The 53,555-nt window shown below is 70.7% G+C and carries 56 protein-coding genes (1 of these 56 only partly in view); 30 read left to right on the top strand and 26 right to left on the bottom strand.

Features of this window, described 5'->3' with window-relative positions; translation table 11 throughout:
• Nucleotides 1-269, top strand: partial view of a DUF371 domain-containing protein gene (locus ACQUQF_RS15265; protein WP_435179958.1) — the 3' portion only. The gene continues 151 nt to the left of window position 1, outside the view; the window shows 269 of its 420 coding nt (coding positions 152-420); its start codon lies beyond the left edge, outside the window; the stop codon is at nt 267-269.
• Nucleotides 270-288: 19 nt separating this feature from the next.
• Here ACQUQF_RS15265 and ACQUQF_RS15260 read toward each other — a convergent pair whose 3' ends face one another.
• Nucleotides 289-1,335, bottom strand: coding sequence for a methyltransferase (locus ACQUQF_RS15260; RefSeq protein ID WP_435179957.1), 1,047 nt, complete (start codon nt 1,333-1,335; stop codon nt 289-291).
• 145 nt (nt 1,336-1,480) lie between these two features.
• Between ACQUQF_RS15260 and ACQUQF_RS15255 the strand changes: the two genes are divergently transcribed.
• Complete coding sequence (locus ACQUQF_RS15255) at nt 1,481-2,302, top strand: endonuclease III domain-containing protein (RefSeq protein WP_435179956.1); 822 nt, start codon at nt 1,481-1,483, stop codon at nt 2,300-2,302.
• A gap of 61 nt (nt 2,303-2,363) precedes the next feature.
• Here the strand turns inward: ACQUQF_RS15255 and ACQUQF_RS15250 are convergent, their stop codons facing one another.
• The 4 genes from ACQUQF_RS15250 to ACQUQF_RS15235 form a co-directional block, all read right to left on the bottom strand.
• The gene (locus ACQUQF_RS15250) at nt 2,364-2,624 is read right to left on the bottom strand and encodes a HalOD1 output domain-containing protein (protein ID WP_435179955.1); all 261 of its coding nucleotides are present in this window, start codon (nt 2,622-2,624) and stop codon (nt 2,364-2,366) included.
• Between the two features lie 81 nt (nt 2,625-2,705).
• Nucleotides 2,706-3,194 carry an Lrp/AsnC family transcriptional regulator gene (locus tag ACQUQF_RS15245; RefSeq protein WP_435179954.1) on the bottom strand — a complete coding sequence of 163 codons (489 nt, stop codon included), beginning with the start codon at nt 3,192-3,194 and terminating at the stop codon, nt 2,706-2,708.
• Between the two features lie 208 nt (nt 3,195-3,402).
• Nucleotides 3,403-3,759, bottom strand: coding sequence for a DUF7344 domain-containing protein (locus ACQUQF_RS15240; RefSeq protein WP_435179953.1), 357 nt, complete (start codon nt 3,757-3,759; stop codon nt 3,403-3,405).
• Between the two features lie 99 nt (nt 3,760-3,858).
• Complete coding sequence (locus ACQUQF_RS15235) at nt 3,859-4,365, bottom strand: hypothetical protein (RefSeq protein ID WP_435179952.1); 507 nt, start codon at nt 4,363-4,365, stop codon at nt 3,859-3,861.
• Between the two features lie 64 nt (nt 4,366-4,429).
• Between ACQUQF_RS15235 and ACQUQF_RS15230 the strand changes: the two genes are divergently transcribed.
• From ACQUQF_RS15230 to ACQUQF_RS15210, 5 genes are all read left to right on the top strand, one after another.
• Nucleotides 4,430-5,152: a CehA/McbA family metallohydrolase gene (locus ACQUQF_RS15230; protein WP_435179951.1), complete on the top strand. Its 723-nt coding sequence runs from the start codon at nt 4,430-4,432 to the stop codon at nt 5,150-5,152.
• A 119-nt stretch (nt 5,153-5,271) separates the two neighbouring features.
• The gene (locus ACQUQF_RS15225; protein WP_435179950.1) at nt 5,272-6,429 is read left to right on the top strand and encodes a DUF373 family protein; all 1,158 of its coding nucleotides are present in this window, start codon (nt 5,272-5,274) and stop codon (nt 6,427-6,429) included.
• A 103-nt stretch (nt 6,430-6,532) separates the two neighbouring features.
• The gene (locus tag ACQUQF_RS15220) at nt 6,533-7,291 is read left to right on the top strand and encodes a diphthine--ammonia ligase (protein ID WP_435179949.1); all 759 of its coding nucleotides are present in this window, start codon (nt 6,533-6,535) and stop codon (nt 7,289-7,291) included.
• Nucleotides 7,292-7,348: 57 nt separating this feature from the next.
• Entirely contained in the window at nt 7,349-8,152 is an 804-nt protein-coding gene (locus ACQUQF_RS15215) for a DUF6498-containing protein (RefSeq protein ID WP_435179948.1), read from the top strand.
• A gap of 70 nt (nt 8,153-8,222) precedes the next feature.
• The gene (locus ACQUQF_RS15210; protein ID WP_435179947.1) at nt 8,223-8,792 is read left to right on the top strand and encodes a hypothetical protein; all 570 of its coding nucleotides are present in this window, start codon (nt 8,223-8,225) and stop codon (nt 8,790-8,792) included.
• Nucleotides 8,793-9,118: 326 nt separating this feature from the next.
• Here the strand turns inward: ACQUQF_RS15210 and ACQUQF_RS15205 are convergent, their stop codons facing one another.
• From ACQUQF_RS15205 to ACQUQF_RS15195, 3 genes are all read right to left on the bottom strand, one after another.
• On the bottom strand, nt 9,119-10,087 hold the full coding sequence (locus ACQUQF_RS15205; protein ID WP_435179946.1) for a sugar phosphate nucleotidyltransferase: 969 nt from the start codon (nt 10,085-10,087) through the stop codon (nt 9,119-9,121).
• A gap of 225 nt (nt 10,088-10,312) precedes the next feature.
• Nucleotides 10,313-10,711: a DUF7344 domain-containing protein gene (locus ACQUQF_RS15200; protein WP_435179945.1), complete on the bottom strand. Its 399-nt coding sequence runs from the start codon at nt 10,709-10,711 to the stop codon at nt 10,313-10,315.
• Between the two features lie 59 nt (nt 10,712-10,770).
• Nucleotides 10,771-12,429 (bottom strand): bacterio-opsin activator domain-containing protein, encoded by a 1,659-nt coding sequence (locus ACQUQF_RS15195; RefSeq protein ID WP_435179944.1) that lies wholly within the window; start codon nt 12,427-12,429, stop codon nt 10,771-10,773.
• Between the two features lie 52 nt (nt 12,430-12,481).
• Here ACQUQF_RS15195 and ACQUQF_RS15190 point away from each other — a divergent pair, with 52 nt between their 5' ends.
• Complete coding sequence (locus ACQUQF_RS15190) at nt 12,482-12,772, top strand: transcriptional regulator (protein WP_435179943.1); 291 nt, start codon at nt 12,482-12,484, stop codon at nt 12,770-12,772.
• Between the two features lie 206 nt (nt 12,773-12,978).
• Here ACQUQF_RS15190 and ACQUQF_RS15185 read toward each other — a convergent pair whose 3' ends face one another.
• From ACQUQF_RS15185 to ACQUQF_RS15170, 4 genes are all read right to left on the bottom strand, one after another.
• Nucleotides 12,979-13,392 (bottom strand): Rieske (2Fe-2S) protein, encoded by a 414-nt coding sequence (locus tag ACQUQF_RS15185; RefSeq protein ID WP_435179942.1) that lies wholly within the window; start codon nt 13,390-13,392, stop codon nt 12,979-12,981.
• Between the two features lie 102 nt (nt 13,393-13,494).
• Nucleotides 13,495-14,409: an aminotransferase class IV gene (locus ACQUQF_RS15180; RefSeq protein WP_435179941.1), complete on the bottom strand. Its 915-nt coding sequence runs from the start codon at nt 14,407-14,409 to the stop codon at nt 13,495-13,497.
• A gap of 212 nt (nt 14,410-14,621) precedes the next feature.
• Nucleotides 14,622-15,467, bottom strand: a complete 846-nt coding sequence (locus tag ACQUQF_RS15175; RefSeq protein ID WP_435179940.1) for a helix-hairpin-helix domain-containing protein — start codon at nt 15,465-15,467, stop codon at nt 14,622-14,624.
• Between the two features lie 27 nt (nt 15,468-15,494).
• Nucleotides 15,495-16,331, bottom strand: a complete 837-nt coding sequence (locus ACQUQF_RS15170; RefSeq protein WP_435179939.1) for a shikimate dehydrogenase — start codon at nt 16,329-16,331, stop codon at nt 15,495-15,497.
• A 172-nt stretch (nt 16,332-16,503) separates the two neighbouring features.
• Between ACQUQF_RS15170 and ACQUQF_RS15165 the strand changes: the two genes are divergently transcribed.
• The 6 genes from ACQUQF_RS15165 (at nt 16,504) to ACQUQF_RS15140 (ending at nt 22,500) form a co-directional block, all read left to right on the top strand.
• Nucleotides 16,504-17,481, top strand: a complete 978-nt coding sequence (locus ACQUQF_RS15165) for a calcium/sodium antiporter (protein WP_435179938.1) — start codon at nt 16,504-16,506, stop codon at nt 17,479-17,481.
• 159 nt (nt 17,482-17,640) lie between these two features.
• Entirely contained in the window at nt 17,641-18,984 is a 1,344-nt protein-coding gene (locus ACQUQF_RS15160; protein WP_435179937.1) for a sodium:calcium antiporter, read from the top strand.
• A 102-nt stretch (nt 18,985-19,086) separates the two neighbouring features.
• Nucleotides 19,087-20,472 carry a D-aminoacyl-tRNA deacylase gene (locus tag ACQUQF_RS15155; protein ID WP_435179936.1) on the top strand — a complete coding sequence of 462 codons (1,386 nt, stop codon included), beginning with the start codon at nt 19,087-19,089 and terminating at the stop codon, nt 20,470-20,472.
• Nucleotides 20,473-20,566: 94 nt separating this feature from the next.
• Entirely contained in the window at nt 20,567-21,712 is a 1,146-nt protein-coding gene (gene ftsZ / locus ACQUQF_RS15150; protein WP_115795055.1) for a cell division protein FtsZ, read from the top strand.
• A 172-nt stretch (nt 21,713-21,884) separates the two neighbouring features.
• Nucleotides 21,885-22,052, top strand: a complete 168-nt coding sequence (locus tag ACQUQF_RS15145; RefSeq protein WP_135851823.1) for a protein translocase SEC61 complex subunit gamma — start codon at nt 21,885-21,887, stop codon at nt 22,050-22,052.
• 10 nt (nt 22,053-22,062) lie between these two features.
• Nucleotides 22,063-22,500, top strand: a complete 438-nt coding sequence (locus tag ACQUQF_RS15140; protein WP_435179935.1) for a transcription elongation factor Spt5 — start codon at nt 22,063-22,065, stop codon at nt 22,498-22,500.
• 236 nt (nt 22,501-22,736) lie between these two features.
• Here ACQUQF_RS15140 and ACQUQF_RS15135 read toward each other — a convergent pair whose 3' ends face one another.
• Entirely contained in the window at nt 22,737-23,309 is a 573-nt protein-coding gene (locus tag ACQUQF_RS15135; protein ID WP_435179934.1) for an MGMT family protein, read from the bottom strand.
• A 96-nt stretch (nt 23,310-23,405) separates the two neighbouring features.
• Here ACQUQF_RS15135 and trpC point away from each other — a divergent pair, with 96 nt between their 5' ends.
• From trpC to ACQUQF_RS15105, 6 genes are all read left to right on the top strand, one after another.
• Nucleotides 23,406-24,314, top strand: coding sequence for an indole-3-glycerol phosphate synthase (trpC, locus tag ACQUQF_RS15130; protein ID WP_435179933.1), 909 nt, complete (start codon nt 23,406-23,408; stop codon nt 24,312-24,314).
• Between the two features lie 60 nt (nt 24,315-24,374).
• Entirely contained in the window at nt 24,375-25,628 is a 1,254-nt protein-coding gene (trpB, locus tag ACQUQF_RS15125) for a tryptophan synthase subunit beta (protein WP_435179932.1), read from the top strand.
• A complete protein-coding gene (gene trpA / locus ACQUQF_RS15120; RefSeq protein WP_435179931.1) occupies nt 25,618-26,505 on the top strand; it encodes a tryptophan synthase subunit alpha in 888 nt (295 codons plus the stop codon). Before trpB ends, trpA begins: the two co-directional genes overlap by 11 nt.
• Nucleotides 26,506-26,531: 26 nt before the next feature.
• On the top strand, nt 26,532-27,326 hold the full coding sequence (locus ACQUQF_RS15115; RefSeq protein ID WP_435179930.1) for a 2-amino-3,7-dideoxy-D-threo-hept-6-ulosonate synthase: 795 nt from the start codon (nt 26,532-26,534) through the stop codon (nt 27,324-27,326).
• A gap of 149 nt (nt 27,327-27,475) precedes the next feature.
• The gene (mfnA, locus tag ACQUQF_RS15110; RefSeq protein ID WP_435179929.1) at nt 27,476-28,525 is read left to right on the top strand and encodes a tyrosine decarboxylase MfnA; all 1,050 of its coding nucleotides are present in this window, start codon (nt 27,476-27,478) and stop codon (nt 28,523-28,525) included.
• 41 nt (nt 28,526-28,566) lie between these two features.
• Nucleotides 28,567-29,190 carry a DUF3267 domain-containing protein gene (locus ACQUQF_RS15105; RefSeq protein WP_435179928.1) on the top strand — a complete coding sequence of 208 codons (624 nt, stop codon included), beginning with the start codon at nt 28,567-28,569 and terminating at the stop codon, nt 29,188-29,190.
• A gap of 7 nt (nt 29,191-29,197) precedes the next feature.
• On the opposite strand, the gene ACQUQF_RS15100 is transcribed toward ACQUQF_RS15105, so the two are convergent.
• Nucleotides 29,198-29,641, bottom strand: a complete 444-nt coding sequence (locus ACQUQF_RS15100) for a rhodanese-like domain-containing protein (protein ID WP_435179927.1) — start codon at nt 29,639-29,641, stop codon at nt 29,198-29,200.
• 100 nt (nt 29,642-29,741) lie between these two features.
• Entirely contained in the window at nt 29,742-30,413 is a 672-nt protein-coding gene (locus tag ACQUQF_RS15095) for an HVO_2922 family protein (protein WP_435179926.1), read from the bottom strand.
• A 193-nt stretch (nt 30,414-30,606) separates the two neighbouring features.
• Between ACQUQF_RS15095 and ACQUQF_RS15090 the strand changes: the two genes are divergently transcribed.
• The 3 genes from ACQUQF_RS15090 to ACQUQF_RS15080 all read left to right on the top strand — a co-directional run bounded on the left by ACQUQF_RS15090 (nt 30,607) and on the right by ACQUQF_RS15080 (nt 33,625).
• Nucleotides 30,607-31,164, top strand: coding sequence for a YqaA family protein (locus tag ACQUQF_RS15090; RefSeq protein WP_435179925.1), 558 nt, complete (start codon nt 30,607-30,609; stop codon nt 31,162-31,164).
• 128 nt (nt 31,165-31,292) lie between these two features.
• Nucleotides 31,293-32,312, top strand: coding sequence for a signal peptide peptidase SppA (sppA, locus tag ACQUQF_RS15085; protein WP_435179924.1), 1,020 nt, complete (start codon nt 31,293-31,295; stop codon nt 32,310-32,312).
• A gap of 113 nt (nt 32,313-32,425) precedes the next feature.
• Entirely contained in the window at nt 32,426-33,625 is a 1,200-nt protein-coding gene (locus ACQUQF_RS15080; RefSeq protein ID WP_435179923.1) for a glycoside hydrolase, read from the top strand.
• Nucleotides 33,626-33,836: 211 nt separating this feature from the next.
• Here ACQUQF_RS15080 and ACQUQF_RS15075 read toward each other — a convergent pair whose 3' ends face one another.
• Nucleotides 33,837-35,762, bottom strand: coding sequence for a beta-CASP ribonuclease aCPSF1 (locus ACQUQF_RS15075; RefSeq protein WP_435179922.1), 1,926 nt, complete (start codon nt 35,760-35,762; stop codon nt 33,837-33,839).
• Between the two features lie 339 nt (nt 35,763-36,101).
• Between ACQUQF_RS15075 and ACQUQF_RS15070 the strand changes: the two genes are divergently transcribed.
• On the top strand, nt 36,102-36,617 hold the full coding sequence (locus tag ACQUQF_RS15070; RefSeq protein ID WP_435179921.1) for a hypothetical protein: 516 nt from the start codon (nt 36,102-36,104) through the stop codon (nt 36,615-36,617).
• A gap of 236 nt (nt 36,618-36,853) precedes the next feature.
• Here the strand turns inward: ACQUQF_RS15070 and ACQUQF_RS15065 are convergent, their stop codons facing one another.
• Together ACQUQF_RS15065 and ACQUQF_RS15060 are read right to left on the bottom strand one after the other, a co-directional pair.
• Entirely contained in the window at nt 36,854-37,612 is a 759-nt protein-coding gene (locus ACQUQF_RS15065; RefSeq protein ID WP_435179920.1) for a ferredoxin--NADP reductase, read from the bottom strand.
• Between the two features lie 102 nt (nt 37,613-37,714).
• Nucleotides 37,715-38,191, bottom strand: a complete 477-nt coding sequence (locus tag ACQUQF_RS15060; protein WP_435179919.1) for a VOC family protein — start codon at nt 38,189-38,191, stop codon at nt 37,715-37,717.
• Between the two features lie 102 nt (nt 38,192-38,293).
• On the opposite strand from ACQUQF_RS15060, the gene ACQUQF_RS15055 reads away from it, so the two are divergent.
• The 3 genes from ACQUQF_RS15055 to proS all read left to right on the top strand — a co-directional run bounded on the left by ACQUQF_RS15055 (nt 38,294) and on the right by proS (nt 41,070).
• A complete protein-coding gene (locus tag ACQUQF_RS15055) occupies nt 38,294-38,974 on the top strand; it encodes a sugar phosphate isomerase/epimerase family protein (protein ID WP_435179918.1) in 681 nt (226 codons plus the stop codon).
• Nucleotides 38,975-39,053: 79 nt separating this feature from the next.
• Entirely contained in the window at nt 39,054-39,542 is a 489-nt protein-coding gene (locus tag ACQUQF_RS15050; protein WP_435179917.1) for an 8-oxo-dGTP diphosphatase, read from the top strand.
• A gap of 70 nt (nt 39,543-39,612) precedes the next feature.
• The gene (gene proS / locus ACQUQF_RS15045; RefSeq protein WP_435179916.1) at nt 39,613-41,070 is read left to right on the top strand and encodes a proline--tRNA ligase; all 1,458 of its coding nucleotides are present in this window, start codon (nt 39,613-39,615) and stop codon (nt 41,068-41,070) included.
• 38 nt (nt 41,071-41,108) lie between these two features.
• Here proS and ACQUQF_RS15040 read toward each other — a convergent pair whose 3' ends face one another.
• Together ACQUQF_RS15040 and ACQUQF_RS15035 are read right to left on the bottom strand one after the other, a co-directional pair.
• Nucleotides 41,109-42,866 carry a BGTF surface domain-containing protein gene (locus ACQUQF_RS15040; RefSeq protein ID WP_435179915.1) on the bottom strand — a complete coding sequence of 586 codons (1,758 nt, stop codon included), beginning with the start codon at nt 42,864-42,866 and terminating at the stop codon, nt 41,109-41,111.
• 91 nt (nt 42,867-42,957) lie between these two features.
• Nucleotides 42,958-43,398 carry a MaoC family dehydratase gene (locus tag ACQUQF_RS15035; RefSeq protein WP_435179914.1) on the bottom strand — a complete coding sequence of 147 codons (441 nt, stop codon included), beginning with the start codon at nt 43,396-43,398 and terminating at the stop codon, nt 42,958-42,960.
• Between the two features lie 88 nt (nt 43,399-43,486).
• Here ACQUQF_RS15035 and ACQUQF_RS15030 point away from each other — a divergent pair, with 88 nt between their 5' ends.
• Together ACQUQF_RS15030 and ACQUQF_RS15025 are read left to right on the top strand one after the other, a co-directional pair.
• The gene (locus ACQUQF_RS15030; RefSeq protein WP_435179913.1) at nt 43,487-44,389 is read left to right on the top strand and encodes an alpha/beta fold hydrolase; all 903 of its coding nucleotides are present in this window, start codon (nt 43,487-43,489) and stop codon (nt 44,387-44,389) included.
• On the top strand, nt 44,382-46,016 hold the full coding sequence (locus tag ACQUQF_RS15025) for an AMP-binding protein (RefSeq protein WP_435179912.1): 1,635 nt from the start codon (nt 44,382-44,384) through the stop codon (nt 46,014-46,016). Before ACQUQF_RS15030 ends, ACQUQF_RS15025 begins: the two co-directional genes overlap by 8 nt.
• 149 nt (nt 46,017-46,165) lie before the next feature.
• On the opposite strand, the gene ACQUQF_RS15020 is transcribed toward ACQUQF_RS15025, so the two are convergent.
• The 5 genes from ACQUQF_RS15020 to ACQUQF_RS15000 form a co-directional block, all read right to left on the bottom strand.
• Nucleotides 46,166-46,318, bottom strand: a complete 153-nt coding sequence (locus ACQUQF_RS15020) for a hypothetical protein (protein ID WP_435179911.1) — start codon at nt 46,316-46,318, stop codon at nt 46,166-46,168.
• A 204-nt stretch (nt 46,319-46,522) separates the two neighbouring features.
• The gene (locus ACQUQF_RS15015; RefSeq protein ID WP_435179910.1) at nt 46,523-47,755 is read right to left on the bottom strand and encodes a digeranylgeranylglycerophospholipid reductase; all 1,233 of its coding nucleotides are present in this window, start codon (nt 47,753-47,755) and stop codon (nt 46,523-46,525) included.
• Between the two features lie 378 nt (nt 47,756-48,133).
• Nucleotides 48,134-49,165, bottom strand: a complete 1,032-nt coding sequence (locus ACQUQF_RS15010) for a hypothetical protein (RefSeq protein WP_435179909.1) — start codon at nt 49,163-49,165, stop codon at nt 48,134-48,136.
• A gap of 341 nt (nt 49,166-49,506) precedes the next feature.
• Complete coding sequence (locus ACQUQF_RS15005) at nt 49,507-50,370, bottom strand: 2-oxoacid:ferredoxin oxidoreductase subunit beta (RefSeq protein ID WP_435179908.1); 864 nt, start codon at nt 50,368-50,370, stop codon at nt 49,507-49,509.
• Complete coding sequence (locus ACQUQF_RS15000; protein WP_435179907.1) at nt 50,367-52,127, bottom strand: 2-oxoacid:acceptor oxidoreductase subunit alpha; 1,761 nt, start codon at nt 52,125-52,127, stop codon at nt 50,367-50,369. The genes ACQUQF_RS15005 and ACQUQF_RS15000 overlap by 4 nt, the downstream gene beginning before the upstream one ends.
• A gap of 202 nt (nt 52,128-52,329) precedes the next feature.
• On the opposite strand from ACQUQF_RS15000, the gene ACQUQF_RS14995 reads away from it, so the two are divergent.
• A complete protein-coding gene (locus tag ACQUQF_RS14995; protein WP_435179906.1) occupies nt 52,330-52,980 on the top strand; it encodes an FAD-binding oxidoreductase in 651 nt (216 codons plus the stop codon).
• Nucleotides 52,981-53,071: 91 nt separating this feature from the next.
• On the opposite strand, the gene ACQUQF_RS14990 is transcribed toward ACQUQF_RS14995, so the two are convergent.
• Entirely contained in the window at nt 53,072-53,527 is a 456-nt protein-coding gene (locus tag ACQUQF_RS14990; protein ID WP_435179905.1) for a hypothetical protein, read from the bottom strand.
• Nucleotides 53,528-53,555 lie beyond the last annotated feature (28 nt).

Raw genomic sequence — 53,555 nt, 5'->3', positions numbered from 1 at the left:
CGTTCGTCGACGCCTGTCAGGACGCCGAGGCGACGATCACGGCGACGTTCGAGGCCGACGGCCACCGCGAGACCGCGGTCGGCCGCGGCGACCCCGACCTGACGTTCGAGAGCGACCGGAGCGCGGTCGGCCGGACCAGCGACTACGTCGACGACCGGACCGTGATGGTCGGCGCCGAGTTCGCCGCCGAGGGGTTCGACCGGGACCTGGTCGCGGCGCTGGCCGACGGGGCGGACCTGACGGTGACGCTCCGGGTGGAGCGCCCCTGACCGAACCCGGGGCGAGACCTCACTCGCGGGTCGCCTGCAGGAGTTCGCTCCCGGGGTCGCGCCTGAGCCCGGTTCGCGAGACGCCGGCGAAGCCCGCGTCCCGGAGCCAGTCGGCGACAGCGTCGGCGTCGTGGACGGTCCGGCCGAGCGTCACCCGGTACGTGAGCGCGATGAACGCGACCGCGGCTCGCCCGACGTTCATCCGACCCCCGCCCTCGAACTGGTCGAGGACGACGACCCGACCGCCGGGTTCGAGCGCGTCGTGGACCGTCTCGAACAGCGCCCGGACGCCGGCCTCGTCGTGGCCGTGCGTGACGTTGAACAGCAGAACGACGTCGTACCCGTCGCCGACGTCGTCGGTGCGGTAGTCGCCCCCGCGGGTCTCGAATCGGTCCGTCAGTCCGCGGTCGCCGGCCTCCGACTCGGCGACGGCGAGGGCGTCGGGGTGGTCGAACACGACCGCCGACAGGGTCGGGTGGCGCTCGCAGAGCTCGGCGGCGTACAACCCGTGTCCCCCGCCCAGGTCCAGGAGCGACGTCGCGCCCGCGGGCAGGTCGATCTCGTCGACGACCGGGTCGGCCAGCAGCGTCGCTGCCGCCCGGAATCCGCGCTGGGCGGTCGGCCACAGGTCCGGGTGGTCGTTCAGCCAGTCGTAGACCGTCCGGGGCGGGCCGCCCTCGCGGACCGCGGTCTCGAGGTGCTGCTCCCAGAACGGGAAGACGACGTCCCGCCAGAAGGTGAACCACGGCGCGAGGTTCGCCCGCCCGTCGTCGGTGAGCCAGCGGCGCGTCGTCGCGGTCCGCTCGTAGGCGCCGCCGGCGCGTTCGACGTATCCCGCGGCGTCGAGGAAGTCGAGCAGCGAACGCAGTCCGTCCTCGTCGGCGTCGAGGCTCGCGGCGAGTTCCCGCGGCGTCAGCGGCCCGTCGAGCGCCTCGAACAGCCCGAGGTCGCGGGCCAGCGCCACCGCCCGGAAGCCGCCCGCGCCGAACAGGTCGAGCATCGACGACGGGCCCCGGTTGAGGCGGAAGAGCGCGACCCGTTCGACGAAGTTCGGTTCCACCGGCATGGTTCGACCTGATGCGGCCGGCGCAAAACGCTTCCGGACCCGCCGCACTGAGGGCGACCGACCGGCGTCGCGTCGACGCCCGCGCTTGACGCCGTCGGGCGACCGGAGCGACCGTTTTAATCGGCTCGCGCACCGAGTCCAGACCATGCCCGACGACCCCGAACCCGCGGAGAACATCAGCGGCGGCGCCGCCGGCGGGGGCACCGCCGCCGAGTTCGCGCCCGGCGAGGCCGCCACCCGCGCCGAGGCGGTCGTCGACCGCCTCGGGGAGCTCTACTGGCGGAAGACCTACGGCGGCCAGGACGCCTTCGAGTGTCTGGTCCGGACCATCCTGAGCCAGAACACCAGCGACGTGGCGAGCCAGCCCGCCCACGACGCGCTGGTGGACCGCTACGGCGGCGAGCGAACCGACCTGGCCGAGTCGCTCGCCGGGGCCGACCGGTCGGCGCTCGCCGAGACCATCTCCCCGGCGGGACTCCACAACCAGAAGTCGGCCCGGATAATCGACATCGCCGAGCTCGTCCTCGAGGAGTGGGGCTCGGCGGCCGCCTTCGACGAGTACGTCCGCGAGGGCGACCCCGACGACGTGCGCGAGCGGCTCCTCGCCATGAACGGCGTCGGCCCGAAGACCGCCGACTGCGTGCTGCTGTTCGCCGGCGGGCGCCCGGGCGTCTTCCCGGTCGACACCCACGTCCACCGCATCTACCGGCGGCTGGGCGTCGCGCCGGCCGACGCCGACCACGAGGCGGTCCGGGCCGTCCTGGAGCGGGAGGTACCGGCCGAGAAGTGCGGGTTCGGCCACACCGCGACGATACAGTTCGGTCGGGAGTACTGCGAGGCGCGGACGCCGGCCTGTCTCGACGGGCTCGACGAGTGCCCGCTGTCGGACGTCTGCGACAGGGTCGGCGTCGACCCCGACACCGGGCGCGTCGTCGACCCCGCCGAAGCAGCGCCCGACGAGGAGTAGGTCGTAACGTCGACAGCGGACCGCCGTGCGTCCCCGGAGAAGTTGACCGTCGCCGACGGAGTCACTCGTCCCGCGCCTCGACCGAGACGTAGCCGTCGCCGCAGACGGTGACCTCGTGGCCGGCGTAGGTGAACACCACCCTCCCCTCCATCCGACCGGTGGTCGCGGTGGGGGCGAACAGCTCCTCCAGCGCGTCCGGGTCGATCACCTCGTACAGCGGGTCGAGCTCCTCGGGTTCGACCCCCTCGGCCTCGGCGACTGCCTCGACGACCGACTGGCAAACGCTACGGTCCCCGGCTGTAGCGGTCTGGACGTTACTCATTGGGGCATTAATAGTTCGCTCCGACCCTTGAACTTGTTGGGTAATGTATGAATCCCAGAGCGACTTAAGACGGACTGGAGATCATCCAGAACCGTCCTCGCTGGTGAACTGTTCGCCGAAGTGGTTGTAGGGCCGGGTCCGCTCGGACCGCACCATCTCCATCCGCTCGATCTCGATGCCGATGTCGTTCAGTCGCCTGAGGCTCTGTTCGATCCCCTGCTTGTCGTACCCGACCAGCTCTATCGAGACGTTCTCGGTGCTCGTCAGCAGCTCCCGGACGCCCACGACGCCCGAGACGTCCATGACCTCGTCGACGACGGCCTCCTGCTCGGCGAAGGGGACCGTCGCGACGACGACGAGGTGGTGGCCCAGCCCGGCGCGGTCGTAGTCGACCGTCGGGTAGTAGCCGGTGATGACGCCCCGCTCCTCGAGCCTGTTGATCCGGTTGCCGACCGTGCTGGACGAGACGCCGACCTTCTCGCCGATCTCGGCGGTCGTGTGGCTCCGGGCGTTCCGCTGGAGCAGGTAGAGGATGCCCTTGTCGACGCTGTCGAGTTCGTCGAACGTCATACACACACTACCGCGTACGCCCAGTAGAAACTTTCCGCGGGGTCCGCCGGTCCCGCCGGGCTCCCGGGCGTTCGCCGGAGCGGTCGGTCTCCGGCCGGCGGGCGCGGAGGTCACCGGCGGCGTCTGGGCGGGCGGCGGAGTCGGGGCCTCGGACAGTTGTGCGTCGAAGGACGCGGAGTCGCCGGCTCCGCGCGAGGACCCCGCGCGGTCACCGGGCCTCGTCGGCCGCCGCGAGCGCCAGGTACGGCTCGAACGGGTCGCGTCCGGGCGGGCGCTCGACGGTCCCGCGCTCGGGGTCGTACCGGACGACGCCGGCGTCCCGGAGCTTCGGGAGGTGGGTGTGGAACAGGCTCGCGCGGATCCGGTCGCGGCGCCGGTCGGACGCGTCGCCCTCCCGCAGGGCGAGTTCGGCCGCGAGGTCGTCGAGGTCGGTCCCACCCGCGGTCCGGGAGAGGTAGCGGAGGGCGCGCCGGCGGCGGTCGTCGGCGAGCAGCCCGAAGATGGCGGTCGGCGAAAGGTCGGTCTCGTCTGTACCCTGGATGGATTCTCGCGTTCCGGTGTTCATACTGAGCTCCATACTCGGCTTACGCGGCACTGCACGACTCGTCTCACTGCGCGACTTCGGCAGAGTACAGTTCGACCACCACACGCTCAACTCATAAATTTATTCTTTTCTTTGAACTCCCGTCCCGCTCCGGTCGCCGCGCCCGGCCGCGGCGAGCAGGTGGTCCCGGAGGTGGCGCACGTCCCGGCGCTCGCGGTCCCGCCACGGCCGGAGGAGCAGCCGCCGCGCCCGCTTCCGGAGGAACGAGTCGAGGTACGCCACCTGCCGGTCCGAGAGCGTCACGGTCAGGGGCCTCCCCCCGGTCTCTGATTCGAGGGCCGCTCCGGACCCGTCCGTCTCCCCGGGTCCGGCCGGCGCCCCGCCGGACCCGTCCCGTCTGCCAGGCTCCCGCCCGTCCTCCGGTTCCGGTCGGCGCGCGCCGTCCCCGTCCCGGCGGCTGGCGGTCTCTCCGCGCTGCCGGCGCTCGATTTCGCGCCGGAGCTCGCGGACGAACGCCCACTCCCGCGACTTCGACCGGAGCGCGTACTGGAGTCGGTTCTCCCGTTCCCGGAGCCAGTTGACGAGGACGTACCACTCCTCGGCCTCGAGGGTGACGTTGCGCTCCATCGGCCCGTCTCGTCCGGTCCTTCGATGGCGGGACTTTTGCCGTTTCGGGCAGTACGGTGAAGAGATGGCCCCAGAGGTAACGATCGCTATCGACCCGCACGTCCACTCCGAAGGGTCCTACGACGGCCACGAGCCGGTCGAGCTGCTGCTGGCCCAGGCCGCCGACATCGGGCTCGACGGCATCGTGGTGACCGACCACGACGCAATCGGCGAGTCGCTGCGGGCGGCCGAGCTCGCCCCGGAGTACGGGCTGGTCGGGATCCCGGGCGTCGAGGTGTCGACCGCGGCGGGCCACCTGCTCGCCATCGGGGTCGAGGAGCGGCCCGAGCCCCACCGACCGCTCGACGAGACGGTCGCCGAGATCCGCGACGCCGGCGGGGCCGCGGTCGTGCCCCACCCGTTCCAGCGGACCCGCCACGGCGTCCGGAAGGGCCGCATCACCGACTGCGACGCCATCGAGGTGTACAACGCCTGGATATTCACGGGCTACCGCAACCGCCGGGCCCGCCAGTTCGCGGCCCGCAACGACTACCCCGGGGTGGCCGCCAGCGACGCCCACTCCGCGAAGTACCTCGGCCGGGCCTACACCGAACTCACCGTCGAGGGCGTCTCCTCGAAGGCCGAGGTCGACCGCGACCGCATCGTCGAGGCGCTCGCGGAGGGCAACGCCGAGATCCACGGGCGCCGCCAGCCGCTGCCCCGGAGCGCCCGCCACTACGCGCTCGGGGCCGGCCGGAAGGTCGGCCACGGCGTCGCCGCCAGCGTGTCGAGCCTGGCCTGGTTCTGAGGCCGCCGCCTGACCGCCGGTCGCGGACGACCCGTCTCCCCTCGTCGGCCGGTTCCGGCCGGCGTGCCCGCAAGCGATGGGGTTTTTAACGTCGGACCGTCTGGATTCAGCCACGCGACATGAGCACGCTGGTAGTCTGCGTCGACCGGAACGACGACATCGGGACCAAGACGGGTCTCGAGACCCCGGTCGCGGGGTGGGAGGCCGTCCGGTCGCTCGTGACCGACGTCGGCCTCGCCGACCCCGAGGACTCCAGCGTCAACTGCCTGCTCGAGTCGCTGCGCGTGGCCCGCGACCTGCGCGACGGCGACGAGGAGGTGACCGTGGCGGTCATCTCCGGGGCGGCCGAGACGATGGTCGGCCGGGACCGCGCGGTCGCCCGCCAGATGGACGAACTCATCGGCGAGTTCGACCCCGACTCGGCGGTGGTCGTCATCGACAGCGCCCAGGACGAGCGGCTCGTCCCAATCATCGAGAGCCGGGTCCGGGTCGACGCGGTCGACCGCGTGGTCGTCCGGCAGGCCCGCGACATCGAGTCGACCTACTACCTGCTCAAGCAGTTCCTCGCCGACGAGGAGCTGCGCCAGACCATCCTCGTCCCCATCGGGGTCGCGCTGCTCGCGTTCCCGGTGCTGTTGATGGCGGCGGGACCGGCGACCGCGGTCGCCGCCATCACCGCCGTCATCGGGCTGTTCGTCCTCTACAAGGGGCTTGGCGTCGACGAGTACGTGGCCGACCTGCCCGCCGACGTCCGGGACGCCCTCTACTCCGGCCGGGTCTCCATCGTCACCTACGTCGTCGCGGCCGGGCTCTCGCTCATCGGTATCTTCGCCGGCGCGCTCCGCGTCTCGGACCCCTCGGCGCCCACGCAGGGGGTCATCATGCCGGCGATGGCGTTCGCGTTCGCCAGCGTGCCGTGGCTGGCCGCGGCGGCGCTGGCGGCCTCGACCGGCCGGCTGCTCGACGAGGTCATCCGCAACGACCGGGTGCGCAACTCGTACCTCAACCTCCCGTTCGGCGTGCTCGCGGTCGGGCTGGTGGTCCGGGGGTTCTCGGCGTACTTCCTCCAGCGCGAGGGGTACGTCGCCCCGATGGTGATCCCGCAGATGGACCTCGGCAGCCTCTCGGTCGAGCGCATCGTGCTCTACCCGGGGACCCGGATGGCGCTGTTCGTCGTCGCGGGCGTGGTGGTGAGCCTGCTGGGCGTCCGGCTCTCGTCGTACTTCACCGGCACCGCGCTCGGCGAGGAGTTCGACGAGGAGGAGCTGCCGGAGTAGCGCCCCGGCCGGCGACGACCCGCCGCGCGGCTTCGCGGACGCCCGCGGCCCGACCTGCGACCGATTCGCCGCACCTAAATCCGCGCGCCGCCGACCCACCGCCATGACCGACACACCGCCGTCGACCGGCGACTCGACCGCGAGCGCCGGGTCGTGGGTCAGTCTCTTCTCGGGCGGCAAGGACTCCTCGTGGGCGCTCTACCGCGCGCTGGAGGAGGGCCTGGACGTCTCGCGGCTCGTCACGGTCCACCCCGAGGGCGACTCCTACATGTACCACGTGCCGGCGACCCGGCTCGCCTCGCTCGCGGCCGAGAGCGTCGGCATCCCGCTCGTGGAGGTCGAACCCGACGACTTCGGGGCCGAGTCGGCCACCGAGTCGGGCGCGCAGGGCGACGCCGAACTCAGGCCGCTCGAGGCCGCGCTCCGCGAACTCGCCGCCGACCTCCCCGGCGGCCTCGCCGGCGTGACAGCGGGCGCGGTCGAGAGCGAGTACCAGACCTCCCGCATCGAGGCGATGGCCGACCGGCTCGGCGCCGAGGTGTTCGCGCCGCTCTGGCAGCGCGACCCCCGGGAGCTCGCCGACGCGATGCTCGACGCCGGCTTCGAGATCACCGTCATCAGGGTCGCGGCGTACGGACTTGACGAGTCGTGGCTCGGGCGGACGCTGGACCGGGAGGCGCTCGCCGACCTCGAGGACCTGAACGAGAGCCACGGCCTCCACATCCTGGGCGAGGGCGGCGAGTTCGAGACGCTGGTGACCGACGGGCCGCACATGGAGCGGGCCATCGATCTGGAGTACGAGACCGAGTGGGACGGGACCCGGGGAACGTTGCGGATCACGGATGCGTGGCTCGAAGAGTGATCGCCGCGGACCGGCAGAACAGTACCCTTATTGACCGGTAGCGAACAGGCTGACCCGATGGACGCCGGTCGACGAACGGAGACCGAGGCCGACCTCCGCGAGTTCGTTCCCGTCGTCCTCTCGAACCTGCTACCGCTCGGCGGCGTCGTCTTCCTCGACTGGGCGGTACTGCAGGTGCTGGCGACCTACTGGATCGAGCTGGCGGTCATGCTCATCGTTTACAGCGCGGCGGCGCTGTTCGCCGAGCGTCGAATCGTCCTCGACGGGCGGAATCTCTACCTCCCCGGCGTCGGCAGGACCACCGAACTCGGTCCGAAGTGGGACGAGGCCCCTCGGCCCACACACCTGCCAGGGCCGCTCCCGCCGATGTACCGCCGGAACGCCGTCATGGTGTTCAAATCGCTCGTCTTCGGCGCCTTCTGGGTCGGCATCCCGATATACGGCGAGTTCCCGTACGTCGACGTCGCGTCGGCGGTCTCCCCCGCGGTCCTCGCGGCCGCCTTCGGCATCGCCGTCTCGCAACTCGTCGAGTTACGTCGGGAGTACTTCGGGAAGCGCCGGTACGAGGAGATGTCGGTCCACATGGTGCTCGAGATTCCGCTGCGCGTCATCGCGTTCATGGGCGGAGTGTTGCTGGTCCTGCACGTCGTCGGAGTCCTCCTGCTGCTGGCGGTGCGCGAGCTGTTCGGCGCGTCGGTGTTCGAGACGGTGCTGACCGGGCGCGTCATCGCGATATGCTACGCGCTCGTCGCGATGCTCGCCATGCTCGCAGTGGAGTGGTCCCGGTTCTGGGCGAGCCGCGAGCCGGACCCCGGCGGGCTCGCCGACTGGTTCACCCCGGAGGACCCGCGGGAGCAGTAGTCCGAGGCGGCCAGGCGCCGACGACCGCCCGCCGAAACTCTTCTACTCGTCGGTCGCCGAACGACACACGATGGTCCTCGAAGACCGCATCCGGGCGGGCGAGGGACTCGACTCCGTCTCCGACACCGAGGTGATGCGCTACTGGCTGGGCGAGGAGGTCGACGAGACCGACGGCGACCTCGACCCCGACGCCATCGGGACCGAGCCCGCGCTCCGGCAGGAACTGCTCGACCGCAACGACATCGCCGAGCGCGTGTTCGGCGCGGAGGTCGCCGACTGGTACCGCGTCGACCTCTCGGCCGAGGAGCTGCGGAACCTCCGCGTCGTCGTGGGGCCGCCCGACGAGGACTGGCGGGCGCTGGCCGACGACAACCGCGTCGAGAGCATCGCCCGGCGGATCTACGAGGCCGACGACGTCGGGCGACTCGACGAGGCGACGCCGAAGGACGTCACCGAAGTGGTCGAGTTCGCCGACGACCTGGCCGACGAGCGGTCGGTCGGCCGGCTGGTCGTCGTCAAGGAGGGCGACGACCCGGCCTACGTCGCCGACGGGAACCACCGCGCGGTCGCCCTCGTCCTCCACCTGCTCCGGGGCGGCGAGTTCGAGAACCAGGAGGCGTACCTGGGCGTCCGGGAGTAGCGGTGGCTGACAGTGCGAGTGAGTACCCACGACTGTACCGCGACCGAACGAACGTGGGCGAGCGGCCCAAGCGGCGGCCAGAACGAGCGCCGGAGGACCGAAGGTCCTCCGAGTCTTCGGCGCTTGGCACCGAAGACGAAGCGAGTGACGGGAGGAGTGCAGTGTCTGCGCGAACGGAGTGAACGCAGGCTCGTCAGAGCGGAGCTCTGACGGTGTTTTGGTCGAGCTTTTGCGAGGGAGGCGCGTTCAGGCGCCGACCGCCGAAACGGCTCCGCCGTTTCGAGCCTTCGGTCGCTCTGCTCCCGAAGACGCAGTGAAAGGTCGCGTTACTCCCCGTTCAGAATCTGGGTGTGAGCGCCGATGAGCGCGCCCGCGAGGTCCATGTTCTCGACGTGGGTCTTCTCGTCGATGATGGAGTCCCGGATGTCGCAGTCCGCGATGGTCGCGTTCGGGAAGACGATGGAGTTGTTCACGCTGGAGTTGACGACCTCCGCGCCCCGCATGACGTGGACGTTCTCGCCGACCGTGGTGTTCTCGACGGTCGCGGAGTCGGCGATCTGGTTCTCGCCGTCGAGCTTCCAGGAGACCGCCTCGAGGTAGCTCTCGGGCGTGCCGATGTCGAACCACGCCTCGTCGAAGGTGTAGGCGTAGACGCTGTCGCGCTGCTGGAGCCACTGGACGAACCAGCCCGGCTCGTCGGGGTTGTTCCCGCTCTCGAGGTACTCGTCGAACAGCGGGATGTTGTCGGCGGTGAAGGCGTAGCACGCGATGGAGACCAGCGTGCTCCGGGGGTCCTCGGGCTTCTCCTGGAAGTCGACGACCTCGTCGCCGTCGAGTTCGACCAGCCCGTAGGACTTCGCGCGCTCGCGGGAGCCGACGTCGTAGGCGGCCAGCGTCGGCGACTCCTTCGCCTCGAAGAAGTCGACGAAGTCGCTGACCTCGAAGCTGATGAGGTTGTCGCCCGCGATGACGAGGGTGTCGTCGGTGATGTTCTCGCGGTCGAACAGCTGGGCCAGCGCGCCCACGACGCCGAACTTCTCGTCCTCCTCGGTCGTGTCCTCGACGGTGAGCCGCGGCTTGTCGAACTCGCTCTCCTCCAGGTGGGCCTCGAAGTCGTCGGCGAACCGCTCGTTGGTCGAGACGTACACCTCGTCGATGCGATCGTCGGCCTCCAGCTCCGCGAAGATCTGGTCGATGACGGTCGAGTCCCCGACCGGCAGGAACATCTTCGGTCGGTGCTTCGTGATCGGCCAGAGCCGCGTCGCGTACCCACCCGCAAGAACGACGGCTTTCATGCGAACACGGTCGACCCGACGCGGTAAGTCCTTTTTCATTTCCGCGGTCGGACACGACGGGACGTCCCGAACGGCGTTCCTCGAAGCGACTCGGTCCCCGACCCGACTCGGTCGCGGGTACGCCACTGCCGGCCGGTCGCGCGTCGGTCGGCGGGTCTCGGCGGTCGAACGGCGGCTCGCTCCGTTCGCCCGGCCGACTGCGGACGGCCATCGCGACGGCGGACGCTACTCCAGTTCGGACTCGTGGGCCAGCGCGAGCTCGACCCACTCGCCGACGACCGGACCGCCGCGGTACCTGACCATCTCGCTCCGCGGGTCGTACTCCAGGACGCCCGCGGCCTCGAGCTTCGGCAGGTGGTTGTGGTGGAGGTTCACCGCGATCCGGTCGCGGTCCGCCGGCGTTCCCCCGCCCGCCCGGTCGGCGATGTGGTCGACGAGATCCGAGAACGACGCGACGCCGTCGTCGGTGTCGTCGAGGTGCTCGAGGACGCGGCGGCGATGTCCGTCGGCGAGGACCTCGAAGAGCGAATCGAGATCCGTCGTCGTCGGCCGTTCGGTCGGTACGGTCGGTCGACCGTCCGTCGCTGTCCCCTCTCCTCCCGTTTGTGCGTGTTCGTTGCTCATGTTGCGGCGCGCCGACTCATCCTTTCTCACGGACTACAAAGAACGATGGACCTAAACACCTAGGGTCGGTCGCCGTCGCGGTCGAAGAACGCCCCGAGCAGTTCCCGCTGGGCCTTCCGGATGTGCTGGTGGAACGTGGGCGAGGAGACGCCCAGCGAGGCCGCGACCTCCTCGGCGGTGCTGTCGCGGGGCCACTCGTAGTAGCCCGCGAAGTACGACGCCCGGAGCGCGGTCCGCTGGGCGTCGGTGAGCCGGTCGTCGAGGTCGCGCCGGAACTCCCGGGCGGTCTGGAGGTCGCGCTCGGTCTCGCGCTTGGCGACGAGTTCGAGGCCGGCGAACTCGGCCCGGACGCGCTCGACCACGCCCCGCACGTCGGTGTCGGCCGGGAGCTCGGCCACGACGCGGGCCTCTCCGCCCGCCGAGACCGCCTCGGTCGCGTTGGCACCGTACTCCGAGAGGGTCAGCACGAGCGACGACCCAGACACCGTGAACTCGAACAGCGTCTCGTCGTCGTGCCGGCTGACTACGCGGACGTCGTCGACGGTCTCCCACTCCTCGGCGAACGCGACCACGTCGTCGGGGTCGGCGCCGCTGACCGCGTCGTAGAACAGCAGGTTCCCGTCCGGACCGGCGGTCGTGCCCTCCATGCGGAGCCGGCAGTTCAACTCGTCGGCGAGCGCGACGAAGAACGAGTCGGAGTCGGTCAGCCGGAGCTCGACCTCGACGACCGTGTCCGAGAGCGCGAGCCGGCGGTGCTTGACCGCGCCGATGGCGAAGCCGATGACCTCGCCCAGCACGTCGAACGCGTCGGCCTCGCGCTCGCTGAACGCCGAGAGCCGGGTCGACCCGACCGTGAGCACGCCGTAGGTCGTGTTGCCGTAGCGGATCGGGACCGCGATGGCCGACCGCGTCCCCCGGGCGACGATCTCCTCCCGGAGGCGCTCGTCGATGGCGTCGGCGTCCGGGATGTTCTGGACGACGCGGGGTCGCCCCGAGTAGTAGGCCCGCAGGAACGGCTCGTCGCTGTCCTCGCGGACGTCGACGTCGGCGATGAGTTCGCGGACCTCGTCGTCGAACCCCGTCCCGACGACGCTGGTCATCCCGTTGTCCGTCGGACCGGGTTCGCCGACCCACGCGACCTGGTACAGCTCCGACTCCACCAGCCGGTCGCAGACGGCCCGCTCGATCTCCTCGCGGGTCGGCTCGGAGATGAGCGTCCGGATGACCTCCTGGACCACCTCGTTGATGCGGTCGAGCGTCGCCAGCTCGTCCCGCTGGCTCTCCAGGGTGCGCTCGCGGGCCCGCCGGTCGGTCACGTCCCGGCAGATCGACACCGTGCCGGCGAGCTCGCCGTCGGCGTCGTAGTAGGGCGAGCACGTCGTCTCGAACACCCGCTCGCGGTCGTCGGCGGGGAGCCGCTCCTCGAACGTCTCGGCGGTCTCGCGGTCGAGCACGCGCCGCTCCTGTTCGCGGAGGCGACGGGCGCTCTCCTCGTCGAAGAGCTCCGCGTCGGTCTTCCCGACCACGTCGGCCGGGTCGCACCCCAGAAAGTCGGCGGCCGCCGCGTTGGCGAACCGGTACCGGCCCTCGGTGTCCTTCACGAGGAGCGCGTCGGTGTGGCTCTCGACGATTGCCTCCAGCTGGCGGGCGTACTCGCCCGGATAGTCGTCTCTGTCGCCCATTCCCGGTTCGGCCGGAAGCAGTCGCGCCCGGCACATAAACTTACGGCCGCGGGAAAGGGTTATAGTCGCCCGGCGGCGACGGGGGCACATGCGCGAGGCCGACCAGACCACCCGCGAGCGCATCGCCGCCCACCTCCGCGAGACGACCGCCTCGCCGAGCGCGCTGGCCACCGAGTTCGACGTGACGGCCGGGACCGCCATCGACCACGTCCGCCACGTCGCCCAGTCGCTGTCCGGGGACGACGAGCAGCTGCTGGTCGCCCCGCCGGAGTGCCGCGACTGCGGCTTCAGCGACTTCGACGACCCGGCGAACCGCCCCTCGCGGTGCCCGGAGTGCAAGAGCGAGTCGGTCGAGGACCCGGAGTTCAGAATCGCCTGACGCGGTACCGACTGCGGTCTGCTGTCGCAGTTGCGGTGCAGTACGAACTAGCTGGTTCTCCCGCGAGCGAGGGCGAAGCCCGAGCGAGCGGCCCAAGGAACCGTCGAAGGCTCGCGCCGTCGGCGCGAGCCAGAGGCGGTGACGCAGTGGTTTTCATGAACGTTTTGCAAGGGCGCGCCTCCCGGGGCGCGCCCGCAGGAAAAGGTTCAGTCGAAGCCCAGCGACCGGTCCGACGAGAGGTCGTACTCCATCGAAGAGCCCAGTTCCACGAACTCGTAGTCGTCGTCCGTGAGGTACACCCCGCCGTCCGCGACGGTCACCTCGACCCGTTCGAGCACCGCGCCCTCGCAGGGGCCGTAGGTGCAGGTTCCCGAGTCGTCCTCGAACAGCGCGCCGTGCTTGCCGCAGACCAGTTCGCCGTCGCGCTTGGCGGCGCCGCTGCCCTTGTCGAGGCGCACGTCGGTCCAATGCTGGCAGTAGTTCTCGAAGGCGGTCACCTCGCCCGCCGCGGTCCGGGTCAGGACGGCCTCGCGCTCGTCGAACCCGTCCCGGACCGTGAACAGCAGCGTCGAGTCGGCGGGGACCTCGGCGACGTCGGCGATGCGGCTGTCCTCGTCCATCTACCCCGGCGTAGTCGGTCGTCGCCTATGAACGCTTCCGTTCCCGGCGGCGGCCACGTCCCGTGCGCCGTCGCGGACCCCGAGTTCGCCCTCTGCTTGCCCTCACTCGTAGTGCTCGCGCTCGACCCGGGCGTCGAAGGCCTCGGCCAGCGCGTCGGTGACCGGCCCGCGACCGAACTCCACTCGCTCGCCGTCTCGGCCCTCGACCGCGGCGAGCGGTCGAATCTCCCACGTCGAGTTCGTCAGGAACGCCTCGTCGGCGTCCCGGAGGGCGGCGGGCCCGTACGCGCCCTCCTGGACGCGAATCCCCTCTCGCTCGGCGAGGTCGAGCACGACCCGGCGCGTGATGCCCGGCAGCACCGGCCCGTCGAGGCTCGGCGTGTGCAGCGTCCCGTCGCGGACGAAGAACAGGTTGCTCGTCGCGCCCTCCGCGAGGTGGCCGTCCCCGTCGAGCATGAGCGCCTCGTCGGGCCCCTCTTGTTCGCCAGCCTCCGCGGCGTCCCCTCCCGCGAGTTCGAGGCGGGCGAGGATCCCGTTCAGGTAGTTGTGGGTCTTCGCGTGCGCGGGCAGCGCGGCGTCGGGGACCCGCCGGGTCTCGACCACCGCGGCGGTCGCCGGGCCGTCCCACGCCGGCTCGCCGCCGCGGTCGGCCCGGCCGCCCCGGGGCAGCTCCGCGACGTAGACGACGACCGCGGGGTCTTCGACCAGTCCGGGCGCGAGCTTGCCGGGCTGGACGCCCCGCGAGATCGAGAGCTTGACGTAGGCGTCCTCGAACTCGTTGGCCGCCAGGGTCTCACGGACCCGCCCGCGGAGGTCGGCGTCCGACAGGCCGTGGTCGAGCCCGAGCGCGTCGCAGGTCCGGCCGAGCCGGTCGGCGTGGGCCGCCCACTCGAAGGGCCGGCCGCCGTAGGCCCGGAGCGTCTCGAAGGCGGCGTCGCCGTACATGAACCCGCGGTCGCGGACGCTGACCGTCGCCTCCTCGGCGGGGACGAGGTCGCCGTCGACGTGGTAGTACATGCGACGCGGTAGGCGGGCAGGGGGCTTGTGTTGGGGGGTTCGGCCGGACTCGCGCCGCGGCGACGGCGGTGGTCGGGGTTCCGAAAGAAACAGCGAGGTCCGCGCCGTCGGGGCAGGGCCGTCGAAGGTCGAAGCCGGCGCCGTTCAGCGACGGACGCCGACTCCGCGGTCGATAACGGACCGGTCGGGATACCTCCGGTCGCGGCGCCGGGTCACCGCGCGTTCGCGCGGTCGATCCAGGTCTGGATGCGCTTGTCCGAGAGGCCGGTCTCCTCGGCGAGCTGTTCGGCGTCGGCCTTCGCGAGCTCGGTCACGTCGGCGACGCCCGCGTCGCGGAGCCGCTCGGCGTACGCCGGGCCGATGCCCTTGACGTCCTCGAGCGGCTCGCCCTCGCCGACCGGCTCGTCCTCGGCCGCGTCGGGCTCGGGCTCCTCGTCGCCGGTCTCCTCGGGCGTGGGCTCGGGCTCGTCGCCCGCCGACTGGTCGGGCTCGGCCGCGTCGGTCGAGGGCTGGACCGCCTCCGAGGGCTCGGCCGGCTCGTCGACCTCGGTCTCGGCGCCCTGGCCCTCGGGCGCCGTCGTCACCGCGTCGGTGTCGATCTCGGCCTCGGCGTCCTCGGACTCGTCGGACGGCTCCGCGGTCGGCGAGTCGTCCGCGGTCGCTGCAGTCGCTTCGGTCTCGTCGTCCGGTTCGACGGCCTCCGGTTCGTCGGTCGTCTCGGTGGCCTCCGGCTCCGCAGCCGCTTCGGCGGGCTCCGTCGCCTCCGGTTCGTCGACCGCCTCGGCGTCGGCCGATTCCGCGTCGGTCGCCTCGGCCTCCTCGATTCCGGCGACTCCGCTCTCCTCCTCGGACTCCGTAGCGGGCTCGGCGTCCGACTCCGCACCGCTGGACTCCTCGGCGTCGGCGTCGACGCCCTTGACGGCGCTCTCGGCAGTCGCGTCCGGTTCGACCGACTCGTCGGGCTCGCGCTCGATGGTGACGCCGGACTCGCTCCGACGCATCCGCGAGCGGTCGTCCTCGAGTCCAAGCAACGACTTCAGCTTCGTGAGCAGTCCCATTTGCTCGACAGTAGACGGCGGCGGTACTTAAAGCCGTGCCCGAAGCGCCGCGTTCATCGCGTCCACGGGGGCCGCCCGACCTGTCCAGATCTCGAACGCTTCGACGCCCTGGTACAGCAGCATCCACGCGCCGTCGACGGTCGTCGCCCCGACCTCGCGGGCCTCGCGCAGCAGCCGCGTGTCGAGCGGCCGATACACCGCGTCGAGCACCGCGAGGTCGGCGTGGAGCGTCTCGGCCGGCACCGGCGACCGGTCCTCCTCCATCCCGACGCTGGTGGCGTTGACCAGCACGTCCGCCTCCGGAACCCGGGAGTCGAGCGAGTCGAGGCCGCTGGCGGTGACCCGCGGTGCCCCGGCCGGCGTCTCGCCGTCGACGTCGGCGGCGAGCCGCTCGGCGCGCTCGACGGTCCGGTTGGCCACGTGGACGTCGGCGCCCGCGTCGACCAGCGCGAAGACGGTCGCCCGGGCCGCCCCGCCGGCGCCCACCACCACGGCGTCGCGGTCGGCCAACGTCACGTCGTGGTGGGCGAACGCCCGGCGCACGCCGGCGGCGTCGGTGTTGTGGCCGGTCGGCGGCGACCCGGCCTCGGCGCCCGAGAAGTCGACGGTGTTGACCGCGCCGATGCGGGTCGCGAGGTCGTCGGCTTCGACCCGGTCCAGGACGTCCTGCTTGAACGGGATCGTGACGTTGAGCCCGGCGATACCGAGCGCCCGGGCCCCCTCGATCGCGGCCCCGAGGTCGTCGGGGTCGGGCTCGAAGGTGACGTAGCGGGCGTCCATCCCGAGCTCGTCGTACGCGGCCTCGTGCATCGGCGGCGACAGCGAGTGACCCACCGGGTTCCCGAGGAGTCCGAACACGTCCATGGTGGCGGGATGGCGGGCGGCCGGGTTAACTACTGGGGTCGGGGCAGGGGTTCTCCGCGGTACGAGGGCGGTTCGTCGCGACCGGCCGGGACGACCGTGCGCCTCGTTCTCACAATCAATAACTATCCAAGTTTTTATGTCGATACTCTGGGAGGGACCGGAGTAGAAGCGCATGACATCACTCCAGACACTGGCGGGGGCGTTCGTCTCGGTCGAGGCGCTCTACCTCGTCGGCGGCATCCTGCTGCTGTACCTCGGCGCCGAGCTGCTGGTCTCCAGCGCGTCGTCGCTGGCCATCGGCTACGGGGTCGCGCCCGCGACGGTCGGGGTCACCATCGTCGCGTTCTCGACCACCGCCCCGGAGCTGTTCGTGAGCGTCATCGGCGGCATCGGCATCTCCGACGACATCGGGCTGGGCAACATCATCGGGTCGAACATCGCGAACATCGGCCTGGTGCTGGGCGCGTCGGCGCTGGTCCAGCCGCTGTCGGTCGACTCGAAGCTGCTGTGGCGCCACGGCCCGTTCATGCTGGCGGCGGCGGTGCTGCTGGTCGTGCTCGGGAGCGACGGGACGCTGGGCCCGGTCGACGGCGGGGCGATGCTGGTGCTGCTGGCGGTGTTCACCGGGTACATGATGTACAGTTCGCGGAACGCCGACGGCGACGTCATCCCCGAGGAGATGCAGGTCGAGGACGACACCGGCTCGGCGAGCCTCCGCGAGATCGGACTGCTGGTCGGTGCGGGGGTCTGCCTGCTCGGCGGCTCGTTCGGCCTCGTCCAGGGCGGGACCGGTATCCTGCGGTCGTTCGGCTTCGGCGACCTCTTCATCGGCATCACCATCATCGCGTTCGGCACGTCGCTGCCCGAACTGGCGACCTCGCTCGTGAGCTCGATCCGCGACGAGGCCGCGTTCAGCATCGGCAACGTCGTCGGGTCGAACATCTACAACGTGCTGGCGGTCATCGGCCTGCTCGCGCTGGTCAACCCCCTGACGGTGCGGCCCTCGGTCCAGACGTTCCACTTCCCGATGGTGATCGGCTTCACCGTCGGCGCGATGGCGCTGATGGCGTACGGCCGGCGGCTCTCGCGGTGGAGCGGCGTCGCGCTCGTCGGCGGCTACGCCGGCTTCGTCTACCTGCTGCTGCCCTGACAGGGCCGATCGTAGCGCCCTCAGCCGCCAGCTCTCCACCGTCCGTCTCCCGAGCGGGAGGCGGTCCGCCGACGGATCGGAACCGGGACGGAGCCGCAGCCGACCCGATGACCCCAGAACGCAAGACCTACTTTTCGCGCTAGGTTACCTCCACTCAGAATGTTAGGTCGGTTACGCCACCCGCTGTCGGCAGTCGGTGCCACGACGGCGCTCACGCTCCCGTGGGTCTACGTCTGGGCGACCGGGTCCGCCCACTCGCTCGGCGACCTCCAGACGGTCGCGGTGAGCGGTATCGCGGTCCTCGGGGCCTCGTTCATGCTCGCGTGGGCCGCCGAGACCGCCGAGGAGGACGTGCCCCGGGCGTTCGCGCTCGCGGTGCTGGCCGTCCTCGCGGTCGCCCCGGAGTACGCGGTCGACGCCCTCTACGCGTGGACCGCCGGCGCGAACGCCGGCACCCCGGCCGGCCGCGAGGCCGCGAACCTCGCCGTGGCGAACATGACCGGCGCGAACCGCATCCTCATCGGCCTGGGCTGGTCGGCCATCGCGCTGTTCACGGTCTACCGCGCGGGCAGCTCCGCCGACCCCGCGGTCCGGAAGGAGTCGGGCTTCCTGGCGAGCCACGTCGAGCTCGACCGGGACATCGCCACCGAGATCACCTTCCTGCTCGCGGCGACGGCGTACGCCTTCTTCGTCCCGCTTGGCAACGGTATCGGCATCACCGACACAATCGTGCTGGTCGGCCTCTACGTCACCTACATCGCCATCATCATCCGGGGCGAGGTCGAGGAGACCGAGGAGCAGGTCGGCGTCCCGGCCTACTTCCAGTCGTTCCCGAAATGGCCCCGGATCGCCACGGTCCTCCTGCTGTTCGGCTACTCGGGCTTCATGATCTACACCGCGGTCCACCCGTTCGCCGAGGGGCTCGAACACCTCGGCACCAGCCTCGGCATCCCGCCGTTCTTCATGATCCAGTGGATCGCGCCGCTGGCCTCCGAGTCGCCCGAGCTCATCGTGGTCGCCTACCTCGTCAACAAGGCGCGCTCGACCGCCGGGTTCAACGCGCTCATCTCCTCGAAGCTCAACCAGTGGACCCTGCTCATCGGCACGCTGGCGGTCGTCTACAGCATCGCCGTGGGCGCCATCGGTACGCTCCCGTTCGACGAGAAGCAGACCGCCGAGATCTGGATCACGGCCGCCCAGAGCTTCTTCGCCATCGGCATCCTGACGAACTTCGAGATCAGCGTCCGCGAGGCGGTCACGCTCCTGTTCCTGTTCGTGAGCCAGATCGTCATCGAGTTCTACTTCATCCAGACCATCCCCGAGCCGCGGGCGACCGAGCTCAGCATCCTGGTCCTCTACGCCTACACGGTCGTCTACCTCGTCCTGGGCGCGGCGCTGTTCGCGAAGCGCCGGGACGAGCTCCGGTGGCTGTTCGGCAAGACCGCGACCAATGCCCGTCAGGCCATCAACGGGCAGTCGGGCCAGCCCGAGCACGCCGACTGACGCGGCCGACCCGCCAGCCGAGTGACGCGCGGCCTCTCGTCTCTCTCCGGCGCGGACCCGCTTCCGACGCCCTTTTCGCGCTCCCGGACCCTACTGCCGCCCGTGATAGCCATCGTCGTCAGCCGAGCCGACTCGGCGTCCGAGCGCATCGGCGAGCACCTGCTCGACCTCGCCGACTGGGAGGTCCGCGAGGACGACAGCCGCCCCGACGCGGCGGGCGGCGGCCGGTACTACCGCCGCGAGGGGTTCGAGCTCCGGGAGTTCGACGACCTCCACCTCGAACTCGAGGACGCGGCCGCGGCGTTCGGCGGCGGTTCGGACGCTCCCGACTCGGCCGGTCCCGACGCTCCGGACTCCCCGGACCTGCTCCTGTTCGTCTCGCGCCACTCCGGGGACACCGGCCCGCTGCTGACGGCCCACTTCACCGGCAACTTCGGCCCGGCCGAGTTCGGCGGCGTCGAGGGCGGCCTCGCCGAGGCCTGCCCGAACGCCCACGCCCGGCTGCTCGCGGCCTTCGACGAGCGCGCGCCCGACGACTACGAGGTCGGCATGGAGTGCACCCACCACGGTCCCTCGTCGGTCGGCGTCCCCTCGATGTTCGTCGAACTCGGCAGCGACGAGCCCCAGTGGTCGGACCCGGCCGGCGCCCGGGCCGTGGCGAGGGCCGTCCTCGACCTCCAGGGGGTCGAGCCCCACCGCGAGCGACAGGTCGTCGGCTTCGGCGGCGGCCACTACGTCCCCCGGTTCGAGCGCATCGAGCGCGAGACCGACTGGGCGGTCGGTCACGTCGGCGCCGACTGGGCGCTCGACGCGATGGGATCGCCCGGGAGCAACCGCGAGGTGGTCCGGGCCGCCTTCGCGGCGAGCCGGGCCGACCGCGCGGTCGTGGAGGGCGACCGGCCCGACCTGGAGGCGGTCGTCGCCGACCTCGGCTACGAGGTGGTGAGCGAGACGTGGCTCCGGGAGACCACCGGCGTCCCGCTCGACCTGGTCGAGCGGCTGGAGGCCGACCTCTCGCCGGTCGACGAGGGGCTGCGGTTCGGCGACCCCGCCGGGGATTCCGCGGCGGACGGCCCCGCCACCGACTGCGAGGTGGTCGACCTCCCCGCCGACCTGCTCGCGGAGGCCCAGGGCATCGACGCCGACGCCGCGCGCGAGGCGGTCGCCGGCAACGCGGTCGCGTTCGAGACCGAGCAGAGCGGGACACGCGCGGCGGGCCGGGCGGCGGTCCGCGACCCGGCCGACCGCGAGGCGCTGGTCGACGGCCTGGTCGACGTGCTCGGCGAGAAGTACGACTCGGTCGCGCGCGAGGACGGCGCTGTCGTCGCGCGCGAGACGGGCTTCGACCCCGAGAAGGCCCGGACGCTCGGCGTGCCGGAGGGGCCGGCGTTCGGCAAACTGTCGGCCGGCGAGCCGGTCACGGTCGACGGCGAGGAGATCGCCCCCGAGACGGTCCGCTCCGAACGGACGCACAGGTTCTCGGTCTGATCCCCTCTAACCTGCGATATATCAGTCAGCGTCAGACATTCGTCCGACGAAGAGGGGAAAGATAATTATGCTCCGTTCTCAAGCCAACTTCAGCATGGACTCGCTAGTCGAAGACGCCATCGAGGAAGCCGAGGGGGGACAGGACTCCCGACAGCGCAGTTCGGGGGCCGGGGCGAAGGCGCAGGCCGCGAACGCGTCGGGGACGATGACCGACGAGGAACTCAAGGACGTCCTCCAGGACCTCCAGACCGACATCACGGTCGTCGGCTGCGGCGGCGCCGGCGGCAACACCGTCAACCGGATGGCCGAGGAGGGCATCCACGGCGCGAAGCTCGTGGCCGCCAACACCGACGTACAGCACCTGGTCGAGATCGAGGCCGACACCAAGATCCTGATGGGCGAGCAGAAGACCCAGGGCCGGGGCGCCGGCTCGCTCCCCCAGGTCGGCGAGGAGGCCGCCCTCGAGAGCCAGGACGAGATCTACGACGCCATCCAGGGCTCGGACATGGTGTTCGTCACCGCCGGTCTCGGCGGCGGCACCGGCACCGGCTCGGCCCCCGTGGTCGCGAAGGCCGCCCGCGAGTCGGGCGCGCTGACCATCTCTATCGTGACGACGCCCTTTACTGCCGAAGGTGAGGTCCGCCGGACCAACGCCGAGGCCGGCCTGGAGCGCCTCCGGGACGTCTCCGACACGGTCATCGTCGTGCCCAACGACCGCCTGCTGGACTCGGTGGGCAAGCTGCCGGTCCGCCAGGCGTTCAAGGTCGCCGACGAGGTGCTGATGCGGTCGGTCAAGGGCATCACCGAACTCATCACCAAGCCCGGCCTGGTCAACCTCGACTTCGCCGACGTCCGGACCGTCATGGAGAAGGGCGGCGTGGCCATGATCGGCCTCGGCGAGAGCGACTCCGACTCGAAGGCCCAGGACTCGGTGAAGTCGGCGATGCGCTCGCCGCTGCTCGACGTCGACATCTCGGGGGCCAACTCCGCGCTGGTCAACGTCACCGGCGGCAACGACATGTCCATCGAGGAGGCCGAGGGGGTCGTCGAGGAGATCTACGACCGGATCGACCCCGACGCCCGCATCATCTGGGGCACCTCCATCGACGAGGAGCTCGACGGCGAGATGCGCACGATGATCGTGGTCACCGGCGTCGAGTCCCCGCAGATCTACGGCCGCAACGAGGCCCAGCAGGCCAAGGCCAACAAGCGGCTCCAGGACATCGACTACGTGGAGTAGCCCCGCGCCCGGTCCGCCTCGTCGGTCGAGGTCCAGGTTCGACGCGCAGAGTCCTGCCCGGTCCGCCCTGCCCCGCTTCCCGTCGGCCGCGCCGCCAGCCGTTGCCTTCGCCGCCGCGACGCCCGAACCAGAGCAATAGATAGAAAAAGGACGGTCTCTAACCCCCGATAACATGGACGTCAAGCTAGACCTCTCGTCGTACGTGCGGGTGCTCAAGCTCGCCAGCACGCCCTCCTGGGAGGAGTTCTCGAAGATCTCGAAGATCGCGGGTGCCGGGATCATCCTGGTGGGACTGCTCGGATTCATCATCTTCGCCATCATGAGCTTCCTCCCAGCGTAGGTGACCTGACATGGGAATGTACGCAGTCAAGACGACCGCGAGCCAGGAGCGCACCGTCGCGGACATGATCATCAACCGCGAGGAGCCCGAGATCCACGCCGCGCTCGCGCCCGACTCGCTGACGAGCTACGTGATGGTCGAGGCCGAGGACGACGCGGTGCTCAACCGGGTCCTCGAGGAGATCCCCCACGCCCGCAGCATCGTGCCGGGCGAGAGCGACATCTCGGAGGTCGAGCACTTCCTGTCGCCGACCCCCGACGTCGAGGGCATCGCGGAGGGCGACATCGTCGAGTTGATCGCCGGCCCGTTCAAGGGCGAGAAGGCCCAGGTCCAGCGCATCGACGAGGGCAAGGACCAGGTGACGGTCGAGCTCTACGAGGCGACCGTCCCGATTCCGGTGACCGTGCGCGGCGACCAGATTCGCGTCCTGGACTCGGAAGAGCGGTAGAATCGGTCTCGGTGGCTTTTTCGGGCGTTTTGACGGATTCAGCACCCGAGAGTCAGGGGTTGGTCGGGAAGAAGCCAGCTACTGCCGTCACATATGTCCCGCACCGCACCGCGACGGCCTCACCCTCCCCAGCCTCCTCCCTCGTTCGCTTCCGCTCACTCGGTCGTCCCTCGCGCGGCGTGGCGGACTCCAGGGGTCCGCCAGCACGCGCCAATAGAAGGCCAGTGAAAACCGGTTTACAATCCTTCCAGCGACCGCAGTTTCTGCTCGACCGGCGGCGGCGCGGCGCTCGGGCCGTCCCGGACCCGGTGGTCCGGGATCACCAGCGGCGCGGGGTTCCGGTCGAGCGCGGTCCGCACCACGTTCAGGTCGTCCTCGTCGGTGTGGTCGACGCCGCTGGTCATCCGGGCCAGCGTCTCGACGTCGATCTGGTCGCCGTAGGGGATCCGGCGGACGCGTTCGAGCACCCGGCGCTGGTCGGTCGGCACCGTGAGCGCGACCTCCACGTCCGAGAAGTCGTCCTCCTCGACCCCGTCGAGGTAGTCGAAGATGCGGTCGAGCAGGTCGTGGTCCTCGGCCGCCTCCTCGTCCGGCACTTCCGGGAACGAGACGCTGAGCACCCGGCCGCTGGCGACGCCGATCTGGACGTACCGGTCGAGGTACGGCGACTCGCGCGCGAAGATGCCCGTGACGCCGTCCGCGGCCGCGACGTCGGCGGCGTCGATCGGGCCGCTCGCGTCGGCCGGACCGCCGGTGCTCGCGTCAGCCTCGCGGTCGCCCGCGTCGGCATCGTCGCCACTGTCGTTCATACCCCGGCGCTTGGGCCGGTCCGGACTTGAAGATTCCGCGGCCGGGAGCGCCGGGGCGCAAGTCTTATGTACAATTCCGTCCGTTGATGCACAACGATGAACGACAGCGAGGAACTCGCGCCCGCGGTCGCCGCCATCCTGGAGTCGGCGGCGGCCCGGGGCGACCCCGACGGCGGGCCGCTCTCGGTCGACGCCCGGTCGCTGCCCGCGGCGCTCTCGCGGGCGGCGGCCGACGGCCGGGTCCCCGTCATCGCGGAGGTGAAGCCGACGAGCCCCACGACCGACGGGACCCGCGACGCCGACCCGGTCGCGCTCGCCGAGGCGATGGTCGAGGGCGGCGCGGCCGCCCTGTCGGTGCTGACCGAGCCCGACCACTTCGGCGGCTCGCCCGAGAACCTGCGGCGGATTCGCGAGGCCGTGGACGTGCCGGTGCTCCGGAAGGACTTCGTTCTCCGGGAGGCCCAGCTCGACACCGTGGCGGCCGACGTCGTCCTGCTGATCGCGCGGTTCGTGGGTAGCGCGGAGCGGAGCTCCGCGGACCATTCGAGCGGGCGGGGCCCGCGAGGAGACGACGACCTGCCGGACCTGGTGGCGGCCGCCCGCGAGCGGGGGTTCCAGCCGCTGGTCGAGGTCCACGACCGGGCCGAACTGGCCCGGGCGGTCGAGGCCGGCGCGGAGGTCGTCGGCGTGAACAACCGCGACCTGGCCCGGCTCGAAGTCGACCTCGAAACGTTCGAGAGCGTCGCGCCCGAAGCGCCCGACGACGTGACGATCATCGCCGAGAGCGGCATCGGCTCGCCCGCCGACGCCCGCCGGATGGTCGAGGCGGGCGCCGACGGCCTGCTGGTCGGCAGCGCGATCATGGACGGCGTCTCGGCGTCGAGCGACGGCGGTCGCGGGAGCGAGTCGCTCGCGGCCGTGACCGAGAACACGCGGCGACTGGTGCGGGCCCGCGGCGACGGCGAGGCGGACGAGACGGACGAGGCGAGAACGAGACAGACATGAGTAGCGCGACCCCGAGGGTGACACAGACATGAGCAGCACGAGACACAGGGTGACACACGGATGAGCAGCGAGACGAAGTTCGGCGACTACGGCGGTCAGTACGTCCCCGAGGCGCTGATGCCCGCCGTCGAGGAGCTGACCGACGCCTACGAGCGCTACGTTCTCGACAACGAGGACGGGTTCATGGACGAGTTCCGCGAGCGCCTGCGGGACTTCGGCGGTCGACCCACGCCGCTCCAGCGGGCCGACCGGCTGAGCGAGCGCTACGACCGGGAAGTCTATCTCAAGCGCGAGGACCTCCTCCACGGCGGCGCCCACAAGCTCAACAACGCGCTCGGCCAGGTCCTCCTGGCGAAGTACATGGGCAAGGAGCGCATCGTGGCCGAGACCGGCGCGGGCCAGCACGGCACCGCGACCGCGATGGCGTGCGCCCACCTCGACGTCGACTGCGAGATATACATGGGCCGGACCGACATCAACCGCCAGCGGCCCAACGTCTTCCGGATGCGGCTCCACGACGCCGCGGTCAACCCGGTCGACGTCGGGTCGGGGACGCTCAAGGAGGCCATCAACGAGGCGATGCGCGACTGGGTGACCAACGTCGAGGACACCCACTACGTCATCGGCTCGGTGGTCGGCCCGCACCCGTTCCCCCGGATGGTCCGGGACTTCCAGTCGGTCATCTCCGAGGAGGCCCGCGAGCAGATTCGGGAGCAGGCCAGCCGGCTTCCCGACAGCGTGGTCGCCTGCGCCGGCGGCGGATCCAACACGATGGGGGCGTTCCACGAGTTCGTCGGCGATGAGGACGTCGACCTCTACGCGGTGGAGGCCGGCGGCTCCTCGCTCACCGTCGACGAGGAGGAGCAGCTGGCGCCCCACTCGGCCTCGCTGTCGGTCGGCGACGAGGGCGTCCTCCACGGCGCGCGCACCAAGCTCCTCCAGAACAGCGACGGCCAGATCCTGGAGTCCCACAGCGTGAGCGCCGGCCTCGACTACTCGGGGGTCGGCCCGGAGCTGGCCCACCTCGCCGACGAGGGCCGGGTCACGCCGGTCAACGTGGGCGACGACGCCGCCCTGGAGGCGTTCCACCGGCTCTCGACGCTGGAGGGCATCATCCCCGCGCTCGAGTCCAGCCACGCGCTGGCCTACCTGGAGGAGGCCGCGCTCGGCGACCAACCGGACGGTCTCGGCGACCTCGTGGTCGTCAACGTCTCGGGCCGGGGCGACAAGGACCTCGACACGGTCATCGAGGAGAGCGACCGGCGGGACCTCGACGAGGCCCCCTCGATGGAGGTGTTCGAAGGTGGCGAGTGACGCCGAGCAGTCGGCGGCGAGCGACGTCGAGGCCGCCTTCGCCGACGAGCCCGCGCTGGTCTCGTACGTCGCGGCGGGCGACCCCGACATCGAATCCACCAAGGAGTACGTCAAGGCGCTCGTGCGCGGCGGGTCGGACGTCGTGGAGCTCGGCCTCCCCTTCTCCGAACCCATCGCGGAGGGGCCGACCATCCAGCAGGCGGTCCGCCGGGCGCTCGACGCCGGGATGACCCCCGACCGCTACCTCGACCTCGCGGCGGACCTCTCCGGGGAGGTGGACGTCCCCCTCGTCTGCATGACCTACTACAATCTGATCTACCAGTACGGAGACGGCGAGGCGCCGAGCGCCTCGGATGCGAGCGGTGAAACCGCGAGCGAGGGCCCCGAGCCATTCGTCGCGGCCGCCGCCGAGGCCGGCATCTCGGGGCTCATCGTCCCGGACCTGCCGGTCGACGAGAGCGACCCGCTGAAGGCGGCCTGCGACGCGCACGGCCTCGACCTGATCTTCATGGTCGCGCCCACGACGACCGACGAGCGACTCGACCGGATGCTCGACCGGGCGACCGGCTTCGTCTACGTGCAGGGCCGGATGGGGACGACCGGCGCCCGCTCGGACGTCAGCAGCGAGACCCACGTCAGCCTCGACCGCCTCGCGGAGACCGACCTCCCGAAGGCGGTCGGGTTCGGCATCAGCGAGCGCGACCACGCCCGGGAGATCGTCGCGGGCGGCGCCGACGGCGTCATCGTCGGGAGCGCGTTCGTGGACATAATCGCGGAACAGGACGATACAGTCAACCGACTCGAAGAAAAGGCCCGCGAACTCAAGGCGGGCGCGGTGGCCGGCGCGGAGGAAGTGCCGGAACCGGAAGGCAGATAACCGACCTTGCCACACTTTCACACAACATGGACGTAGGAACTGCGGCACGACTCGACCGGATCGGCACAGACGGGAAGTACGTCATCGTCCCGATGGACCACGGCATCACGCTCGGCGCGGTGACCGGCCTCGCGGACATCGAATCGACCATCGACGCGGTCACCCGCGGGGGCGCCGACTCGGTGCTGACCCAGAAGGGCATCGCGCCCCGGGTCCACCCGAACAAGAACGACGCCGGGTACGTCATCCACCTCAACGCCTCGACGTCCATCGGCCCGGACAACAACGACAAGCGCCTGACCGGCACCGTCAAGGAGGCGGTCCGGGCGGGCGCCGACGCGGTCTCGTTCCACATCAACGTCGGCAGCGAGTACGAGCGCGAGCAGCTCGAGGACCTCTCTAAAGTTACGGACGACGCCGACGAGTACGGGATGCCCGTGCTCGCGATGGCCTACGCCCGCGGCCCGGGCGTCGACGAGCACGACGCCGAGAACCTGGGCCAGGCGGTCCGGCTGGCCGAGGAGGTCGGCGCCGACGTGGTCAAGACCGCCTACAGCGGCGACGCCGAGAGCTTCGAGCGCGTCGTGGAGTCCACCAGCCTCCCGGTGGTCATCGCCGGCGGCGAGCCCGAGGGCGACCGCGCGACCCTCGACGCGGTCCGGGGCGCGATGGACGCCGGCGCCGCGGGCGTCTCGATGGGCCGCTCCATCTTCCAGCACGACGACCCCGAGGCCATCACGCGGGCGGTCGCCGCGGTGGTCCACGAGGGCCAGTCGGCCGGCGAGGCGCTCCGCGAGGCCGGCCTGGCCGTCGAGGCCTGACCGACTCCTTCTGCTGGGGCTTCTGCGCTCGCTCGGCCTCCCGCGAGCGAGGCGTCCGCACCATCAGCCGTGACTCCGCACCCGGCCCGAGACCGCCGCGTGCGGTCCAGAACAGAACCGATAAACGCTCTCGACAAAACTTACCGACCATGCAGCCAGCGCCGCAGGACTTCGGGCGGGTCCTCTCGTCGATGTGCACGGAGCCCCATCCGGACGCCCGCGAGGCGGCCGAGCGGTTCCTCGCCGACAACCCCGGCGACCCCACGACCTACCCCGCGGTCGCCGACCTCGAGCGCGAGGCGGTCGAACTGCTCGGCGAGATCACCGGCCTCGACGACCCCCGCGGCTACGTCGCCAGCGGCGGGACCGAGGCCAACCTCCAGGCGGTCCGGGCCGCCCGGAACCTCTCGGACTCGCCCGACCCCAACGTCGTCGCGCCCGAGAGCGCCCACTTCAGCTTCCAGAAGGCCGCAGACGTGCTCGACGTGGAGCTGCGGCTCGCGCCGACCGACGGCGACCGCCGGGTCGACGTCGCCGAGGTCCGGCGGCTCGCCGACGAGGACACCGCCGTCGTGGTGGGCGTGGCCGGCACCACCGAGTACGGCCGGGTCGACCCGATTCCGGCGCTCGGCGACGTGGCCTCGGACGTCGACGCGCTGCTCCACGTCGACGCGGCGTGGGGCGGGTTCGTCCTCCCGTTCACCGACCACGAGTGGAACTTCGCGCACGCCCCGGTCGACACGCTGGCCATCGACCCGCACAAGATGGGCCGGGCGCCGATCCCCGCCGGCGGGTTCCTCGCCCGCGACGAGGCGGTGCTCGACGCGCTGGCGGTCGAGACGCCGTACCTCGAGTCGGCCTCCCAGCCCACCCTGACCGGCACCCGGAGCGGCGCCGGCGTGGCGGGCGCTCGCGCCGCGATCGACGCCCAGTGGCCCGAGGCGTACCGCGAGAACTACGAGCGCGGCCAGGCCAACGCCGAGTGGGTGGCCGACGCGCTCGCCTCGCGGGGGTACGACGTGGTCGAGCCGGTGCTGCCGCTCGTGGCGGCCGACGTCCCGCGCGGGGAGATCGAGGCGCTCCAGTCGGCGGGGTGGCGGGTCTCGCCCACCGCGGCCGGCGAACTCCGCGTCGTCTGCATGCCCCACGTCACCCGCGAGATGCTCGAATCGCTCGTTGCCGACCTCGACGCGCTCTGACGGCCGGACCTTTTTCAGTCTGTTCGTCGTCTGTCATTCCGATGGCGAACCCGCCCGCCGACCGATCGGTCCCCGACCCTCCGCCCGCATCGCCAGAGCCCGGCCCGCCCGAACCGCCGGAGGGCTACCGCGAGTCCCGGCAGTTCTCCTATCCCGGACTGTGGCTGTCGCTGGGGTCGCTGGTGCTGTTCGGCGCCGCGGTCGTCGGCTTCGGGGAGCTGATGACGGTGCTCCGCGGGGGCGCGTCGGTCGAGTACACCGTCGGCCCGGCCGGCATCGGCGTCGTCGCGATCCTGTCGGTCGCCACCATCGTCGTCCACGAACTGGTCCACGGCCTGGTCTACCGGCTACTGGGCTACCGGGTCAGGTACGGCGTCGCGCTCAACATGGGCGCGGCCTACGCCGCCGCGTTCGGCCAGTTCCAGACCCGCCGGGACAACCTGGTGGTCGCGCTCGCCCCGCTCGTCGCGTTCACGGTGGTGTTGACCCCGCTGCTCGCGGGACCGCTCCCGGTCGCGCTCGCGGCGTTCCTCGTCCTGGTCGTGAACACCTCGGGCGCCATCGGCGACCTCTACCTCTCGTGGCGACTGCTCCGGATGCCGGAGGACGCGCTCCTGTACGACGTCGACATCCGGCACTCCTACATCTTCTACCCCGAGGAGTGAGTGCCGATCATCGGTCTCCCTCGTAGTCCTTCTGCGGGACGTCCGCGACCTCCCCGCCGGCCTCCTGCCAGGCGGTGAAACCCCCGTCGAGGTGCGCGACGTCCCGGTAGCCCATCTCGCGGAGCCGCTTCGCGGCCAGCGCCGACCGGCCCGCCTCGTTGCAGAACAGGACGTAGCGCTTCCCGGGGTCGAAGAACTCTTTGTGGTACTTCGTCTCCGGGTCGGCCCAGAACTCGATCATCCCGCGCGGGGCGTGCTCCGCGCCGGGAATCGAGCCCTCTATCCACACCTCGCGGATGTCGCGGACGTCCACGACCACGGTCTCCGCGCCGACGTGTTCCTCCTCCTTCCCCTCGTCCAGTTCTGCCCGCAACTCCTCGACGCTGACCGACTCCACCTCCTCGTCGGCCTCCGCGGCCATGCCCCACACCGTCCGGTCCAGTCGGGTCATGGCCACGGAGTACAGGCTCCGACGCGAAGAACCTTGCGACTGATTGCCATGCAACTGTCGGCGGCCTTCAACCTCGGCTCCGCCGGCTGTGGGGCGTCCGTCAGGACTCGGCCGACTCGGCGCCCGACCCCTCGTCGGTGTCGGACGCCGACCGCACGTCGCGCTGGGCGTCGCCGCCGACGGGTTCGACCGCCGCGCCCAGCGCGTTGCGCTTGACGCTCCGCAGCCCCTTCTCGGCCGCCCGCTTCGAGGAGTAGCCCTGGCCGGAGTCGGCGATGACGTTGCCGTTGTCGTGGACCAGCCGCCAGCGCCACTTGCCGTCCTTGCCCTCGAACACCTCGAAGGTGGCCTTGGCGGGCGCCGCCAGCGCCTCGACGGTCGTGCCGTCGAGCTGGGTCATCCGGACGCGGCCGCCCGACTTCTGGCCGACGAGCCGCTTCGCGGCGTCCCGGCCCCGGCCGACCAGCGAGGGCGCGACCGCCTCGGCGGTGTCGAGCGCGTCGAGCGCGGCCGAGAGCACCGACCCGGAGAACTCGCGGGCCAGCACGCGCTCGCCGTCCCGGTACAGCGAGACGGTGAGCCCCTGCCACTCGACGCCGCCGGCCTCGGCGCCGTCGGGCGCCTCGACCGTCGTTCCCGCCTCTGTCCACGTCTCGTCCCGCCGGTAGTCGACGCCGACGCTCGCCGCCGCCAGGTCGCCCTCCTCGCTCCGGTACGAGAGGCTGGCGCGCAGTCGCGGGTGGGCGACGAGCGTGTACTCGTGGTCGAACATGCCACCGGGTAACGGCCGGACGGGCATGAGTCTGTTCGCCGGTCGGGGTCTCCGACCGTCCGTCGACGGGGTCCGAGGGGCCGACCGCAGTTCTCGCGGACCCACCGCCCGGCCGGTCGGACCGGCCGACGCCGGACGGACCGCTCCGGGCCGAGACACAAAGCTCATAACGGTGCTACGGCGTCTATCGACTGTGTTTACCGCCGCCGGCCCAGCGCTCGTAGACACCGCCGCGCTGACCTCGTTCGAGTGGCTGTCGCACGTCGTCGAGACCGCGACCGGGTGGGCCGGCCTCGGGATCATCTTCGTCTACTCGTTCCTCATCGCGTTCGCGCTGCCCGGCGTGAGCGAGGTGGTGCTGGCCGCGCCGCTCGACCTCGGGCTGACCCGGACCGGGCGGCTCGCGCTCATCATCGTCGTCAGCGCGGTCGGCAAGGCGGTCGGCAGCGTCCTGGCGTTCCACATCGGCCAGGAGGCCAAGGAGTCGGGGCCCGTCATCAGGTTCCTCCGGCGGTCCCGGTTCGACGTCGTGGAGTGGTCAGAGAACAAGACCCTCGAACTCGCCCGCAAGTGGGGCTACCTCGGCATGGCGGCGGCGCTGTCGGTCCCGTTCTTCCCCGACACCCTCTCGATCTACGCGTTCGCGGTGCTCGAGGAGGACTACGTCAAGTTCGCGCTGGCGACGTTCGCCGGCAGCGTCGGCCGCCTGCTCGTGACGCTGTTCGTCATCGGGACGGTCGCGGCGGTCTGAGCCGGTCGACGGGTCCCGGCGCCGTGCGCGCCGCGCCGACAGTCCGCGGTCGGTATCCTCCGCAAGCGAAGGGTTAACGGCCCGTGCGGCCCCACACGCCGACATGGAGTGCATCGAGGTGAGCGAGCGTGGCGGATAAGTCCCGGGTCGTGCCGGCGCTCGCCGCGCTGGCGGGCGTGGCCCTGGCGGTCGCGCTCGGCTGGATCCTGTTCGTGGTCGTCCCCGACGGCAACCTCGCGCGCCTGCTCGGCGTCGTGCTGGCGGTGCTGGTCGGCGTCCTCGGCGCCCGGACCGCCGCCCGGGCGGCCGGGAGCTGGGCCGCCCCGTACGACGTGGCCGAGGTCGCGGTCGAGGGGCCGATCACCCGCGACGGCGGCGGGAGCACCTTCCCGCCCCGGCCCGGCGGGACGCCCGCCGACGACGTCGTCGAGCAGATCGAGCGTGCCGACGAGGACGACGCCGCCGAGGCGCTGCTGCTCCGACTCAACACGCCCGGCGGCGAGGTGGTCCCCAGCGAGGACATCCGGCTCGCGGCCGAGCGGTTCGACGGGCCGACCGTCGCCTACGCCACCGACGTCTGCGCCAGCGGCGGCTACTGGATCGCCAGCGGCTGCGACGCCATCTACGCCCGCGAGGGGAGCATCGTCGGCTCCATCGGGGTCATCGGCTCGCGGGTCAACGCCAAGGGGATGGCCGACAAGCTCGGCCTGAAGTACGAGCGGCTCGCGGCCGGCCGGTACAAGGACGCCGGCCAGTCGCTCAAGGAGATGACCGAGGACGAGCGGGAGTACCTCCAGGGGCTCATCGACGGCTACTACGAGGAGTTCGTCGACCGGGTGACCGAGGGCCGGGACCTGAGCGACGACCAGGTCCGGGACACCGAGGCCCGGGTGTACCTCGGCGACGAGGCCGCGTCCATCGGGCTGGTCGACGGCCTCGCGACCAAGCGCGAGGTCGAGGACCGCCTGGCGGCCGACCTCGGCGTCGAGGAGGTGACCGTCGAGGAGTTCGAGCCCGAGCGGGGCGTGATGGACCGGCTCCGGAGCGGGAGCCAGGCGGTCGCCTACGCCTTCGGCGCGGGCGTCGCCGGCGCCGTCGCGGGCGACGAATCGACCGCCGCCGACGGCTTCGAGTTCGAGCTCCGATAGGAGTCCGGCCGCCGGTTCGAGCGGCCCCGGAACCGACGGCCTCGGTCGGACTCCCGCCGACTCGCCGCGGAACAGGCAACAACAATTATTGATACGTCTGTGGTGCCGAGTGTATGGACGACCGCTTTGCGCGGCGCGAGTTCATCGCCGCGAGCGCCGCAGCGAGTCTCGTCGGGGTCACCGGTTGCAGTTCGCTGACCGGCGGGGGCACGAGCAATCCCGCCGGAAGCGGCGGTGACGGGACCGGTGGACGGACCGCCGCGCCGCGGACCACCGTCGATCAGTCCGAGCTCGAACCGCTCGACGTCCGCGGTGCGATTTACATCCCGGCCCGCGCGTTCAACTTCTACCAGCAGTGGGCCGAGTACGACCGCGAGGTCATCGAGCGCGACCTCGGGTACGCCAGCCGGGTGAACATCAACGCCATCCGGACGTGGGCGAGCCTCGAGGTCTGGCGCGAGGAGCCCGAGGCCCTCCGCGAGCGGATCGAGCACTTCCTCTCGACCGCCGACGACAACGGCCAGCAGGTGCTTTTGGGCCTGTTCGACTTCGCCGGGAAGGAGCCGACGAAGGAGCGGCTCCACGACACCGACCCCCAGACCGCGACCGGCGTGCGCGAGCCGTCCTCGAAGGTCATGCGGAACAAGCGGCGGTGGGACGAGCCCCGCGAGTACGTCCGGTGGTTCATGGAGCACTTCAAGGACGACGACCGGCTGCTGGCCATCGAGGTGATGAACGAGCCGGGCTGGCGGTCGTACGTCCAGGAGTTCGCCCACGGGATGTACGAGATCGCCGACGAGCGCCAGGGCGAGGTCCGGCTGACCGTCGGCTCGACCAGCATGGCGAACAACGCCGACTACCTCGACTGGGGCGTCGACGCGCTCCAGTTCCACTACAACTTCGCCGAGAGCCCCGAAGTCTACGCCGACATGCTCCGGTCGAACAGGGACGTCGCCGAGGACCTCGACGTCCCGGTGTGGCTCTCGGAGTGGCAGCGCGTGCGCAACTCGACCGGCTTCGCGACCGAACCGCCGGACGACCAGAAGTACTCGAACTACTCGTCGCTCGCGCCCCTGATACACGAGGCCGGCTTCGGGAACTTCTTCTGGTCGCTGATGGTCCAGCCCGCGTTCGTCCCGGCCCAGCGACGACACGGGGTCCTCAACGGGCTGTTCCACGAGGACGGCACGGTGTGGAGCCTCGACGACGCCCGGAGCATCAAGGCCATGTCGGGCGACCCCTCGTTCGACGGCGAGGAGCGCCAGAAGTGGCCCGAGTGGGCCGCCGAGGTCAAGGGCGGGACGGAGCGGTGAGCGGCTGACGTCGGGGAAGTGCGCGTTCGCCCGCGGAGCGAGCCGACTCGCACGCCTGCGTCGGTCGGCGACGCGCCGAGGTCGGGTCCGTCGGTCACGGCCCCGACAGCCCAGCCGCCGTCCGTCGCGAAATCGCGGAGAAGCCGAACTGATTGCCGGTACCGGTCCGTCCCGCCGGGCGGTCACGCCCCGCGACCGGGCGAGCCGGCCGTTACTTGAACCGGAACGTCTCGAGGTTCTTGGGCGCGAACGTCCGCATGTTGAACTCGTGGTAGAGCGACGACGAGAGGTCCTGGACGCTCGACTCGTCGCCGTGGACGCACAGCACCTTCTCGGGCCGGGGGTTCATCGTCTTCACGAAGTTCATCAGCCCCTGCCGGTCGGCGTGGCCCGAGAACCCGTCGACCGTCTCGACGTCGAGCTCGAGCGAGAGCTTGCCGTTGCGGCCGCGGCCGCCGCCGCGGTTCATCGGGATCTCGTCCCAGCCGTTCTGGATGCGCCGGCCCAGCGTCCCCTGGGCCTGGTAGCCGACGAACACCATCCGGCTGTCGGGGTCGGGGCCGACGTGCTCGAGCCACGACATGATCGGGCCGCCGGTGACCATGCCGGACGTCGAGAGGATGATGCACTGGTCGCCGTCCGCGACGTCGCGGCGCTCCTCCTCGCCGCCGTCGATGTGGTTGAACTGGTCGGCGAGGAACGGGTTCTCGTCCTCGTGGAAGATGCGGTCTCTGAGGTCGTCCCGGAGGTACTCGGGGTAGGTGGTGTGGATGGCGGTCGCCTCCCAGATCATGCCGTCGAGGTGGACCGGCATCTCGGGGATGTCGCCCTCGCGCATCGCCTCCTCGATGACCAGCATCATCTCCTGGGACCGCCCGACCGCGAACGCCGGGATGAGCACCTTCCCGCCCTTCTCGTAGGTCTCGTTGATGACCCGCTTGAGCTTGCGCTCGGAGTCCTCCTGGTCGGTCTGGTAGTCGTTGCGGCCGCCGTAGGTCGACTCCAGCACGAGGGTCTCGACCCGCGGGAAGTCGTTGACCGCGCCGTTGAACAGCCGGGTGTCGTCGTAGTGGATGTCGCCCGAGAACGCGACGTTGTAGAGGCCGTCGCCGATGTGGAAGTGACAGACCGCCGACCCCAGGATGTGGCCCGCGTTGTGGAGGGTCAGCTTCACGTCGGGCGCGATGTCGGTCACGTCGCCGTACTCCAGCGGGATGGTGTGCTTGATGGCCTCCCGGACCATCTCGGACTCGTACGGCGGCGCGCGGCCCTCCTTGGCCGCGACGTCGAGGTAGTCGAGCTGGAGCAGCCCCATCAGGTCGCGGGTGGGCTCGGTGGTGTAGATGGGGCCGTCGTAGCCGTACTTGAACAGCAGCGGGATGAGCGCCGAGTGGTCGAGGTGGGCGTGAGTGAGGACGACCGCGTCGATGGTCTGGGCGCCCGCGCCCAGCGCCTCCTCGACCTGGAGGTACGGCACCTCGCCCTCGGCGCCCGGCTTGTCGCCGCAGTCGATGAGGATACGGGTCTCGGGCGTCGAGAGGATGAACGAGGCCCGCCCGACCTCCCGGCAGCAGCCGAGCGTGGTGATCCGGACGTACTCGTCGTCGCTCATCTCCTCGCGGTGGATCTGGCGGCCCACCTTCTCGAGGATGTCCCGGCGCTCGTCGCGCTCCTGCTTCAGGAAGTTCCGGACGTTCGAGACCGTCGAGGACTCGATCGGCGGGGTCCGGACCACCTCGGGCGTCCAGCCGACCTCCTGGGTGATCTCCCGGAGCGTCGAGCCGTGCTTGCCGATGACCATCCCGGGCTTCTCGGCCTCGATGACGACCTCGCCGGTGTCGACGTGGAAGTCGAGGTCGGTCACGCCGGCCTCGTCCGGGATGACGTCGAGCACGTCCTCGCGGGCGTCCTCGGGCCGCGACAGCACGTCCGGGTCGGGCCGGACCGTGATGCGCTTGCGGAGCTGGCTGGCCAACTGCCGGATGAGGTCGCCGTTCCGGGCGAACTTCTTGGGGTCGCGCGTGTACACGACCAGTTCCGGCCCCTCGTACTTCACGTCCGACACCGAGATGTCGCTCGGTAACTCGCTCGTAATCTCTGCTCGCAGGTCCTCGAGTTGCTGGTCTACTTTACTCATAGTGAAAAAGTCGTTCCGTGTCCGTGCCGCCCCTGCCCGGTCCCGACTGGCCGACCGGCCGCGCGCCGCCGCTGGCGGATCGCTCGTCCGTGAGCGACGGGCCGGTCGGACTGGCATCAGGACTACGATGCAGAGTACAGCACAGCATAGATCTCGCTTCTCCGCGGGGTGTTGGAACTCGCACTCTGCGAGTCGCCCTCGTCCCCGGTGACACCGGGGCGGACCGGACGCTCACTCGGGGACGCAGGAAAACCCGCTTAATCGGCATTAGTCCCCGGGATTATAAAAGCCTTCTCAAAAATCCGCAGAACCAAACCGCTGGAACCCCTGGTCGGCACCATGCGACTGACCCGCGAGCGCGTCGCCGACGAGTACGAGTGGGTCCGCGGCCGGGCCGACGCGGTGGTCCCGCTCGTCAACGACGTCCGGACGGACCTCGGCGACCTGTTCGACACCGACGTCGACGAGGTGAGCGCCGACGACTACCGCCGGGAGGTCGACGCGGTCTTCGCCGACGGCGACCGCGCGGTCAACGTCGCCGCCATGGTGGCGATCCTCCGGGACCTGGACGTCGAGGGCGACTACCCGGGGTTCGTGGTCGACGAACTCATCGGCCGGGAGCTCGCCGGCACCATCGCCGGCGGCCAGCCCCTCCGCCTGCTCGGCGAGGCGACGTTCCACTACGCGGACGTCCACACCCACGCCGACGAGGCGGACGAGACCGCAGGCTCCGACGACCTCGACGCCGCGCTCGCGGCCGGATTCCAGACCCGACTCCCCGGGTGGGACTGGACCGAGGCGGAGAGTCCGTTCGCGGTGGTCGATGGACCTGCATCATCCGAAGAGAACAGGTGAACCACTGGTCGCGGTCGCTCGGTGACACGCACCATCAGCAAACGCTCGGTGACTCGAACCGGCGTTTGGGTGGACTGAACAGGGCCGGCCGCTCGCGTACAGTTTAGTCGCCTCAGCGCGGCCACTATTCGGCGCGCCGAGCGAAGCGAGGCGCGAGAATATCCCGCTGAGCGACCGCGAGCGGCCGGGGGCTTTCCAAACCGAGTTCCCCTAGTCCCGTTGGCTAATCGTAGTAGTTACTCCTCGGAGTCGTCCGACACCTCGTCGCCCTCCCACCCTTCGACGTACACCCGGCTGTCACTCACGCCCTGCTCGGCCAGATAGTCCTGCGTCTCGACGACCATCTGGGGGACGCCGCAGACGTAGAAGTCCCAGCTCCCGAGGTCGTCGAGGTAGTCGTCGAGGTGGTCCTGGACGTGGCCCTCGGGGCCCTCCCAGTCGTCGTCGGCCTCCGAGAGGACGTAGGTCACCTCGAAGTCGGGGTAGTCGGCCGCCAGCTGGTCGAGCGTCTCGCGGTAGAAGACGTGCTCCTCGTCCTTCTCGCCGAAGAAGAAGTGGGCGCGCCCGGTGCCCTCCCTGACGTACTGCTTGGCCATCGCGATCATCGGCGTCGCGCCGGTCCCCGTGGCCACGAACGCGGCGTCCGCGTCGAGGTCCCGGAGGTAGAGGTTCCCGCCGAGCTCCTCGATCTCGACGGTGTCGCCCGGTTCGCGCTCGTGCATCCACGTCGAGGCCGTCCCGTCGGGGTACCGCTTGATGGCCAGGGTGATGCGCTCGGTGCCCGGCGTGGCCGTCGAGGTGTAGGGCCGGACGACCTCGTCGTCGCCCGACTCCGCGTCGTCCTCCGCCGGGCTCTCGGCGCGGTCGAAGCGGACGTGGGTGTGCTGGCCGGGCGCGAAGTCGAACCGGTGGCCGTCGGACTCCAGCACGAACTGCTTGACCGTCGGGGTCATCTGGTGGACGGACCTGACCGTGACCTCGTGGGTGTCGGTCATCGTGGAACCGGCGGTGGTACGACGGACGCAGGGAAAACTCGGGTGGCCGACAGTCCCGCACGGACGAGAGACGGGGACGGTCGAGCGAGGAGCCCCGGCGCGTCACTCCGGGGCCATCCCCTTCTCGTCGAGCTCGGCCAGGGCGGACTCCGACTTCCCGAGGTCGTCGAGTCCCATCCCGGCGAGCACGTGGTCGGCCTTCGTGAACTGGATCTCCTCGTAGGCCACGACCTGGACCCGGTTGCCCCACGGGTCGCGGAAGTCGAGGCCGCCGGTCTGCAGTCGCTCGGCGTCGGTCCGGTCGAGCGCAGAGTCGACCGCCTCGGGGTCGTCCACCACGAGCCCGAAGTGGCGGTGGTCGTCGGGGCCGTCCGACTCGTCGGTCTCCGACAGCGCGAGGAACTGGTCGCCCATGTCGACGAACGCCGAGGCGTCCCCGCGGCCCCGTAACTCGAACTCGAACAGTTCGCCGTAGAACTCCAGGGCCGCGTCGACGTCCCCGACGTCGAGCGCCACGTGGTTGATGCCGACCATCCGGGCGCGGGAGTCGTCGGCGGGTGTATCGTCGGTGTCGGTCATGCGGGAATCCGGGGGAGCTACGACGGACGTCGGCATAACTCGGGTGGCCCCTGCTACCGAGCCACGGACGAGGCCTAAGGACCGCGACGGTGTACCCTCGCTATGAGCCTCCCCGTCGCCGGGAAGCGGTCGCCCGACCCCGACGCGCTGGCCGACGCCGCCGCGGACGGGTTCGAGCGCGTCGAACTGTACCTCGAACGCGGGCACCTCGACGCGTTCGACGAGACGCTGGCGGCCTGCCGGCGGGCGACCGTCGACGTCGCGTCGGTCCACACGCCCCACGTCGCGCCCGACGAGGCGGCGTACTTCCGGCGGGCCGACGACTTCGCCGACGCGCTCGATGCATTCCTCGTCGTCCACTCTACCCGGACGAACCTGGTCGCGATTCCCGAGATTCTCGACGGGACCGACTTCGCGGCCCCCTTCGGCTTCGAGAACTCCACCGGCCACAGCGAGTTCCACGTCCGGAAGGCGATCCTGGACGCGGGCCACGACCTGGTCCTCGACACGGCCCACCTCTACACCGCCGAGCGGGAGTACCTCGACTCGCTGGCGCGACTCCTCGACGAGTACGGCGACCGGATTCCCGTGGTCCACTGCTGCGACGGGCGGCGGGTGCGGGACGGGCTCGCGTTCGGCGATGGGACGATGGACATGCGAGCGGTCGTGGCGACCCTCCGGGAGCGACTCGACGACGCCCTCGTCGTCCTCGAAGTGCCGACCGACCGCCAGGCGGCCGCGTTGGACCGGTACGAGTCGCTGGTCGCCGCGAGTCGGAAGTAGATCGGGAGGCGGGCCAGGACCGACACTGCACCGCGACCGAAGCTGAGGACTTTTCCGGTTCGACTCCGAGCGTGACGGTATGCAACCCGCGACGCTGTGCTACCTCCTGCGCCCCGACGACGAGGAGGTGCTGCTCATCCGCAAGAAGCGCGGCCTCGGCGAGGGGCTGTACGTCGGCCCCGGCGGCAAGGTCGAAGACGGCGAGACGCCCCGCGAGTGCGTCGTCCGCGAGGTCGAGGAGGAGATCGGCGTGACCCCGCGCGACCCCGAGAAGGTCGGTGAGTTCCGGTTCGTCTTCGGGGCCGAGCCCCGGATGTTCGTCCACGTGTTCCGGGCGGAGGCGTTCGCGGGGACGCCCGAGGAGTCCCCGGAGGGCGACCCCGAGTGGTTCGCCTACGACGCGGTGCCGTACGACGAGATGTGGGAGGACGACCGCTATTGGCTGCCCCACCTGTTCGCGGGCGAGACGTTCGCCGGGGAGTTCGTCTTCGACGAGGAGGGCGAGGACCTGCGGGAGTGGGCGGTCGAGACGGGCGTGCGAGAGGTGGACGCGGTCGCGGAGTTCTGACGCCGGCCCGGTCTGACGCGTTACCAACGCTTCATCGCATTTAAGACCGCATCGAAGAAACTCCTATCCAATGAGCGACGACGACCAGGAACTCGGCATCACCGAGTCCAAGGAGCACAGCCCCGGCGAGTGGTACGCCGAAGTGGTCAAGAAGGCCCAGCTCGCCGACTACGCCCCCATGGGCGGGTTCATCGTCACCCGGCCCCGCGGGTACGCCCTCTGGGAGGGCGTCCAGGACTACCTCGACGAGCGGTTCAAGTCGACGGGCGCCCGGAACGCCTACTTCCCCGCGCTCATCCCCGAGAGCTACCTCGAGCGCGAGAGCGACATCGTCGAGGGGTTCGACCCCGAGGTGGCGTGGGTCACCCACGGCGGCCACGACGAGCTCGAGGAGCGGCTCGCGTTCCGGCCCACCAGCGAGTCCATCATCACGCCGTACATGAGCGAGTGGGTCCGGAGCCACCGCGACCTGCCGCTGCGGCTCAACCAGTGGTGTTCGGTCATCCGGTGGGAGGCGACCGAGACCAAGCCGTTCTTCCGGACCAAGGAGTTCCTCTGGCAGGAGGGCCACACCGCCCACGAGTCCGAGGACGAGGCGTGGGACGAGACGATGACCCGGCTCGACCAGTACGAGAACCTCTACGAGGACGTGCTGGCCATCCCCGTCCTCCGGGGGCGCAAGCCCGAGCACGACAAGTTCCCCGGCGCCGACACCACCACGACCGTCGAGGCGCTGATGCCCGACGGCAAGTCGGTGCAGGGCGGCACCTCCCACTACCTCGGCCAGGGGTTCGCGGAGGCGTACGACCTGACCTACACCGACGAGGACGAGGAGGAGCGGGTCGCCCACACCACCTCGTGGGGGCTGTCGTGGCGCGCGCTCGGCGCGCTCATCATGACCCACTCAGACGACCAGGGGTTCGTCTGCCCGCCCGCGCTCGCGCCCGAGCAGGTCGTCGTCGTCCCCATCTGGAACGAGGACACCCGCGAGGAGGTCCTGGAGTACGCCGAGGGCGTCGCCGACGACCTCGACGACGCCGGCATCCGGGTCGAACTCGACGACCGCGACGAGCGCAACCCCGGCTTCAAGTTCAACGAGTGGGAGCTGAAGGGCGTCCCCGTCCGCATCGAGATCGGCCCCAACGAGGTCGAGGACGACGAGCTCACCGTGGTCCACCGCCCCGACGGCGAGGACGTCGTCGAGGACCGCGCGGACGTCGCCGACACCGTCGAGGACCACTTCGACCGGGTGTACGCGAAGCTCTACGACGCCGCCGAGGAGAACCTCGAGGAGAACGTCCGCGAGGCCTACGAGACCTCCGAGATCCTGGGCACCATCGGGCGCTACGGCGGCTACGTCAAGACGCCGTGGTGCGGCGACGAGGCCTGCGAGCAGGTGATCAAGGAGGAAATCGCGGCCGAGATCGTGATGGTCCCGATGGACCGCGACGAGGAGCCCATCGGCGAGGAGTGCGGCGTCTGCGGCGACGAGGCCGAGGAGACGGCCTACTTCGCGAAGTCGTACTGAGTCGGCCGGCTCCGTCTCGACGGCGTCCCTTTCTGCGTCTACAGCGCTTTACTCCGCGCGACCGCCAGACCCGATAGCAGCGCGACCAGCCCCGTTCCGAGGCCGAAGCCAGGGACCCCTGTTCCGGTGTCGGCGGTCGTCGCCGTGTGGCTCTTGGTCGTCGCGGTGCGCTCGGTCGTCGTCCCGTCGTTCCGTCTGCCCGCGGCGGTCGTCCCGGCGGTCGGTTCGACGGTGAACTCGACCGAGTCGGTCACGACGCTGCCGTTCTCGGCGTACGCCCGGCCGAGCGCGTCGCCGGGACCGTCGGCGTGGGCCACCGCGACCAGCGTCGCGTTCCGGTCGAGTTCCGCGTCGAACCGGACGACGCCGCCGAACGACTCGCCGGGCGCGAGCCGTCCCGACCGGGCGACGACCGCCCCGTCGGCGGACCCGCGGTGGATCGCGACGTACCCGCCGTGCGAGAGCGTCGCCCGGGCGACCCGGACGCCGCCGTCGGTGACGGCTCGTCGGCTCAGGTTCAGGTCGGTCGTCCGCGCGACGACCTCGACGTCGGCGTACGGTTCGGTCAGCCGCGACCCGTCCGCGGAGCGAACCGCGACGTCGAGGTCCGTCCCCTCGCGGACGCCGCTGAGGTTGACGGTCGCTGCGAAGACGCCGGCCGGCCCGTCAGTCCGATTCCGAACCCTGACCGTCTCCGTCCGGCGGAATCCGCCGTCGTCTTGTCGGACCTCGACCGTCACGCTGCTGCCGGGCGCGAGCGTCGTGGTGCCGGTGAGCGTCCGGTTCGGCCCGGGGGCGAGGTACACCCGGTCGGAGTTGGGCGGCGTGTCCAGGGCCGCATCGGGCTCCTCGATGCGGAACTCGGCCGCCGCGGTCTCGCGACCGTCGGCGGTCAGGGGCGACGCGGCCGCGAGGGTGAAGTTGGCGCGGTGGTCGTCCCGGAGCCCCTCGTTGTTCGCGGGGTCACCGCCGCGCCCGTCCGTCACCGAGGCGTTCCGGAGGTCCGCGACGACGTAGTACGAGAAGTTCCCCGGGTCCGGGACGAACGTGACCGCACTCGGGTCGGTGACGTCGAGGTAGGCGGTCTCCTGCTCTGTGCCCGGGAAGTCGTGGACGACCAGCGACGCCGGCCCGTTCTCGAGGAACGCGGCGAACCGCGCGGTGGCGTTCGCTCCGTCCTGCGCGGCTATCGCGCCCTCCAACCCCGATGCCCGGAGTTCGAGGACGAGCGTGTCGTTGCGAGCCACGACGTCGCTCCGCGTCAGGGTCCCTGACGAGCGGGCCACTTCGATCTCGGTCGCGTTCGAGAGGTCCGCGGACGCCGGCGCGACCCAGGTCCGGAGGCCGTCGGTGTTACGATTGGCTACAGTTAGGACCGTCTTCGCTGCCGCCGCCTCGCGGCCGCAGTTCGCGCGAGCACCGCCGCAGACCAGAGCCTCGTACGTCCCGACCGCCAGCGGTCCGGTGCCGCCCGACGCCGACCGGACGGTCACGCTGTCGCTGTCAGCGGCGCGGTAGGTCCCGTCGTAGGTGTTCAGCCGAATCGTCGCGGTTCCGTCGCCGTCGTCTCCGACGGTCAGCGTCGCCGAGTAGTTCCCGCGCTCGTTCGAGACCGAGAGCGTCGCGTTCCCGCCGTCAGCGAGCGAAACGCGGAGCTCGGCGACGCTGCCCTGCGGCGCGTACACGACTCCGCCCTCGAATCCCGGTATCGTCGCCGCGGCCGACGCAGCGCCCGTCGCTGCGCCGCCCGACGATGCCGCGACCGATGCGACGCCGGTGAGAGTTCCCAGTACCACAAGCGCAACTACCGCGCAGGACGCTACGCGGTCCGGATGGAGGGCTTTCGCCATATCTCGGCGTTCCAACCAGTCAGAAAAGTATCTTCTGTTACGTGCTCTCGTGGGGGACCGACAGCACGACCGCCTCGCCCGACAGCACGCGCTCGGCATCGTCGTCGCCTTCCGCCCTCTCGCTCGCGTCGGTGCGCTCGGCCGTCGCGACCGTCTCGACCCGGAGCCTGTCGTCGCCCAGGTCCTCCGTCACGGTCGCCGTCGCCGTGATCGTCTGGCCCGGTCGGACCGGGTTCTCGAAGTCGAGGTCCTGCGAGAGGTAGATGACGTCGCCGGGCAGGTCCGCGAGCGCGGCGCTGACGACCCCCGCCGACAGCATCCCGTGGGCGACCCGGCCGCCGAACAGCGTCTCGGCGGCGTAGCCGTCGTCGAGGTGGATGGGGTTGTCGTCGCCGGTCAGGTCGGCGTAGGCGTCGATGGTCTCGCGGGTGACCGCCAGGCTGGCCTCTGCGGTGTCGTCCACGGTCGCGACTGGCATGGGAGCACGTCCGGTCGCGCGGCGAATCAACCCCGGGGTTAACATGTGAAACCGGGATTTCAAGGCGGTCTCCTCCGTGGATTCTCGCATGCCTTACGCGGACAACGACGGGGTCTCGCTCTACTACGAGGTCACCGACCCGGTCGAAGACGGCGATCCCTCCGACGACACCGCCGACGTGAGCGACGCCGACGCGAGCGGCGCCGAGACCGTGGCGCTCGTCGAGGGGCTGGGTTACGGCCGGTGGATGTGGCGCTGGCAGCGCGACGGACTCGCCGGCGGGCAAGGCTCGCCGAGCGGTGCGACGCGGTCGCACGACGACGAGGGGTACCGGGTCGTCGTCTGGGACAACCGCGGCACCGGCGACTCCGACGCGCCCGAAGGTCCGTACACTATCGCCGAGATGGCGAGCGACCTCGAAGCGGTCCTGGACGCGGTCGGCGCCGAGCGCGCCCACGTCGTCGGCGCGAGCATGGGCGGGATGATCGCCCAGCAGTACGCGCTCGACTACGACCGGGCGGAGTCGCTCGGCCTGCTGTGCACCGGTCCCGGCGGCGACGACGCGGTCCCCACGCCCGAGGAGACCCGGGCCCGGATGTTCGACGCGCCAGAGGGCGCCGACGAGCGCGAGGCCGTCCGGTACAAGATGAAGCCCGCGATGACCGACGAGTTCTGGGACGCGAACCAGGACCTCGTCGAGGAGATCGTCGACTGGCGGCTGGCGGGCGACGCGAGCGACGCCGCCCGGGACGCCCAGGCCGCCGCGGTCGCGGGGTTCGACGCTAGCGACCGGCTCGGCGAGATCGACGTGCCGGCGCTGGTCGCCCACGGGACCGACGACCGGGTGCTCCCGGTCGGGAACGCCGACCTGCTGTACGAGGGGCTGCCGAACGCGCAGCTCGCCGTCTTCGAGGGCGGCTCGCACCTCTTCTTCATCGAGCGGGCCGACGTCGTCAACGACCGCCTCGCGGAGTTCCTCGCCCATGTATAGCCACGACGAGCGACCCTACGACTGGGTGGGCGCCTGGAGCGAGCGGCGCGCGACCCTCTCGCCGGACGCGGTCGGCCTGGTGGACGCGACCACCGGCGAGCGGTACACCTACGCCGACCTCGACCGGCGCGCGAACCGGGTCGCACGGCTCCTCCGCGAGGAGGGCGTCGCGCGGGATGGGGACCGGGGCGGCGACCCGGACGCCGGCGGCCGCGTCGCGGTCCTCTCGCGCAACCGTCCCGAACTGGTCGACCTGTTCTTCGCCACCGCCAAGACCGGCGGCGTGCTCGCGCCGCTCTCCCACCGCCTCGCGGCGGGCGAACTGGTCGAGCTGCTCGACGACGTCGAGCCCGAACTGCTGGTCGTCGAGGAGCCGTTCGCGGATCTGGCCGGCGACGTGCTTGCCCACAACGACCGGGCGTTCGACTGCTCTGTGCTGTCGCTACCGACCGACGGGGAGCCGGACGACGCCGGCGAGGCCGGCGGGAGCGAACACGCCGCCACGTACGACCAGTGGGCCGACGCGCTCCCCGACGACGACTCGCCGGTCGCGACCGCCGACCTGTCGATGGACGACCCGCACCTCTTCCTCCACACCGGCGGGTCGACCGGCGTCCCGAAGGAGACGGTGCTCACCCACGGCTCGGTCCTCTGGAACTCGTTCAACACCATCACGGCGTGGGGGCTCCGGCCGGAGGACGTCACGCCGATGGTGTTCCCGATGTTCCACACCGGCGGGTGGAACGTGCTCACGGTGCCGCTGTTCCACCTCGGCGCGACCGTGGTCGTCGCCCGCGAGTTCGACCCCGGCGAGGTGCTGCACCTGGTGGAGGCGGAGGGCGCGACCGTGCTCGTGGCGGTGCCAGCCGTGCTCCGGATGATGACGACCCACGACGACTGGGAGTCGACCGACCTCTCGACGCTCCGGTTCGCCAAGTCTGGCGGCGGCCCCTGCCGGGAGGCGGTGATGGAGGCGTGGTGGGACCGGGGCGTCGACCTCTCGCAGGGGTACGGGCTGACCGAGTGCGGCCCGAACAACTTCGCGATGCCCGACGGCTGGCCCGAGGAGAAGGCCGACAGCGTGGGGGTGCCGGCGATGCACGTCGACGCCCGCGTCGTGGACCCCGACGGCGAGGAACTCCCCGACGGCGAGATCGGCGAGCTCGAACTCGCGAGCCCCCACGAGGCCGACCGGTACTGGCGCAACGAGGCGGAGACGCGCGAGACGTTCGGCGAGGGCTGGGTCGCAACCGGCGACCTCGCCCGCCGGGACGAGGACGGCTACTACTTCGTCGAGGGCCGGAAGAAGAACATGTACGTCTCGGGCGGCGAGAACGTCTACCCCGCCGCGGTCGAGGACCGCATCGCCGACCACCCGAAGGTCGAGGAGGTCGTGGTCGTCCCGGTCCCAGACGAGCGGTGGGGCCAGGTCGGCAAGGCGGTCGTCCAGGGCGACGAGTCGCTGACCCCCGGAGAGCTGACCGACTTCCTCGACGGGCGGCTCGCGCGGTTCAAGCGCCCCCGCCACCTGGCCTTCGTCGACGAGATGCCGACCTCGGGCCCCGAGAAGATCGACCGCCGGGCCGTCGAGGAGCGGTTCGGGGGGGACGCGACCGACGGGGAGTAGGTACGACCCGCCGACCGACAGTCGGTGTCCTCCCGACTGTTTGCACTATCGTCTCTGACTCGCAGGAATCGTCAGTCGGCGCGGGGTCTTCGCCGCTCTCCGCGAAGGTCTCGGTGTGCGGAAACCGCTGTCCCACCCTTTCGGTGGGTTCAGTCGTCTGCGGGCGTCTGCGTCTCGTCGGCTTCCGCCGGCGACGCCTCGACCGCGTCCGCCTCGTACTCGTGACCTCGCTCCCAGACGCGGTCCGCGCCGTTCCCGTACGGCGGCGTGTGCGACACGTCTTTCATGGTTTCGTCTGACATCGTGGCCGTCCATTCCCCTCGCCCGTATTTAAGCGCTGCTGCGTATGGATATTGATTGACCGTATCATATTAGGGACCTAATACGGGCGGCCGCCGATGCGGTCCGAACGTCGCGCCAGCGCCGGAACTGCGGGGACGATGCCGGCGCTCGCGGTGAGAACAGGTCCGCCGCCTGCGCGCTCGGGGCGGGTCACGTGACCGCCGTCACTCGAGCAGTCGCTCTCTGGCGAACCGCGCGAGCAGCGGCAGGTCCTCGAAGTGGAGCAGTTTCATGACGTCGCGGGTGCTGCCGGCGTTGGCCTTGCGGAGCGCGTCGGCGTCGACGCGGTTGAGGTCGCGGATCAGGGTGTCGTAGCGCCCGTTGGGCGCGAGGTACAGCAGCTGGGTCATCAGCAGCCGGGTCCGCATCTTGGGCGCGACCCGCTCCTGCCAGAGCTCGTCGTAGATGGCCATCTTCTCGGCGGAGGTGTCCCGGTCGCTCGACATGAAACACCGGTCGGCGGTGATGGCCGCCGCCCGGCCCGACTTCATGCAGGTGTGGATGCCCTCGCCCCACAGCGGGTCGATGGTCGGCACCGTGTCGCCGATCGCCATGAAGTTGTCCGTGCTAAACCCGCTGGGCATCTGGATGTGGGCCGACCCGCGGTGCTGCTTGCCCGCGATGCGCTCGGCGTCCGCGAACCGGGGGTCGGTGTCGAGCCAGTACTGGAGGTAGTCGTCGATGCCCATGCCGTCCTTCGCGTAGTCGCGGTGGGCCTCGTTCTGGATGTAGCAGAGCCCGACCTTCGCGGTGTCCCCGCCGGTGTGGAAGATCCACGAGTAGCCGCCCGGCGCGAGGTCGTGGTCGAGCCGGAGCATCATCGCGTCGGTGAGGTCGGCGTAGCCGTCGGCGTCGACGTCGACGCCCTCGAGCTCGTACTCGACGCCGATGGCCTGGTGCTTGCGCTGGAGGTCGGTGACCCCCAGGTCCTTGGCCAGCGGCGCGGCCGGCCCGGTCGCGTCGACCACGATGTCGCCGTACACCTCCTCGTCGCCGTTGTAGCGCACGCCGACGATCTCGCCGTCGTCCATCACGGGCTTCGAGACCCGGGCGTCGAACCGGTACTCGGCGCCGTCCTCGCGGGCGTCCTCGACCAGGAAGTTCTTGAAGTCGGCGAACTCCAGGACCGCGCCGGGCTGGCGCCGGACGTAGTGGTCGTTCGGCGACTCGAGCACGACGTCGTCGGTGTAGTTCATCACGACGTCGTCCGGGATCCCGAACGCGCCCATCATCGACGGGAACGTCCCGGCGGTCGACTTGTTGCTCTGGGCGGGGAACTCCTCCTCGGCCTCGGTCTCGAGGACGACCACGTCGTACCCCCGTTCGGCGAGGTCGCGGGCGCACTGGGCCCCGGCCGGCCCGGCCCCCGCGACGACGACGTCGAAGTGCTCAGACATGGCGGGTCGCCTCGGTCGGAGGGGAAGCGGTCGTCTCGTCCGCGATTCGTACCGGACCGGCCGACTCGCCGTCGGACCCCCGCCTGCGCTCGGACGCCCGACGGGGTCGACCGGCGCCGCACCGCCGGTCTCCCGAGGTCGTGCGGGCGGACCGGCCCCGCGGCGCGCCCCCGGCGCCGCGGCGACCGGCCAGCGCCCGGATGGTCGGCGAGTGCGCCTCGCCGGTGTCGTATTCGTCCGCAGTCATCTCTACTGCTGGTAGACACCTCTCCCATAAAAAACGGGCGCAAACGCTCTCGTGCCCGGATTCTGTTGGCACACCGCGGGCAAAAGCCACCCGGTGTCAGCGCCCGGACAGCTCGTCCGCCGGGTGTCGGTTCACGTCCGGGTCGTCGTCCCGGACGTCGCTCCGCCGGACCCGCCCGTCGCGGTCGTCGTCCCGGCGCGCGAGACCGTCGCGACCCGCCGGGTCGCGCCGCCGCCGCGGTGGACCACCGTCACGGTCCCGGGCACGCGGTCGCGGAACGCGATCTCGGCCCGGTACTCCACGGTCGCGACGCACTGGGCGCAGAACCCCGACTCGGGTTCGGTGGCGGCGACCGTCACCCGGAGCCCGCCCTCCGGGGTCACCGCGACGTCCGCGAGCCGGGCGCCGTAGCAGGGGTTTGGCGCGCGGATCGACCCCTCGATCGTCACCGACCGCTCGCCGAACGAGACGTCGGCCTCGTCGGCCGCGCCGCAGGTCCCCCGGAACGCGGTGAACGTCCGGTCGACGACCGCGGGCGGACAGCCGATCTCGGTCGTGACCGTCTCCGACGCCACCGCGCCGTCGGGCCCGACCCGCACGTCGGTCCGGGAGTCGTTGCAGTCGAACAGCGTCCGGGGTATCCGGACCGTGCCGTCAGTTGCACCCCCGGCGGTCGCGGTTGCAGGCGCGGCTTCGGTTGCGGTCGTCGCCGTCCCGGTCGCGGTTCCCGCCTCTCCGCCGACGGCGGCGACCGTCAGCGCGTAGCTCGCGGGTTCGAGCAGGCGGAGCGCGAGGTAGCCGTCCGCCGGGAACTCGATCCGCCGGTCGAGTAGCGCGGCTCCGCCGTCGTCCCGCCGGAGTACGAGTCGGAGGGTGCGTTCGCGCTCGCTGTCGTTCCACACCCGGACGAGGTGCGGGCGGTCGTTCTCGGGGTTCCGGACGCCGGCCCGACTCCCGACCGTGACCGTGGCGAACGGTCGGTCGCCCGACGAGTCGATGCCGTCGAAGCCGTCCCCCTCGGTCGTCTCCGCGGTGGTCGTTCCGTCGGTCGCCCGCGTCCCGGCGTCGGTCACCTGTCTCCCGGCGTCGGCCGGCGAGCCGACGAGGCCCGCCGCCCCGGTCGCCCCCAGTCCGAGCGCCCCCAGCAGTTCCCGTCGATTCATGGACGACGGCACGACGCTCCCGCAGATACGCTTTGGGGGCTCGCTCGGGCACCGGATGGGACAGTTTGAGGAGGTGAGGGCGACGCAAGCCACCGGGAGGCGCTCGGTGACACCGGCTGCAGGTGGGACTGAAATGGGCCGGCGGCTGGCGGGCCGGATGCCCGTGGTCGTCTGCCCGACCTCTATCCGGAGCGAGCGAAGTGAGCGGAGGATATGTCGGGCAGCGACCGCCAGCGGCCGGGGGATTTCGAGAACGATACTACGGACACGTCACCGTGGTCGAAGAAGCGAGAGGGATAGAATCGAGGATCGACGACGAACGACGAAACTGACCCGGGTCGTCAGTAGAACTCGCGGACGAGGTCCATCGCGCCCTCGGGCGCGCCGTCGGGGATCTCGGCCATGTTGCCCTCGATGCCGTGGAGCTCGCTGTACGGGACGCTCTCCTCGTTCTGGTAGAGCACGCCCTGGTACTCCTTGTCGGCGTCGAGGATCTTGTCCTTGGCCGCGTCGCGGTCGGTCGGGTCGTGGTCCTCGTCGGCGAGGTCCACGATGGAGTCCCGGAAGTAGTCGTAGGTGTCGACGTCGTTGAACGTCACGCACGGGCTGAACACGTTCACGAAGCCGAAGCCGTCGTGCTCGATGGCCTTCTGGACGATCTCGGTGTGGCGCTGGGCGTCGGTCGAGAACGACTGGGCGATGAAGCTGCCGCCCGCCGACAGCGCGAGCGCGAGGGGGTTGACCGGGGGCTGCTTCGGGCCCTCGGGGGTCGTGCTCGTCTCGAAGTCCTCGCGGCTGGTCGGCGAGGCCTGGCCCTTCGTCAGGCCGTAGATGCGGTTGTCCATGACCACGTAGGTCATGTCGACGTTCCGGCGGACAGCGTGGATGAAGTGGCCCGCGCCGATGGAGTAGCCGTCGCCGTCGCCGCCCGCGACCATCACCTCGAGGTCGGGGTTGGCGAGTTTCACGCCCGTGCCCACGGGCAGCGCGCGGCCGTGGACGCCGTGGAGCGCGTAGCTGTGCATGTATGTGCCGATCTTGCCGGAGCAGCCGATGCCCGCCACGACGAAGGTGTTGTCCGGGTCGTTGCCCGTGTTGGCAAGCGCCTTCATCATGCCGTTCATCGTGCCGAAGTCGCCGCACCCCGGGCACCACGTCGGCTGCTTGTCGGACTTGAAGTCGGTGAATCTAACCTCTGAACTCATGCTGTGACCTCCTCGGTCTGCAGGCTCTCTCTGATCTCGGTAGCCAGTTCGTCGGCCTTGAACCTGACGCCGTTGTACTTGTTCACGCGCTTGACGCGGGTAAGTGCGTCGTGTTCGAGCAGGTCGGCGAACTGACCGGTGGCGTTGCACTCGACGACGACGACCTCGTCGGCCGCCTCGATCTCGTCGCTGAGGTCGGGCCGCGGGAAGATGTAGGGCACCGAGAGGAACCGGACGTCGACGCCGTCCTCGTCGAGGAACTCGAGGGCCTCGCGCATCGCGCCCTCGTTCGACCCCCACGAGATGACCAGGTTGTCCGAGTCGGAGTCGCCGAACTCCCGGACGTCCCAGTCCTCCTCCTCCCTGGCGGTCTCGACCTTGCGGTTGCGCTTGTCGACCTGCTCGACCCGGACGTCGGTGTCCTCGGTCCGGCGGCCGAGCGAGTTGTGCTCCAGCCCGGTCGACATGTGGGCGCCGTCGGCCGTGCCGGGGAACGCCCGGGGGCTGACGCCGTCGGCGGTCGGGAAGTGGGGCTGGAACCGGCCCTTCTCGTCGGTCCAGGCCTCGATCTCGTCCTCGTCGACGACCTTGCCGCGGTCGATCTCGACCGCGTCCATGTCGAACTCCTCGGGCTCGAACGTCTGCTCGGTCACGGCCATCGAGAGGTCCGCGAGCAGGAAGACCGGCGTCTGGTACTTCTCGGCCAGGTTGAACGCCTCGACGGTCTTGTGGAAGCACTCGGCGACGGTGGTCGGCGCGACGACGAACCGGGGGATCTCGCCGTGACCGCCGTACAGCGTCATGTTGAGGTCGCCCTGCTCCTGCTTGGTCGGCATCCCGGTCGAGGGGCCCGACCGCATCACGTCGGCGATGACCAGCGGCGTCTCGCTGGTGGCGACCAGCCCGAACGTCTCGGTCATCAGGTCGATGCCCGGCCCGGAGGTGGCGGTCATCGCCCGGGCGCCGGCGCGGGCCGCGCCCAGCGCCATGTTGATGGCCGACAGCTCGTCCTCGGCCTGCATCACCGTGCCGCCGAACTGCTCGATCCGGCCGGTCAGGTACTCCATCACGTCGGTCGCGGGGGTGATGGGGTAGCCGGCGTAGAACCGACAGCCCGCCGCGATGGCGCCCATGCCGATGGCCTCGTCGCCGTTCAGCAGGACGTAGTCGTTGTCGGTGGTGTCGATGTCGTACTCGAAGTCGTGGTCGAACTCGTCCTGGACGTACTCCTGACCCTTCCGGGCGGCCTCCTTGTTGTTCTCGACGATGGACTCGCCCTTCGCGCCGAACTTCTTCTCCAGCGCGGAGTCGAGGTTCTCGATGGGGAAGTTGGTGACCTCGCAGGCCGCGCCCAGCGCGACGATGTTCTGCATGATGGCGCCGCCCGCCTCCTCGGCGAGCCGCTGGAGCGGGACGTCGAGACCGATCATCCCCTCGGGCACCTCGACGTCCTGCATCTCGGTGCGCTCGCCGTCGTAGATGATGACGCTCCCCTCGTGGAGCTCGTCGATGTTCTCGTCGATGGTGCGCTCGGTCAGCGCGACCAGGATGTCGAGGCGGTCGACGACGCTCTCGACACGGTCGGTCGAGCTTCGGATCTTGTAGGCGGTGTAGCCGCCCCGGATTCGGGACGCGAAGTCCTTCGAGGTGAACACGTGCCGGCCCGCACGGGAAAGCGCCTGTGCGAAGATTTTCCCGGTAGAGTCGATCCCATCGCCGGCCTCGCCGCCGATGGCCCAGTTCAGGTCGTCTGGCATTCCTAACTAGCCGGTAACCCATGCCAAATCAAAAGCCTTCTGAAGCGACTCCGCGGCAAGAACAACCGCGGGCGGGTCCTCGACGTTGTACCACCGGGTCGTACGCCACCGAGCCGGACCGTGTCACGTCGACCGGGCCGCGTCGGCCGTCCCGCGACGGCCGGTCGTAGGCTCTTTAGTGGCGCCCCGGTAAGGTGCGTGCATGGACGGAACCGAAGTCGCTGTCCGCGGAGTCGAGTCGGTCGGCACCGACACCGTCGCGCTGACGCTGGAGACCCCCGAGGGCTTCGACGCCCGGCCGGGCCAGTTCGTCCAGCTCGCCGCGACGGTCGACGGAGAGGAGATCACGCGCCACTATACCCTCTCCTCACCAGACGCCGAGGAGACGTTCGAGACCACCGTCGAGGTCGACCCCGAGGGGTCGCTCAGCCCGTACCTCGCCGACCTCGAACCCGGCGACGCCGTCTCGGTCGCGGGGCCGTTCGGCGACGCCTACTACGAGGACGAGGACGGCGTCGTCGTGCTCGCCGGGGGGCCGGGCGTCGGCCCCGCGGTGGGCATCGGCGAGCGCGCCCTGGAGGACGGCGCCGCCGTCACCGTGGTCTACGAGGACGACGACCCGGTCCACGAGGACAGACTGGCCGCGCTCGCCGACGCGGGCGCGACGGTCGTCGTCACCGACGACGTGAGCGACCAGGAGGTGGTGTCGGTGCTCGCGGAGGCGTCCGGACAGTTCTTCGTCTACGGCTTCGCGGACTTCCTCGACCGGGCGAACGCCGCGCTCGACGCGGCCGACCGCGACGCAGCGGACGCCAAGACCGAGAACTTCGGTCCCGCGCCCGGCGACGACTGACCGCGCCGCCGGCGATCGGCGTCGCGTAGTTCTCGCTCTCGTCACCGTTACCTCTCGCCCGGATGCGCCCTTGACGACCGCGAGGGGACCGTCAGCCTCCCCCGGTGGCGTCCTGTCGCCGCTGCCGCACCGCCTCCTGGACCGCGTCGGTGATCTCCTCGTCGCTGGCGTCGTCGTCGAGCCGGTCGAGCGCCGCCTCCTGGACCTCCCGGGCGGCCTCCTCGACCTCCGGCGGGGGCTCCTCGCCGGTGGTCTGCTCGTACAGCCCGATGAACCAGTCGGTCCCCTCGCCGGCTATCGAGCCCGCGAACTCGGAGGCGTCGGTCTCCATCACGCTCTCCTGCCAGTGCTCGACCGCCTCGTCCGGGACGTCCTCCGGCTCGACGCCGAGGCCCTCCGCGAGCCCCTCGCGGTACTCCTCGGCGCTCTCCCGGACGCCCTCGTGCCAGTGGTCGGCCGCGCTCTCGAGGTGGCGCTCCCACAAGGCCATCGCACGCGCGACCTCCTGCAGTTCGTCGGAGTCGGTCTGTGAGTCGTCTCCTGCCATGGAATCACGAGGAACACCGCGTTCGATT

Origin of the sequence: Halorussus sp. AFM4 (genome assembly GCF_051194995.1) — an archaeon.
In the GTDB taxonomy this organism is placed as follows: Archaea; Halobacteriota; Halobacteria; order Halobacteriales; family Haladaptataceae; genus Halorussus.
The sequence above is the reverse complement of the archived record's forward strand: the minus strand, read 5'-3'. Positions and strand labels throughout refer to the sequence as shown.

Excerpts from the sequence above, each read along its gene's own strand:
- ACQUQF_RS15260 (WP_435179957.1), bottom strand. The coding sequence starts at position 1,335 with ATGCCGGTGGAACCGAACTTCGTCGAACGGGTCGCGCTCTTCCGCCTC.
- ACQUQF_RS15255 (WP_435179956.1), top strand. The coding sequence starts at position 1,481 with ATGCCCGACGACCCCGAACCCGCGGAGAACATCAGCGGCGGCGCCGCC.
- ACQUQF_RS15250 (WP_435179955.1), bottom strand. The coding sequence starts at position 2,624 with ATGAGTAACGTCCAGACCGCTACAGCCGGGGACCGTAGCGTTTGCCAG.
- ACQUQF_RS15245 (WP_435179954.1), bottom strand. The coding sequence starts at position 3,194 with ATGACGTTCGACGAACTCGACAGCGTCGACAAGGGCATCCTCTACCTG.
- ACQUQF_RS15240 (WP_435179953.1), bottom strand. The coding sequence starts at position 3,759 with ATGAACACCGGAACGCGAGAATCCATCCAGGGTACAGACGAGACCGAC.
- ACQUQF_RS15235 (WP_435179952.1), bottom strand. The coding sequence starts at position 4,365 with ATGGAGCGCAACGTCACCCTCGAGGCCGAGGAGTGGTACGTCCTCGTC.
- ACQUQF_RS15230 (WP_435179951.1), top strand. The coding sequence starts at position 4,430 with ATGGCCCCAGAGGTAACGATCGCTATCGACCCGCACGTCCACTCCGAA.
- ACQUQF_RS15225 (WP_435179950.1), top strand. The coding sequence starts at position 5,272 with ATGAGCACGCTGGTAGTCTGCGTCGACCGGAACGACGACATCGGGACC.
- ACQUQF_RS15220 (WP_435179949.1), top strand. The coding sequence starts at position 6,533 with ATGACCGACACACCGCCGTCGACCGGCGACTCGACCGCGAGCGCCGGG.
- ACQUQF_RS15215 (WP_435179948.1), top strand. The coding sequence starts at position 7,349 with ATGGACGCCGGTCGACGAACGGAGACCGAGGCCGACCTCCGCGAGTTC.
- ACQUQF_RS15210 (WP_435179947.1), top strand. The coding sequence starts at position 8,223 with ATGGTCCTCGAAGACCGCATCCGGGCGGGCGAGGGACTCGACTCCGTC.
- ACQUQF_RS15205 (WP_435179946.1), bottom strand. The coding sequence starts at position 10,087 with ATGAAAGCCGTCGTTCTTGCGGGTGGGTACGCGACGCGGCTCTGGCCG.
- ACQUQF_RS15200 (WP_435179945.1), bottom strand. The coding sequence starts at position 10,711 with ATGAGCAACGAACACGCACAAACGGGAGGAGAGGGGACAGCGACGGAC.
- ACQUQF_RS15195 (WP_435179944.1), bottom strand. The coding sequence starts at position 12,429 with ATGTGCCGGGCGCGACTGCTTCCGGCCGAACCGGGAATGGGCGACAGA.
- ACQUQF_RS15190 (WP_435179943.1), top strand. The coding sequence starts at position 12,482 with ATGCGCGAGGCCGACCAGACCACCCGCGAGCGCATCGCCGCCCACCTC.
- ACQUQF_RS15185 (WP_435179942.1), bottom strand. The coding sequence starts at position 13,392 with ATGGACGAGGACAGCCGCATCGCCGACGTCGCCGAGGTCCCCGCCGAC.
- ACQUQF_RS15180 (WP_435179941.1), bottom strand. The coding sequence starts at position 14,409 with ATGTACTACCACGTCGACGGCGACCTCGTCCCCGCCGAGGAGGCGACG.
- ACQUQF_RS15175 (WP_435179940.1), bottom strand. The coding sequence starts at position 15,467 with ATGGGACTGCTCACGAAGCTGAAGTCGTTGCTTGGACTCGAGGACGAC.
- ACQUQF_RS15170 (WP_435179939.1), bottom strand. The coding sequence starts at position 16,331 with ATGGACGTGTTCGGACTCCTCGGGAACCCGGTGGGTCACTCGCTGTCG.
- ACQUQF_RS15165 (WP_435179938.1), top strand. The coding sequence starts at position 16,504 with ATGACATCACTCCAGACACTGGCGGGGGCGTTCGTCTCGGTCGAGGCG.
- ACQUQF_RS15160 (WP_435179937.1), top strand. The coding sequence starts at position 17,641 with ATGTTAGGTCGGTTACGCCACCCGCTGTCGGCAGTCGGTGCCACGACG.
- ftsZ (WP_115795055.1), top strand. The coding sequence starts at position 20,567 with ATGGACTCGCTAGTCGAAGACGCCATCGAGGAAGCCGAGGGGGGACAG.
- ACQUQF_RS15145 (WP_135851823.1), top strand. The coding sequence starts at position 21,885 with ATGGACGTCAAGCTAGACCTCTCGTCGTACGTGCGGGTGCTCAAGCTC.
- ACQUQF_RS15140 (WP_435179935.1), top strand. The coding sequence starts at position 22,063 with ATGGGAATGTACGCAGTCAAGACGACCGCGAGCCAGGAGCGCACCGTC.
- ACQUQF_RS15135 (WP_435179934.1), bottom strand. The coding sequence starts at position 23,309 with ATGAACGACAGTGGCGACGATGCCGACGCGGGCGACCGCGAGGCTGAC.
- trpC (WP_435179933.1), top strand. The coding sequence starts at position 23,406 with ATGAACGACAGCGAGGAACTCGCGCCCGCGGTCGCCGCCATCCTGGAG.
- trpB (WP_435179932.1), top strand. The coding sequence starts at position 24,375 with ATGAGCAGCGAGACGAAGTTCGGCGACTACGGCGGTCAGTACGTCCCC.
- ACQUQF_RS15115 (WP_435179930.1), top strand. The coding sequence starts at position 26,532 with ATGGACGTAGGAACTGCGGCACGACTCGACCGGATCGGCACAGACGGG.
- mfnA (WP_435179929.1), top strand. The coding sequence starts at position 27,476 with ATGCAGCCAGCGCCGCAGGACTTCGGGCGGGTCCTCTCGTCGATGTGC.
- ACQUQF_RS15105 (WP_435179928.1), top strand. The coding sequence starts at position 28,567 with ATGGCGAACCCGCCCGCCGACCGATCGGTCCCCGACCCTCCGCCCGCA.
- ACQUQF_RS15100 (WP_435179927.1), bottom strand. The coding sequence starts at position 29,641 with ATGACCCGACTGGACCGGACGGTGTGGGGCATGGCCGCGGAGGCCGAC.
- ACQUQF_RS15095 (WP_435179926.1), bottom strand. The coding sequence starts at position 30,413 with ATGTTCGACCACGAGTACACGCTCGTCGCCCACCCGCGACTGCGCGCC.
- ACQUQF_RS15080 (WP_435179923.1), top strand. The coding sequence starts at position 32,426 with ATGGACGACCGCTTTGCGCGGCGCGAGTTCATCGCCGCGAGCGCCGCA.
- ACQUQF_RS15075 (WP_435179922.1), bottom strand. The coding sequence starts at position 35,762 with ATGAGTAAAGTAGACCAGCAACTCGAGGACCTGCGAGCAGAGATTACG.
- ACQUQF_RS15070 (WP_435179921.1), top strand. The coding sequence starts at position 36,102 with ATGCGACTGACCCGCGAGCGCGTCGCCGACGAGTACGAGTGGGTCCGC.
- ACQUQF_RS15065 (WP_435179920.1), bottom strand. The coding sequence starts at position 37,612 with ATGACCGACACCCACGAGGTCACGGTCAGGTCCGTCCACCAGATGACC.
- ACQUQF_RS15060 (WP_435179919.1), bottom strand. The coding sequence starts at position 38,191 with ATGACCGACACCGACGATACACCCGCCGACGACTCCCGCGCCCGGATG.
- ACQUQF_RS15055 (WP_435179918.1), top strand. The coding sequence starts at position 38,294 with ATGAGCCTCCCCGTCGCCGGGAAGCGGTCGCCCGACCCCGACGCGCTG.
- ACQUQF_RS15050 (WP_435179917.1), top strand. The coding sequence starts at position 39,054 with ATGCAACCCGCGACGCTGTGCTACCTCCTGCGCCCCGACGACGAGGAG.
- proS (WP_435179916.1), top strand. The coding sequence starts at position 39,613 with ATGAGCGACGACGACCAGGAACTCGGCATCACCGAGTCCAAGGAGCAC.
- ACQUQF_RS15035 (WP_435179914.1), bottom strand. The coding sequence starts at position 43,398 with ATGCCAGTCGCGACCGTGGACGACACCGCAGAGGCCAGCCTGGCGGTC.
- ACQUQF_RS15030 (WP_435179913.1), top strand. The coding sequence starts at position 43,487 with ATGCCTTACGCGGACAACGACGGGGTCTCGCTCTACTACGAGGTCACC.
- ACQUQF_RS15025 (WP_435179912.1), top strand. The coding sequence starts at position 44,382 with ATGTATAGCCACGACGAGCGACCCTACGACTGGGTGGGCGCCTGGAGC.
- ACQUQF_RS15020 (WP_435179911.1), bottom strand. The coding sequence starts at position 46,318 with ATGTCAGACGAAACCATGAAAGACGTGTCGCACACGCCGCCGTACGGG.
- ACQUQF_RS15015 (WP_435179910.1), bottom strand. The coding sequence starts at position 47,755 with ATGTCTGAGCACTTCGACGTCGTCGTCGCGGGGGCCGGGCCGGCCGGG.
- ACQUQF_RS15010 (WP_435179909.1), bottom strand. The coding sequence starts at position 49,165 with ATGAATCGACGGGAACTGCTGGGGGCGCTCGGACTGGGGGCGACCGGG.
- ACQUQF_RS15005 (WP_435179908.1), bottom strand. The coding sequence starts at position 50,370 with ATGAGTTCAGAGGTTAGATTCACCGACTTCAAGTCCGACAAGCAGCCG.
- ACQUQF_RS15000 (WP_435179907.1), bottom strand. The coding sequence starts at position 52,127 with ATGCCAGACGACCTGAACTGGGCCATCGGCGGCGAGGCCGGCGATGGG.
- ACQUQF_RS14995 (WP_435179906.1), top strand. The coding sequence starts at position 52,330 with ATGGACGGAACCGAAGTCGCTGTCCGCGGAGTCGAGTCGGTCGGCACC.
- ACQUQF_RS14990 (WP_435179905.1), bottom strand. The coding sequence starts at position 53,527 with ATGGCAGGAGACGACTCACAGACCGACTCCGACGAACTGCAGGAGGTC.